The 56136-nt window shown below is 65.3% G+C and carries 55 protein-coding genes and 1 tRNA gene (1 of these 56 only partly in view); 14 read left to right on the top strand and 42 right to left on the bottom strand.

The window, feature by feature from the left end; genetic code table 11:
* The 5 genes from argG to ABWO90_RS17260 all read right to left on the bottom strand — a co-directional run.
* On the bottom strand, positions 1 to 956 hold the 5' portion of the coding sequence (gene argG / locus ABWO90_RS17280; protein ID WP_353192460.1) for an argininosuccinate synthase. It extends 379 nt beyond the left edge of the window; 956 of the gene's 1335 nt are visible here — the first part of the coding sequence; the start codon lies at positions 954 to 956; its stop codon lies off the left edge, out of view.
* 98 nt (positions 957 to 1054) lie between these two features.
* Positions 1055 to 1951, bottom strand: coding sequence for a LysR family transcriptional regulator (locus tag ABWO90_RS17275; protein WP_353192459.1), 897 nt, complete (start codon positions 1949 to 1951; stop codon positions 1055 to 1057).
* Between the two features lie 119 nt (positions 1952 to 2070).
* Entirely contained in the window at positions 2071 to 2919 is an 849-nt protein-coding gene (locus ABWO90_RS17270) for a DMT family transporter (RefSeq protein ID WP_353192458.1), read from the bottom strand.
* Positions 2920 to 3486: 567 nt separating this feature from the next.
* Positions 3487 to 4497 (bottom strand): pyridoxamine 5'-phosphate oxidase family protein, encoded by a 1011-nt coding sequence (locus ABWO90_RS17265; RefSeq protein WP_353192457.1) that lies wholly within the window; start codon positions 4495 to 4497, stop codon positions 3487 to 3489.
* Between the two features lie 26 nt (positions 4498 to 4523).
* Positions 4524 to 5204, bottom strand: a complete 681-nt coding sequence (locus ABWO90_RS17260) for a glutathione S-transferase family protein (protein ID WP_353192456.1) — start codon at positions 5202 to 5204, stop codon at positions 4524 to 4526.
* Between the two features lie 143 nt (positions 5205 to 5347).
* Between ABWO90_RS17260 and ABWO90_RS17255 the strand changes: the two genes are divergently transcribed.
* Positions 5348 to 6241 carry a LysR family transcriptional regulator gene (locus ABWO90_RS17255; RefSeq protein WP_353192455.1) on the top strand — a complete coding sequence of 298 codons (894 nt, stop codon included), beginning with the start codon at positions 5348 to 5350 and terminating at the stop codon, positions 6239 to 6241.
* A gap of 136 nt (positions 6242 to 6377) precedes the next feature.
* Here the strand turns inward: ABWO90_RS17255 and ABWO90_RS17250 are convergent, their stop codons facing one another.
* The 6 genes from ABWO90_RS17250 to ABWO90_RS17225 form a co-directional block, all read right to left on the bottom strand.
* Complete coding sequence (locus ABWO90_RS17250) at positions 6378 to 6674, bottom strand: hypothetical protein (RefSeq protein ID WP_353192454.1); 297 nt, start codon at positions 6672 to 6674, stop codon at positions 6378 to 6380.
* Between the two features lie 373 nt (positions 6675 to 7047).
* A tRNA-Val gene (locus tag ABWO90_RS17245) sits at positions 7048 to 7124 on the bottom strand.
* Positions 7125 to 7227: 103 nt separating this feature from the next.
* A complete protein-coding gene (locus ABWO90_RS17240) occupies positions 7228 to 8016 on the bottom strand; it encodes an NYN domain-containing protein (protein ID WP_353192453.1) in 789 nt (262 codons plus the stop codon).
* Between the two features lie 88 nt (positions 8017 to 8104).
* Positions 8105 to 9490, bottom strand: coding sequence for an MFS transporter (locus tag ABWO90_RS17235; RefSeq protein WP_353192452.1), 1386 nt, complete (start codon positions 9488 to 9490; stop codon positions 8105 to 8107).
* A gap of 164 nt (positions 9491 to 9654) precedes the next feature.
* A complete protein-coding gene (locus tag ABWO90_RS17230) occupies positions 9655 to 9849 on the bottom strand; it encodes a DUF2783 domain-containing protein (RefSeq protein WP_353192451.1) in 195 nt (64 codons plus the stop codon).
* Between the two features lie 38 nt (positions 9850 to 9887).
* The gene (locus ABWO90_RS17225) at positions 9888 to 11573 is read right to left on the bottom strand and encodes an FAD-dependent monooxygenase (RefSeq protein ID WP_353192450.1); all 1686 of its coding nucleotides are present in this window, start codon (positions 11571 to 11573) and stop codon (positions 9888 to 9890) included.
* Positions 11574 to 11767: 194 nt separating this feature from the next.
* Here ABWO90_RS17225 and ABWO90_RS17220 point away from each other — a divergent pair, with 194 nt between their 5' ends.
* Positions 11768 to 12223, top strand: coding sequence for a MarR family winged helix-turn-helix transcriptional regulator (locus ABWO90_RS17220; protein ID WP_353192449.1), 456 nt, complete (start codon positions 11768 to 11770; stop codon positions 12221 to 12223).
* A 118-nt stretch (positions 12224 to 12341) separates the two neighbouring features.
* On the opposite strand, the gene ABWO90_RS17215 is transcribed toward ABWO90_RS17220, so the two are convergent.
* Both ABWO90_RS17215 and ABWO90_RS17210 read right to left on the bottom strand, forming a co-directional pair.
* Complete coding sequence (locus ABWO90_RS17215; RefSeq protein WP_353192448.1) at positions 12342 to 14051, bottom strand: acid phosphatase; 1710 nt, start codon at positions 14049 to 14051, stop codon at positions 12342 to 12344.
* A 245-nt stretch (positions 14052 to 14296) separates the two neighbouring features.
* Positions 14297 to 15226, bottom strand: a complete 930-nt coding sequence (locus ABWO90_RS17210; protein ID WP_353192447.1) for a LysR family transcriptional regulator — start codon at positions 15224 to 15226, stop codon at positions 14297 to 14299.
* A gap of 126 nt (positions 15227 to 15352) precedes the next feature.
* On the opposite strand from ABWO90_RS17210, the gene ABWO90_RS17205 reads away from it, so the two are divergent.
* On the top strand, positions 15353 to 16084 hold the full coding sequence (locus ABWO90_RS17205; protein ID WP_353192446.1) for a DsbA family protein: 732 nt from the start codon (positions 15353 to 15355) through the stop codon (positions 16082 to 16084).
* A gap of 57 nt (positions 16085 to 16141) precedes the next feature.
* The gene (locus tag ABWO90_RS17200) at positions 16142 to 16762 is read left to right on the top strand and encodes an NAD(P)-dependent oxidoreductase (RefSeq protein ID WP_353192445.1); all 621 of its coding nucleotides are present in this window, start codon (positions 16142 to 16144) and stop codon (positions 16760 to 16762) included.
* A 50-nt stretch (positions 16763 to 16812) separates the two neighbouring features.
* Here ABWO90_RS17200 and alkB read toward each other — a convergent pair whose 3' ends face one another.
* The 5 genes from alkB to ABWO90_RS17175 all read right to left on the bottom strand — a co-directional run bounded on the left by alkB (position 16813) and on the right by ABWO90_RS17175 (position 20921).
* A complete protein-coding gene (gene alkB, locus ABWO90_RS17195) occupies positions 16813 to 17466 on the bottom strand; it encodes a DNA oxidative demethylase AlkB (RefSeq protein WP_353192444.1) in 654 nt (217 codons plus the stop codon).
* Positions 17463 to 18251 (bottom strand): 2OG-Fe(II) oxygenase, encoded by a 789-nt coding sequence (locus ABWO90_RS17190; protein ID WP_353192443.1) that lies wholly within the window; start codon positions 18249 to 18251, stop codon positions 17463 to 17465. Before ABWO90_RS17190 ends, alkB begins: the two co-directional genes overlap by 4 nt.
* On the bottom strand, positions 18191 to 19393 hold the full coding sequence (gene ada / locus ABWO90_RS17185) for a bifunctional DNA-binding transcriptional regulator/O6-methylguanine-DNA methyltransferase Ada (protein ID WP_353192442.1): 1203 nt from the start codon (positions 19391 to 19393) through the stop codon (positions 18191 to 18193). Before ada ends, ABWO90_RS17190 begins: the two co-directional genes overlap by 61 nt.
* A gap of 119 nt (positions 19394 to 19512) precedes the next feature.
* Entirely contained in the window at positions 19513 to 20502 is a 990-nt protein-coding gene (locus ABWO90_RS17180) for a CopD family protein (RefSeq protein WP_353192441.1), read from the bottom strand.
* Positions 20502 to 20921: a copper resistance protein CopC gene (locus ABWO90_RS17175; RefSeq protein ID WP_353192440.1), complete on the bottom strand. Its 420-nt coding sequence runs from the start codon at positions 20919 to 20921 to the stop codon at positions 20502 to 20504. Before ABWO90_RS17175 ends, ABWO90_RS17180 begins: the two co-directional genes overlap by 1 nt.
* A gap of 439 nt (positions 20922 to 21360) precedes the next feature.
* On the opposite strand from ABWO90_RS17175, the gene ABWO90_RS17170 reads away from it, so the two are divergent.
* Together ABWO90_RS17170 and ABWO90_RS17165 are read left to right on the top strand one after the other, a co-directional pair.
* A complete protein-coding gene (locus ABWO90_RS17170; RefSeq protein ID WP_353192439.1) occupies positions 21361 to 22611 on the top strand; it encodes a GTP-binding protein in 1251 nt (416 codons plus the stop codon).
* Positions 22608 to 23102: a 6-carboxytetrahydropterin synthase gene (locus tag ABWO90_RS17165; RefSeq protein ID WP_353192438.1), complete on the top strand. Its 495-nt coding sequence runs from the start codon at positions 22608 to 22610 to the stop codon at positions 23100 to 23102. Before ABWO90_RS17170 ends, ABWO90_RS17165 begins: the two co-directional genes overlap by 4 nt.
* 178 nt (positions 23103 to 23280) lie before the next feature.
* On the opposite strand, the gene ABWO90_RS17160 is transcribed toward ABWO90_RS17165, so the two are convergent.
* Entirely contained in the window at positions 23281 to 24000 is a 720-nt protein-coding gene (locus ABWO90_RS17160) for a pirin family protein (RefSeq protein ID WP_353192437.1), read from the bottom strand.
* A 370-nt stretch (positions 24001 to 24370) separates the two neighbouring features.
* Between ABWO90_RS17160 and ABWO90_RS17155 the strand changes: the two genes are divergently transcribed.
* Entirely contained in the window at positions 24371 to 25240 is an 870-nt protein-coding gene (locus ABWO90_RS17155; protein WP_353192436.1) for a PhzF family phenazine biosynthesis protein, read from the top strand.
* A 33-nt stretch (positions 25241 to 25273) separates the two neighbouring features.
* Positions 25274 to 25855 (top strand): IMPACT family protein, encoded by a 582-nt coding sequence (locus ABWO90_RS17150; RefSeq protein WP_353192435.1) that lies wholly within the window; start codon positions 25274 to 25276, stop codon positions 25853 to 25855.
* Positions 25856 to 25873: 18 nt separating this feature from the next.
* Here the strand turns inward: ABWO90_RS17150 and ABWO90_RS17145 are convergent, their stop codons facing one another.
* From ABWO90_RS17145 to ABWO90_RS17115, 7 genes are all read right to left on the bottom strand, one after another.
* Positions 25874 to 26329: a cupredoxin domain-containing protein gene (locus ABWO90_RS17145; protein ID WP_353192508.1), complete on the bottom strand. Its 456-nt coding sequence runs from the start codon at positions 26327 to 26329 to the stop codon at positions 25874 to 25876.
* Between the two features lie 140 nt (positions 26330 to 26469).
* Positions 26470 to 27825 carry a multicopper oxidase family protein gene (locus ABWO90_RS17140; RefSeq protein ID WP_353192434.1) on the bottom strand — a complete coding sequence of 452 codons (1356 nt, stop codon included), beginning with the start codon at positions 27823 to 27825 and terminating at the stop codon, positions 26470 to 26472.
* Complete coding sequence (locus tag ABWO90_RS17135; RefSeq protein ID WP_353192433.1) at positions 27822 to 29369, bottom strand: TolC family protein; 1548 nt, start codon at positions 29367 to 29369, stop codon at positions 27822 to 27824. Before ABWO90_RS17135 ends, ABWO90_RS17140 begins: the two co-directional genes overlap by 4 nt.
* Entirely contained in the window at positions 29366 to 29575 is a 210-nt protein-coding gene (locus tag ABWO90_RS17130) for a hypothetical protein (RefSeq protein ID WP_353192432.1), read from the bottom strand. Before ABWO90_RS17130 ends, ABWO90_RS17135 begins: the two co-directional genes overlap by 4 nt.
* A 503-nt stretch (positions 29576 to 30078) precedes the next feature.
* Positions 30079 to 30594: a hypothetical protein gene (locus ABWO90_RS17125; protein WP_353192431.1), complete on the bottom strand. Its 516-nt coding sequence runs from the start codon at positions 30592 to 30594 to the stop codon at positions 30079 to 30081.
* 59 nt (positions 30595 to 30653) lie between these two features.
* Positions 30654 to 31058: a hypothetical protein gene (locus tag ABWO90_RS17120; RefSeq protein ID WP_353192430.1), complete on the bottom strand. Its 405-nt coding sequence runs from the start codon at positions 31056 to 31058 to the stop codon at positions 30654 to 30656.
* A 181-nt stretch (positions 31059 to 31239) separates the two neighbouring features.
* Complete coding sequence (locus ABWO90_RS17115; RefSeq protein WP_353192429.1) at positions 31240 to 31686, bottom strand: hypothetical protein; 447 nt, start codon at positions 31684 to 31686, stop codon at positions 31240 to 31242.
* A 639-nt stretch (positions 31687 to 32325) separates the two neighbouring features.
* On the opposite strand from ABWO90_RS17115, the gene ABWO90_RS17110 reads away from it, so the two are divergent.
* From ABWO90_RS17110 to ABWO90_RS17095, 4 genes are all read left to right on the top strand, one after another.
* The gene (locus ABWO90_RS17110; protein WP_353192428.1) at positions 32326 to 32844 is read left to right on the top strand and encodes a hypothetical protein; all 519 of its coding nucleotides are present in this window, start codon (positions 32326 to 32328) and stop codon (positions 32842 to 32844) included.
* A 220-nt stretch (positions 32845 to 33064) separates the two neighbouring features.
* Positions 33065 to 33346, top strand: a complete 282-nt coding sequence (locus tag ABWO90_RS17105; protein ID WP_353192427.1) for a hypothetical protein — start codon at positions 33065 to 33067, stop codon at positions 33344 to 33346.
* Positions 33347 to 33811: 465 nt separating this feature from the next.
* Entirely contained in the window at positions 33812 to 34852 is a 1041-nt protein-coding gene (locus ABWO90_RS17100) for a porin (RefSeq protein ID WP_502922642.1), read from the top strand.
* A 226-nt stretch (positions 34853 to 35078) separates the two neighbouring features.
* On the top strand, positions 35079 to 35927 hold the full coding sequence (locus ABWO90_RS17095; RefSeq protein ID WP_353192426.1) for a 3-hydroxybutyryl-CoA dehydrogenase: 849 nt from the start codon (positions 35079 to 35081) through the stop codon (positions 35925 to 35927).
* Between the two features lie 84 nt (positions 35928 to 36011).
* On the opposite strand, the gene ABWO90_RS17090 is transcribed toward ABWO90_RS17095, so the two are convergent.
* From ABWO90_RS17090 to ABWO90_RS17035, 12 genes are all read right to left on the bottom strand, one after another.
* Positions 36012 to 38066 carry a hypothetical protein gene (locus tag ABWO90_RS17090; RefSeq protein WP_353192425.1) on the bottom strand — a complete coding sequence of 685 codons (2055 nt, stop codon included), beginning with the start codon at positions 38064 to 38066 and terminating at the stop codon, positions 36012 to 36014.
* 69 nt (positions 38067 to 38135) lie between these two features.
* Positions 38136 to 39962 carry a hypothetical protein gene (locus tag ABWO90_RS17085; RefSeq protein ID WP_353192424.1) on the bottom strand — a complete coding sequence of 609 codons (1827 nt, stop codon included), beginning with the start codon at positions 39960 to 39962 and terminating at the stop codon, positions 38136 to 38138.
* A gap of 563 nt (positions 39963 to 40525) precedes the next feature.
* Positions 40526 to 42478 (bottom strand): hypothetical protein, encoded by a 1953-nt coding sequence (locus ABWO90_RS17080; RefSeq protein WP_353192423.1) that lies wholly within the window; start codon positions 42476 to 42478, stop codon positions 40526 to 40528.
* A 411-nt stretch (positions 42479 to 42889) separates the two neighbouring features.
* Positions 42890 to 43837, bottom strand: coding sequence for an NAD(P)H-dependent flavin oxidoreductase (locus ABWO90_RS17075; RefSeq protein WP_353192422.1), 948 nt, complete (start codon positions 43835 to 43837; stop codon positions 42890 to 42892).
* Between the two features lie 398 nt (positions 43838 to 44235).
* Positions 44236 to 45159: an MBL fold metallo-hydrolase gene (locus tag ABWO90_RS17070; protein WP_353192421.1), complete on the bottom strand. Its 924-nt coding sequence runs from the start codon at positions 45157 to 45159 to the stop codon at positions 44236 to 44238.
* 62 nt (positions 45160 to 45221) lie between these two features.
* A complete protein-coding gene (locus ABWO90_RS17065; protein WP_353192420.1) occupies positions 45222 to 45662 on the bottom strand; it encodes a MaoC family dehydratase in 441 nt (146 codons plus the stop codon).
* 34 nt (positions 45663 to 45696) lie between these two features.
* A complete protein-coding gene (locus tag ABWO90_RS17060; RefSeq protein WP_353192419.1) occupies positions 45697 to 45939 on the bottom strand; it encodes a DUF1289 domain-containing protein in 243 nt (80 codons plus the stop codon).
* Between the two features lie 37 nt (positions 45940 to 45976).
* Positions 45977 to 46414 carry a thioesterase family protein gene (locus ABWO90_RS17055; protein ID WP_353192418.1) on the bottom strand — a complete coding sequence of 146 codons (438 nt, stop codon included), beginning with the start codon at positions 46412 to 46414 and terminating at the stop codon, positions 45977 to 45979.
* A gap of 102 nt (positions 46415 to 46516) precedes the next feature.
* Positions 46517 to 47035, bottom strand: a complete 519-nt coding sequence (locus ABWO90_RS17050) for a YbaK/EbsC family protein (protein ID WP_353192417.1) — start codon at positions 47033 to 47035, stop codon at positions 46517 to 46519.
* A 62-nt stretch (positions 47036 to 47097) separates the two neighbouring features.
* Positions 47098 to 48027, bottom strand: a complete 930-nt coding sequence (locus ABWO90_RS17045) for a hydroxymethylglutaryl-CoA lyase (RefSeq protein WP_353192416.1) — start codon at positions 48025 to 48027, stop codon at positions 47098 to 47100.
* A gap of 49 nt (positions 48028 to 48076) precedes the next feature.
* A complete protein-coding gene (locus ABWO90_RS17040) occupies positions 48077 to 49021 on the bottom strand; it encodes a 2-hydroxyacid dehydrogenase (protein WP_353192415.1) in 945 nt (314 codons plus the stop codon).
* A gap of 187 nt (positions 49022 to 49208) precedes the next feature.
* Entirely contained in the window at positions 49209 to 49760 is a 552-nt protein-coding gene (locus tag ABWO90_RS17035) for a YaeQ family protein (protein ID WP_353192414.1), read from the bottom strand.
* Positions 49761 to 49930: 170 nt separating this feature from the next.
* Between ABWO90_RS17035 and ABWO90_RS17030 the strand changes: the two genes are divergently transcribed.
* Positions 49931 to 50767, top strand: a complete 837-nt coding sequence (locus ABWO90_RS17030) for an alpha/beta fold hydrolase (protein ID WP_353192413.1) — start codon at positions 49931 to 49933, stop codon at positions 50765 to 50767.
* A 107-nt stretch (positions 50768 to 50874) separates the two neighbouring features.
* Here ABWO90_RS17030 and ABWO90_RS17025 read toward each other — a convergent pair whose 3' ends face one another.
* The 3 genes from ABWO90_RS17025 to ABWO90_RS17015 all read right to left on the bottom strand — a co-directional run bounded on the left by ABWO90_RS17025 (position 50875) and on the right by ABWO90_RS17015 (position 53732).
* Entirely contained in the window at positions 50875 to 51261 is a 387-nt protein-coding gene (locus ABWO90_RS17025; RefSeq protein ID WP_353192412.1) for a helix-turn-helix domain-containing protein, read from the bottom strand.
* Positions 51262 to 51839: 578 nt separating this feature from the next.
* Positions 51840 to 52679 (bottom strand): helix-turn-helix domain-containing protein, encoded by an 840-nt coding sequence (locus tag ABWO90_RS17020; RefSeq protein WP_353192411.1) that lies wholly within the window; start codon positions 52677 to 52679, stop codon positions 51840 to 51842.
* A gap of 147 nt (positions 52680 to 52826) precedes the next feature.
* Positions 52827 to 53732, bottom strand: a complete 906-nt coding sequence (locus ABWO90_RS17015; RefSeq protein WP_353192410.1) for a DMT family transporter — start codon at positions 53730 to 53732, stop codon at positions 52827 to 52829.
* Positions 53733 to 54089: 357 nt separating this feature from the next.
* Here ABWO90_RS17015 and ABWO90_RS17010 point away from each other — a divergent pair, with 357 nt between their 5' ends.
* Positions 54090 to 55241 (top strand): diguanylate cyclase, encoded by a 1152-nt coding sequence (locus ABWO90_RS17010; RefSeq protein WP_353192409.1) that lies wholly within the window; start codon positions 54090 to 54092, stop codon positions 55239 to 55241.
* Between the two features lie 25 nt (positions 55242 to 55266).
* Here the strand turns inward: ABWO90_RS17010 and ABWO90_RS17005 are convergent, their stop codons facing one another.
* A complete protein-coding gene (locus ABWO90_RS17005; protein WP_353192408.1) occupies positions 55267 to 55512 on the bottom strand; it encodes a hypothetical protein in 246 nt (81 codons plus the stop codon).
* Positions 55513 to 56136: the final 624 nt, after the last annotated feature.

The following is a 56136-nucleotide window of genomic DNA, read 5'->3' as shown; positions in this document are numbered from 1 at the left end:
TGCTCGATGGTGTCTTCGTTGTGGATGCCGGTGACCAGACGCTCGTAAGCGATGAACAGCAGCGCGAGGCCCGGGGCTTCGTAGATGCCGCGGCTCTTGGCTTCGATGATGCGGTTCTCGATCTGGTCGCTCATGCCCAGGCCGTGACGGCCGCCGATACGGTTGGCTTCTTCGAACAGCTCGACCGCATTGGCGAACGTCTTGCCGTTGAGTGCCACCGGCTGGCCTTCTTCGAAGCGCACGGTGACTTCTTCGGCCTTGATCGCGCAATCGTCACGCCAGAACGGCACGCCCATGATCGGCTGCACGATCTTGATGCCCGAATTCAGGTGCTCCAGATCCTTGGCCTCGTGCGTGGCGCCCAGCATGTTCGAGTCCGTCGAGTAGGCTTTCTCGACCGACATCTTGTAGTCGAAGCCGTTGGCGATCAGGAACTCCGACATTTCCTTGCGGCCGCCGAGTTCGTCAATGAACGTCTGGTCGAGCCACGGCTTGTAGATCTGCAGGCCCGGGTTGGTCAACAGACCGTAGCGGTAGAAGCGCTCGATGTCATTGCCCTTGAACGTGCTGCCATCGCCCCAGATATTGACGCCATCTTCCTTCATTGCGGCCACGAGCATGGTGCCCGTGACGGCGCGGCCGATCGGCGTGGTATTGAAGTACGTGACGCCGGCCGTCGAAATGTGGAATGCACCCGATTGCAGCGCGGCGATGCCTTCGGCGACCAGTTGCGCGCGGCAGTCCACCAGGCGGGCGTTCTCGGCGCCGTAAGCCATGGCGCGGCGCGGGATATCGTCGTAGTCGGGTTCGTCCGGCTGACCCAGATTGGCCGTGTAAGCGTAGGGAATGGCGCCTTTTTTGCGCATCCAAAGTAGCGCAGCGCTGGTGTCGAGACCGCCCGAAAAGGCGATGCCGACCCGTTGTCCCGTGGGGATGTGTTGCAGAATCGTGGTCATCGGCGTGGAAAAGCTGGGTTTTTAACCTGTCAAGTATCCCCGTCCGGGCTATGGATGGTCAAGTCTGATGGCCGATTCCCGTGCTGCGGGACCCCGGTTTACCACTGCGCGCCGGCCGTATTGCAGGCCGACGACAGGAAATCGGAGAACGCGCGGATCACGAGAGAAGCCTGACGATGCTGTGGATAGACGACATGAATGGCCGACGCCGTGGGTGCGAATTCGTCCAGCACCGTGACCAGTCGGCCGTTCAGCAGCGCCGGTGCGACGATGAACACCGGCAACCAGGTCAGCCCCAGTCCTGCCACTGCGGCATCGCGCGCCAATTCGCCGTTGTTCACCCGCAATCGCCCCGTCACCGGAATCTCGACGGGATGCCCGTCGCGCGAATAGGTCCAGTTCACCCGCTGGCTATGCCCGTAGGGCAGCAGCGCATGATCGCGTAGATCTTCCGGCGTTTCGGGCGCCCCATGGGCTTCGAGATAGCGCGGACTGGCGCACGTGACCATGCGCATGGGCGCGATCGTGCGGCCGATCAGCGACGAATCGGCCAGCGCGCCGATACGAACGGCCACGTCGTAGCCTTCGGCAATGATGTCGACGGTGCGGTCGTTCAACTCCAGCTCGATGGTGACGTCCGGGTACGTCGTCAGGAACGACGGGATGACCGAACTGAGAAACATCGTGCCGAACGACATCGGGGCGGACACCCGCAGATTGCCTCGCGGGCGCTCCCCCTGGCTGCTGACAGCCAGATTGGCGGCTTCCACGTCGTCGAGAATGCGTCGTGCACGCTCGTAATAGATGCGTCCCAGATCGGTCACGGCCAGTCGCCGTGTCGTGCGCACCAGCAGTCGCGCGCCCAGCGTCTGTTCCAGCGACGAAATGCGACGGCTCACGAATTGCTTCGAAAGCCCCAGCTTGGCCGCCGCGCCCGTGAAGCTCATGGCGTCCACGGCCGTGACGAAGATGCGCATGTCGTCGAGCAAATCCATCGGCAAGATTCCAGTCGTAAGAAAGTTTGGGTGACAACGAGACGGTTTGCGTCACCATTGTCACCCGCAGACTGACAATCTTAGCCGAGCCTGCCGGTCGGCAGGTCAACTTCCATGGACTATCGCAACGCCAGGCGGAGTCCGAGCAGGATGGCCGCAGTACCCGCCACGGCGAGCGCTGTCGGTCGATGCCCGAAGATCGCCCAGTCGAGCAGCGCCGTGACCACCGGCACCAGATAGAACAAACTGGTCACGGTGACGAGGTTGCCCGACGCGATCATGCGATAGAGCAGCAGCGTGGCGCCCACCGAAATCACGAGTCCCATATAGAGCAGTGGCAGCCAGAAGCCCCACGAGCCGTCGAAGTGCCACGGCTGCGTTGGGGCGACCAGCAGCGCCATCGCGAGCCCCACGGCGTATTGCAGGGGCAGGACGTCGAGTGGTGTCTGGCGCGAGCCCTTCTGGGCGATGGTGCCGAGCGTCATGCACGCGAGCGCGGCGAGCGCCCATATCGAGCCCGCCGCCGAGAGTCGCGCCGACATCAGGCTTTGCGCCACGACGAGCGCCAGGCCGGCCAGCGCGACGGCCAGCCCGGCCAGACGCCGCGCGCTATGCGCCCGCTCCAGTGCCACCAGCGTGAGGATCGGCTGTACGCCCAGCACCGTCGCCAGCGCACCCGGCGTAATACCATGCGCCAGCGCGAGCAGGTATGCCGCCTGATAGCCGCCAATGAGCAACATGCCGGTGCCTGCCACCTGCCAGCGAGTGCCGGCGGCGGGCCACCAGCGGCGACGTGTCAGTGCGATGAGCGTGAGCGCCGCGAGCGCCACGCCCAGCCGGATGACGAGAAACGCGAATGCCGACGCGTGCGTCAGCCCCCATTTGGCGGCCAGTGCGCCGCCGCTCCAAAGCAGAACGAACAAGAGCGTTGCGCCATGACGGCGCCACGCGAGACCTGCGGATTGCATCGATCTTCCCCTGTACAGGATGTCCGGCTGGCGGCGTGTCACGCGTGCGGCACGGCGTCGTCAGACGCACGCGACGGCAGCGGATGTCAGCATGCCGGCGCCGTTCGCACGAGCGACGCACAGGCAGCATTCAAGCGACACGCCAGCCAGCGGATCGAAACTGAAATTCGGATGAAAAGGTGGGTTGCCGGGCGATGAAGGCCCAGCGCGCCGAACGTGGCCTCAGGCCACGATTGCGACGTCTGCGACCACTGCCACGGCTGCGACTGCGGCCACGGCGAGCTGTGCCACGCCGGACGGCGGGGGAGGTGCGACACCTGCGACTGCCACGCCGTGCCCGCACAGACGCGCACCAGCCCCGCGCAGCGGCGGCGATACGGCGAGTCGGACAGACGAACGAGCAGTCATGGATCGATGGAGATAAGTTGGCGCCCGTCACTCGACGGGCGTGGACACACTGTACACGCAGCGAATCGGTGCAGCAAGCGGCAAACGGCAAACGTTGGGCGGCAACGACAATGGCCACAAGCGCCGGCGAAAGCGGGGCGAGAGGGGCGCCGCGTCAGGTTATACCGTTGCCCACGCCCCGGTGCGTTCGACGCTGGGCGACGCCTCGCCTTCGCGCCACGCGGCGGGCAGTGCGCCGCGCACCCGGCGCACTTCGCGCACATGCAGGCGCACGAGTCGCTGGGCGCCGTCAAAGCCGCTTTCCGCTTCGTTCTGCCAAAGAATCTCGGCGTTGCCCGCGACATGCAGGAAATCGCCCGAAGCGAAGTCGACGAAGACCAGCCCGGCGCGCGGATTGGCATGGAGATTGCCGAGCGTGTTGTAGTACGCGTTGCCGCGAAAGTCCGGCCAGGTCAAAGTCGTTGCGTCGTCCACGCAAACGAACCCCGGCTTGCCGCCGCGATGTGAGACATCGGTGCCCGCACTGCGTTCGGTCGCGCCATCCCCCACGTAGTGCGTGGCGATGAAGAACGTGTCGGCGCTGGCGATCTGCCATTGCGCATCGTCGTCGAGCGAGGCTTGCGGCGACTCGGCCTGCGGAGGTGCGTCGTGACCTTCCGGCGTCACTTCGCGCTTGCGAATGTACTGGGGGCAGTTCCCGAAGCTCTGTGCCACGCGCATCGTGAAGCCGTGTTCGTCGAGCGCGACGACGCGACCGTTCACACGATTGCGCCGCCGCGTCGAGGGTTCGATGCCGAGCAACCCCAGCGACGCCCCTGACGCGAGCGCGCCATGCAGCGGGTCGGTCGGAGGCGGCAACGCGTCCACGCGCAACAGTGTCGGATCGGGGGATGAGACGAAGCCGGGTGTGCCACTCAACAACGTTGCCCACGGTTGATCGTGGACATCGAGCCCGCCCGTCACGATAAACGGCAATTGTGGGAAGAACAGCCGATGCTGTTCGGGCATCGCGGTGCGAATGACGCGCGCCCCGATCTCGGCCATCGCCTCACGCGAGCCGGCCAGCGTCTGCACGGCAAGCTCGCCCGCGTGGAACGGCGCATCCGGCGCGGGCAGCGAGGGCTGTGATGGGGTAGCTTCGTGAATCGACAACGGTCCGGGCGCGTTCATGTGACGTTCTCCGAGTCGGGCGGCGTTCAGGCGGCGTTCAGCCCGCAGGCGGTTGACGCCATCGGCACGAAGCGAGGCATCGCGGCCACGCGTGCCAGCCAGGCGCGCACGGCGGGGTACGGGGCCAGCGTCACGTTGCCTTCCGGGGCATGTGCGAGATACGCATAGCAGGCGACGTCGGCGATCGTCGGCGTGTCGCTGGCAAGGAAGTGCGTGGCGCCGGGCGCGTCGAGGTGCGCCTCCATCCGCGAGAGCAGCAGCACTGCGCGTTCGATCATGGCGGCCGTGTCTGCCTCACGCTTGAACAGCACCACGACGCGCGCCGCCCCCGGCCCGAAGGCGAGATCGCCGGCGGCCACGGACAACCAGCGTTGCACGCGTGCCGCGGTGACCGGATCGTCGGGCAGCCAGTCGCCCGAGGCATCGTAGCGTTTTGCGAGGTAGACGAGGATCGCGTTCGAGTCGGCGAGTGTCAGGCCATCGTCATCGATCGCGGGCACCTGGCCGAACGGATTGATGGCGAGGAACGCCGGTTGCTTGTGCTGACCTGTGGCGAAATCGAGCTCCACCGTCTCGAATGGAAGATCGAGCAGATGCAACATCAACTCGACGCGATGGCAGTGTCCCGACAAGGGGTTCCGGTACAGGCGGATGGGGCGATCAGGGCGAGTGGGCGGCGAAGGGTTCGCATCGAGCGGGCGAGTCATGGGCATCTCCGGTAGTGGGCGTGTGGCGCCGCTCCGGGAAGGGAATCGACGCGCAGTCCATCCATTTTCCATCTCGCCGATTTCCGGATAAATGCCGAGAAGTTGATTTGACTACTCCGAAAATCGGAGTAATGATGCGCGGCATGGATAAACTTCGCGCCATGCAGACGTTCGTCGCCATCGTCGATCAGGGCAGCCTGAGCGCGGCGGCGCGCGCGCTCGATTCCTCGCTCCCGGCAGTTGTGCGCACATTGGCGGCGCTCGAGACGTCGCTCGACATCCGGCTGCTCAATCGCACCACACGCCGTATCGCGCTCACCGAAGAAGGGCGCAGCTATCTCGACACCTGCCGACAGATCCTGAGCGAGCTGCACGAGGCCGAGGCCCGGCTCGCGGCGCGTCACGAAGCGCCGAGCGGCACGCTTGTCGTCACGGCGCCCGTGCTCTTCGGGCAATTGCATGTCGCGCCGGCGCTGCATCGTTTTCTGCGCGCGTACCCGGCCGTCAAATGTCGTCTCATGCTCAACGACCGCGTCGTGAATCTCTGGGAAGCGGGCATCGATGTCGGCATCCGCATCTCCCCGCTGGAGGACTCGACGCTCGTGGCGCATGGCATCGGCGCCATTCGTCGCGTCGTGGTGGCCAGCCCTGGCTGTATTGCCGAGCAAGGCGAGGTGTCGCACCCTCGCGATCTGGTGAGCAAGAACTGCATTCGCACGCACGGCGGCGGCTACGGTCAGTGGCGTTTCTGGGAAGGCGGGCGGGAATTCGTCGTGGCTGTCGACGGCAATCTCGAAGTCAGCCACGGGCTCACCGCTGTCGAAGCCTGCCTGGACGGCATGGGCTATGGCTGCTTTCTGTCGTATCAGGTGGCGGCGCCGCTCGCCGACGGGCGACTCGTGCGCGTGCTCACCGACTTCGAAGGGCCGGCGCGGCCGGTCAGCATCGTCTACCCGCACGCGCGGCTGTTGCCGTCGCGCACGCGGGCGTTCGTCGAGTGGATGAAGCGGGAGTTGCGCGACGTGCCGATGATGTGAGCGGCATGCGCGAAGTCATCGGGCGCGGAAGGGGAAATGCGAACGCCAGATAAAAGAACGCGGAAAGCGACAGAGCCGCTTCCCGCTTAAAAAGCCCGCCGACGCCAACCGGCGGGCCGCTTCGTTCTTCGTTCAATCAATCGCGGTCGTCGCCACGACGCCATCCGCGGTGCCAGCCGCGATCATGACGATCTTCCCACCGACGATCACGCCAGTCGTCCCAGCGATCGCGACCGTAGTACACGACCGGTTGCGGTGCTTCGTACACGCGAGGTTGGACATACACCGGTTGCGGCGGTTCGACGTAGACCGGTGCGGCCACGACCGGCGCAGGCACGCCGAGGTAGAGGCCGACGTCGACGTGAGCCGAAGCGGCAGTCGAAGCCACGGCCGCCGTGGCGCCAAGGGCTGCGATGATGAGCATACGTTTCATGGTGTCCTCCACCAAAAACACCCGCAGTCGACGCTGCGTGCGTAAAAACAATGGGCAATGAAGCCAGTGAGTCGGATCGATTCGCGAGGAGGCAGCAAGGCACGTAGTCGTTGTGTCGTGGCAGCAAGTCCATCGTCGAACCGTTGATGCCAGTGTATCGACGAGGCTGTGCGGCAGGTGCTACGAGTTTGTCTGGGATGTGTCGTTTTGTAACGCGAGTAGACGCGCTTTGCGGGCAAGCCTCAAGCGCTTGCATCGGCGCGACATGTGGCGGAGATGTGTGGCGGAGATGCGCTGCCGTGAACTCGGTTTGGCCGCGGAAAAAACAAAAGGCGTCACGCGAAAACGCGAGACGCCTTGTGCTTTGATTCGTTGGTAGGCTCGATTGGACTCGAACCAACGACCCCCACCATGTCAAGGTGGTGCTCTAACCAGCTGAGCTACGAGCCTAGAAAGACCGCGAGTATAGGGTCAATTCCGGAACCTGGCAAGCGTTTCGCGCGAAATTTCCAAAAAAATCTCGCGCGCTGGTTCGATTGCCTTCAACGCAGGTTCATTCCGCGCGCTTCGTCGTGCCGCGCTTCGGCTTGATGCGCACCCAGATACCCTTGTTGCCGCCGCTGCCCGATCGCTGCTCGACATCGAACAGGCCGATGGTCGCCACGAGATCGCTGAGCTTGCCGAAACCGTAATTGCGCGAATCGAAGTCCGGTGCCTGCTTCGCGATGTGACTGCCCATCGACCCGAGGCTCGCCCATCCGTCTTCGTCGGAGACACCGGTCACCGCGTTGCGCAGCAGGCGCACGAGACGCGCATCGCGCTTGAGCTCCGACGCACTGCGACGTTTGCGTGGCGCGGGCGCTTCGTCGTCGTCGGGCTCATCGTCCTGACGCAGCAATTCCGTGTAGATGAATTTGTCGCAGGCGGTGACGAACGGCTGTGGTGTCTTGCGCTCGCCGAAGCCGTACACGATCAGCCCCTGCTCACGGATGCGCGAGGCGAGCCGCGTAAAGTCGCTGTCGCTCGACACCAGGCAGAAGCCGTCGAAGCGCCCGGTGTAGAGCAGATCCATCGCGTCGATGATCATGGCGCTGTCGGTGGCGTTCTTGCCCACCGTATAGCGGAACTGCTGGATCGGCTGGATCGAATACTCGAGCAGGCACTTCTTCCAGCCGTCGAGGTTTGGCTTCGTCCAGTCGCCGTAGATACGCTTGACGCTCGCCACGCCGTACTTGGCGACTTCGGTGAGCAGCCCTTCGACGATGGCGGGCGCCGCGTTATCGGCGTCGATGAGTACGACGAGCGTGGGGCCCTGAGCGGCCACGGGCGTTGTCACTGGCATGGCGGGTTCCTTGTACGCGAAGACGCTTCGCATTATGGCCCGGAACGATGTCCGCCATGCACGCCATGCACACCATGTGTCGGCGCGATCAGTGCCCTGCGCGACGCTGACCCAACGGTGCGAACCACAGCACGCCGATACCCACGAGCAGACTCACGGCCGCGAACATCAGGCCGGACGTGAACGAATGCGTCCAGTCCTTGAGCGCGCCCACGACGATCGGGCTCAGTGCCGAGCCGAGGTTGCCCACGGCGTTGATGACGGCCAGTCCGAGCGCGCGCGTGTGCGGCGCCAGATTGCGATCGGGCACCGTCCAGAAGATGGCCATCGCGGTGTAAGCCCCCGTCGACGCCATCGCCACACCGGCCAGACGCAACGACGGGTCGGGCGCGAAGCACGTCACCACCCAGCCCGCGGCGGAGAACAGCATCGGCAACACCAGATGCCAGCGACGTTCCTGCAATCGGTCGGAGCGGCGTCCCCACCAGATCATGCCGGCAATCGTGCACACGGACGGAATCGCGGCGAGCAGGCCGATGGTCACGTTGCTGCTCGTCGTGCCGAAACTCTTCACGATCTGCGGAATCCACAGCGACGCCAGCGAGAGCGTATTGACGAGACAGAAGTACCCCAGTGCGAACTTCGCGACGCTCGGCGTGAGAATGGCGCGCCACATGCTGCCGTGCTGCGCCGACGCTTCCCCTGCACGTTGTGCGACAGCGGCCGCGCGGTCGCGCGACATCATGGCGTCGAGCGCCTGCTTCTCGGCGGCGCTCAGCCAGCGTGCGTCGGCGGGTTTGTCGTCGAGGTACCACCACGTCACCACGCCGAGCAGCACCGTGGGGAGACCTTCGAGCACGAACAGCCATTGCCAGCCGGCGAGTCCGCCCACGCCGTCGAGCCGCAGCAGGTAGCCCGACGCGGCAGCGCCGAGCGCCGACGTCACGGGCATCGCGATCATGAACCAGGCATTCGCGCGTGCGCGGGCGGCCGACGGGAACCAGTCGCCCATGTAGAGCAGCATGCCCGGGAGGAAGCCCGCTTCGGTAATGCCGACGATGGCGCGAATGAGATAGAGGCTCGTGGCGTCGTGCGCGAACATCGTGGCGCTCGACGCGAGTCCCCAGGCGATCAGGATCGCGCCGATCCAGCGACGCGCGCCGTACTTCACGAGCATCAGGTTGCTCGGCACGCCGCACAGCACGTACGTCAGATAGAACACGGTCGAGGCCATGCCGAACATCGTGCTCGTGAGGCCCAGATCCTGACTCATCGTGAGCGCGGCGAAGCCGACGTTGATGCGGTCGAGAAACGAGAACAGGAACAGCACGAACAGGAAGCCGAGCAGGCGGCGCGAGATCTTGCGAACGACCTCGCGCTCCAGCGCTTCGCTGGATGCGGCGTCCGGTACGACAGGAGGAACGGGTACGGCAATGCCGCCACCGAGACCGGCGGCAGGGGTGATGCGACTCATGATGGGTGTCTTCTCCAACGCTCCCCGCCTTGGTTTTGGAATGGCGGTGTTATGAAAACGGGCCCGCCATCGAGGGCGGGCACCGAAGGGAACGATGCGATACGGCGGGTAATGCGGGTAATGCAGGTGATGCGGTGACGCGCAAACGCGCGATGGCGAATCGATCAGTGCTGGGCGCTGCGCACGGCTTGCGCGATGAGACTCAGCACGCGCGACGGATCGGCGATTTCGTTAGCCAACAGCAGGGCGATCTTGGCGAGCAGCAGTTCGCGCTTGTCGTCTGGCACGGCGTCAATGGCCAGGGCGAGCGCGTCGTAGATCTCTTCGAGACCGGCGATGGCGGTTTGTTGGGCGGTCATGATGAAAGCTTCCTTGAGTTCGTGGTGCGCGCCGGGGCTCACACGCGAGCGGTTGCCTGCGCGAGCGCACTGGCCAGACGCGCGGCGTCGAGGCGTTGCCAACGGGCGCAGACGTGATGATCGGGACGCACCAGATACGCCGTGCCCTCACCGGCGCCGTACTTCGCCGCCGCGTGGCCGACGGTGTCGCGCAACGTGAGGTCGGCGCCGGTCACGGCGTCGGCCGATGCTGCGAACGCGATGACCTTGAGCGGCACACCGCGCTCGCGCCACGCCACGATTTCGTGACGCAACACGTCGTCGAGGGCGGCGTCGCCGAAGATCACGAGGTGGAAGGCAGCACCGAGGTGGTCGTAGAGGTAGTCGTTCTCGCCGAGCCGGAGGTTCGGTGCGGGCGCGCCAACGCCCGGACCGGCGGCCATCGTCGCGTTGTCGTCGTTGCGGCTGTTGAGCGGCGAGTCGCGATAGTCATGCGCGCGCGAGGTGCGCCAGTGAAACAGCGGTCGCACGAATTCGTGTTCGAGCGACAGATCCAGCACGGCGTCGCGCAGCACGCGAAAGCCGTGCGTGGGCGGCGTCATGAAGCGTGTGCTCTTGCCCGCTTCGGCGATGATCTCGCGCGCTGCGCCCACGCGATCGTGCGTGTACGACGCGAGCAGGGCGTCGGGTGCCGCGCCCTTGGCCACGGCAGCGAGCTTCCACGAGAGGTCGATGGCGTCCTGGAACCCGGTGTTGGCGCCGCGCACGCCGAAAATCGGCAACAGGTGCGCCGCGTCACCCGCAAAGAGAATGCGGCCGTGCACGTAATCGGGCAGCGTGAGCGCGCGTGCCGAATATACCGAGCACCAGTCGAGTTCCCACGGCTTGTCGCCCAGTCCCATCATCGCGAGTTGTGCGTTGATACGTTCGCGAATCGTGTCGGGTTGCAGGGCGTGTTCAGACGTCTCGGACGCCGGGAGTTGATAGTCGACTCGCCAGATACCGTCGGGCTCGCGATGCATGAGCACCGTGTTGCCCGGGTTCCAGTCCGGCGCGAAATAGGCGAGGCGCTCGGTCGGCAGATCGAGGTCGATGCGAATGTCGGCGATGACAAAACGGCCTTCGTAGCTCGCGCCTTCGAAGCGCAGGCCGAGCGCCGTGCGCACCGTCGAGCGGGCACCGTCGGCGGCCACGAGCCAACCGGTGCGCTGCGTGTATTCGCCGTCGGGCGTGTCGATTTGCAGCGCCACGCCGCGGGCGTCCTGCGTCACACCAACGAGCTTGTTGCCCCAGCGCATCTCCACAAGCGGCTCGCGCTCGATGGCGTCCACCAGATAGCTCTCGAGCACGTTCTGTTGCAGGTTGATGAGCGGCGCAAAGCGATCGTCCTCGTCGACCGGCGACTCCATGCGAAACACGCGCTGGCCGCGATAGTAGGAGTTGCCGCTGGTCCAGGGCAGCCCCTTCGCCACGACGGCGTCGGCCACGCCCACGGCCTGCAGGATTTCCTGCGAACGACGCGTGAAGACGATGGCACGGCTGCCTTCCGACACCTGTTGCTCAGCTTGCAGCACGACGCAGCGCACACCGTGGCGCGCGAGCGCGAGCGCCGTGACCATGCCGATGGGGCCGCCGCCGACGATGGTGACGGGCACGTCGGCACACTCGGCCTTCGGTGCGAAGTGGGGATAAACGCGGTACGCGTGATAAAGCGACGCGCGCGGGGTGGTCTCTGGTCGATGCATGATGCGGCACCCGAAAAGCCGCTCGGCGCATGTGCCGTCCCCGTCTCGTGTCAGCGGAAAGACGGGCGGCGGCAGCTCGCGCAAATGACGAAAAGCGTCATCGAGCATTTAGTTGCTAACACAACAATTCTAGTGTGCTAAGGTTGCGTTCGCAACCAAATATCGACCCCTTTCGACTAGGGGAAAACACTGAAATGCGGCCTGTCCACAAAACGCTCGACCAGTTCCTGACGTACAAGATGCATCGCCTCATGAAGCAGCACGACAAGCGCATTGCGCAGTCGTATGCCGAGACCGCCCAGTTGAGTCTGGCCGAGTCGCGGGTGCTCGCGGCGGTCGGCACGGCGGGGGCGTTGTCGAACTCGGAGCTGGCGCGTCGTGCGAATCTCGACAAGAGTCAGGCGAGCCGTGGCGCGGATGGTCTGGTCTCTCGCGGTCTGGTCCGACGCTCTCCGGACGAACACGATGGCCGCGCCGTCAAGGTAACGCTCACCCCCGAAGGCGAGCGCGTCTGGCGCGTGGTGATCGAGGCGGCGCGCACGCATTACGAGCGCTTGTTCGAAACGCTTACGGACGACGAGATGCGTGCCTACGAATCGTTGCTCGACAAATTGCTGCTGCGCTCGGACGAACTCGACGAGCCGGAGTGAACGTCGAGCCGCAGAACGAAGAAAAGGGCACCCTCGGGTGCCCTTTTTCCATCGCTGCGCTCACTTCGAAAGCGTGCGCGACCGGCGCGCGACCGCGCAGGCGATCACGCCGGCACCATTACGCGAACGACAGCGTCTTCGTCAGATCTCCCGGCGGCATGGCGCCGCGTGCGGCGAAGGCCGCGTTGCGATGTGCGATGCCCTCCAGCGTCGGCAGGTCGTGCAGACGGGTGACGAAGCGCAGGATCGACGTGGTGTCGTAGAACGTGTGATCGACGCTGCCGCGCCTGGCGTGCGGCGAGACCACGATGGCCGGAATGCGCGAGCCCGGGCCCCAGCGGTCGCCCTTGGGCGGTGCGACGTGATCCCACCAGCCGCCGTTTTCGTCGTACGTGATGACGACCATCATGTTCTGCCATTGCGGCGACTTCATGAGGTGCGTGAGCACGTTCGCCGCGTGCTGGTCGCCGGACTCGACATCCGAATAGCCTGCGTGTTGATTCAGGTTGCCCTGCGGCTTGTAGAAGGTCACGGCGGGCAGCTTGCCGGCCACCACATCGGCGAGGAATTTGTTCGAGATCGGGCTGTCGCCTTCGCCGCCGTCGCGCAGGTGTTCCTCGCGCGCGGCCGTCCCCGGCGCGAATTGTGCGAAGTAGTTGAATGGTTGATGGTGGTACTGGAAGTTCGGACGATCCGCACCGCCCTTGTGATCGAGTGCCGACTGCCATGCGCCCGCGTACCACGCCCACGACACGCCCTTGGCCGAGAGCAGATCGCCAATGGTGGCGAAGTTCTGCGGCGGCAGCGTGGTCGGATTCGACGGATCGGCGAAACGCTTGTCGCCCGACGCGGCCGGCTTGACCGGCGACGGCTGATACGCCGGCATCATCGTGTTCACGGCGAAGTTGTCGGGCGTGATCGCCCCGTCGCGCACGAACTTCGGCTTGCCGTCGGCGGCCGAGGCGGGCGATTCCGGCGACACGGCCAGACGCACCCCTTGCGGGCCGTCGGCGAGCACCGCGACCTTGTCCTTCGCCGGGCTTTGTGCGGCGTCGGGATAGACCGGCGGGCGCGCCGTGACGAGGAACTGGTGGTTGAGGAACGAACCCCCGAAGGCCGCCATGAAGAAGTTGTCGCACATCGTGTACTGCTGCGCGATCTTGTACATGTCGAGCGTCTTGGCGGTGTCGCCGTAGTAGCCCATCACCAGGCCGCCGGAGTCGGCCCAGGCGGCAAACTGGTTGTTCGCGCCGTCGTTGATCTGCATCTGGTTCTGCCAGAACAGGTGCCACAGATCGCGCGTGATGACCGACTCGGGCAGCCGCTGGCCTTCGGCGTCCTTGAGCATGAACGGCGCGTTCGGCTGGCGGGGAATGTCCTTCTCGGTGATGTGGTACTTCTTGCCGCCGAGCATCTGCGAGCGCGGCACCAGGCCGTCGAAGATCGGCGGCAGCAGCGACATCGGCGTCTTGCCGTCGCGGTCGAGCTGCGTGTACATCGACGCCGGCACTTTCGAGAGCGGCTTCTCCACGCCCGTGAAATCGCCGAACAGGTTGTTGAAGCTGCGGTTCTCGAGATAGATCACGACCACTGTCTTGATGTTGGCCTTGAGCTGGGCGTCGAAGGTGCCGCCGGGAGCGACCGCGGTTGGCGCGCCTGCGCCTGCGTCGGAGGCGCAGCCGGCCAGCGCCGTGGTGGCGCCTGCGGCACCGGCCGCACCGATGGCGGCCAGACCTTGTAGCAGGCGACGGCGCGACGGATCCGACGGATTGTCGTCGGTCGGGTCGGTAGCGGGATCGTGGGGCTGGGGCGTGGTGTCGTGCGTCATGATGTCCTTGTTTGGCGTGTCGGGCAGTGAGGCGCGTGTGAGCGCCCGCGACCGGTCGTGCAGGACGGACGTGCGGCATAGGCGTCGTCAGCGACCCCGGGCGGGCGAGGCAGTCGACGTTTTTACGCGGGGATTGTGACAATTGGGTGACATCGCCGCTGCGTCACGATGGGCGAAACGCTGCGACGCGTTCGGAGGCCTCAGGCGAGGTCGATCGGTGAGGCGGATGTGACAGGCAGGTGGTGTCAGGCAGGGGAGCGCGCGGGGCGTCCGGGGTAGCCCGTGTCCTCGAACAGTCCGGTGCGGAACTGGACGACGAGGTCGTCGAGCAGCGCACGCAGCGCGCTGGGCATCTGCTTGCGTGAGATGTACACGCCATAGACGGTCATCTCGCGGGGAACGTAGTCGGGCAGCAGGGCGCGCAACGTGCCGTCGCGCAAATGCGGCAACGCCGAGTAGACCGGTTGCATGGAAATTCCCGCGCCCGCGAGCGTGGCGGCGAACACCACGTTGACCTCGTTGGCCGACAGATTGCCGCCGACCGGCACACCCAGCGGCGCGCCGTCGTGGGTGAATTGCCAGAGGCTCTTGCCGAAATAGGTGTACGTCAGACAGTTGTGCAACGCGAGGTCTTCGGCGCGCTCGGGTGTGCCATGCCGCTCAAGATACGACGGCGCAGCGCAAACGACGGAATGGCAAGTGGCGAGTCGTCGTGCAATGAGCCCCGGCGACGGATCGGCCGTCACGCGAATCGCCAGGTCGATGCGCTCGTCGACCAGATCGATGGTGCGGTCCGCCACCACCAGATCGATGGCCACGCCCGGATGCCGCACGATGAACCGCGTGACGGCGGCGGCCAGGAACGCCTGTCCCATCGATGTGCTGCATGCCACGCGCAACAGGCCGCGCGGCGTGCTGTCGGCGTTCGAGGTACTGGCCAGATCGTCGGCGATGCCCAGCATTTCGCGACAGCGCGGCAAAGCGTCGTTGCCCGCGTCGGTGAGACTCACGGCGCGCGTGGTCCGGTGCAGCAGCCGCGTGCCGAGCCACGCTTCGAGTTCTGCCAGATAACGCGAGACCATCGCGCGCGACATGTCCAGCCGCTGTGCCGCCGCCGTGAGCGAGCCGCGCTCGGCCACCTCGGTGAAGACACGCATCGCAGTCAGACGGTCCATGATTTGCTCGATCGATGCAACAAAGTGATCGTCATTATGGGCTTTTTTTGCGCGATTGGCGCGACTACGATGGCAGTCATGAGAGGCGTCGCGCGACGCCGCCGCACGACACACAGGACATCGAAAATGACGGATACCCCCCAGACCTCACCGACATTGCATTACGTGGCCGATCCGCTGTGCGGCTGGTGCTACGCTGCCGCGCCGCTCGTGCGGGCGGCGCGTGACGTGGCGGGCCTCGACGTGGTGTTTCACGGTGGCGGCATGATGGCTGGCCCGAACCGGCAGCCCGTCACGCCCGAACTTCGCAATTACGTCATGCCGCACGACCACCGCATCGCGGAGATGACCGGTCAGCCGTTCGGCGATGCCTACTTCAATGGTCTGCTGCGCGACGGCACTGCGGTCTTCGACTCCGCGCCGCCGACGGCGGCTGTACTCGCGGCCGAGGCACTCGGCGGGCGCGGCCTCGACATGTTCGCGGCGCTTCAACGCGCGCATTACGTCGACGGCAAGCGTATTGCCGATCGCGACGTGCTCATCGACGTCGCCGCCGAACTGGGGCTCGATCGCGAAGCGTTCGCCAAGGCGTTCGATGCCGAGGACGCCAACACGCTCATGCAGCATTTCCGCGAGAGCCGCGCGTGGCTCGCTCGCGTGGGCGGCAGCGGTTTCCCGACCTTCGCGCTGGAGATCGACGGTCGCGTCGAACGGCTCGAACCGGGACGTTATCTCGGGCAACCCGACGCCTGGCGCGACGCGCTGCGCGAACGACTGATGGCGGCGCAAAAGACGTCGCGCCTCAGTGGCGATGCCAATGGGTTGCCGCAATGCGGGCCTGACGGCTGCGTGCTCTGAGTACGGGCCTCACAAACCCCTTTTCCCGAATTCCCCCTCACCCCCAGGAGTCTCCCGATGAAAGTCGCCTTGATTGGTATTACCGGCCGTGTGGGCAAGCGCGTTGCCGAAGAACTGCTCGCCCGCAAACACACTGTGACGGGTATTGCGCGCAATCCCGAGAACGTCGAGCCCGAGCAGGGACTCACCGTCGTCGAGGGCAACGCGGCCGATCCGGCATCGCTCGCGCCGCTGCTCGCCGATCACGACGCCGTGATCAGCGCCGGTCGCTTCGTCACGATGGATGCCGCCAAGCTGATTGAAGCCGTGAAGCGCGCAGGCGTGCCGCGTCTGCTCGTCGTGGGGGGGGCGGGAAGTCTGGAAATCGCGCCGGGCAAGGCACTCATCGACACGCCGGATTTCCCCGAGGCATACAAGCCGGAAGCGGGCGCCGGACGCGTGTTCCTGCAAGTGCTGCGCGCCGAGCCGAAGGATTCGTTGCTGAACTGGACGTTCCTGTCGCCCTCGGCGCTGTTCGAACCGGGTGAACGCACGGGCAAGTTCCGCCTCGGCGGCGACGCTCTGCTCGTCGACGCCAACGGCAAGAGCTGGATCTCGATGGAAGACTACGCCATCGCGCTCGTCGACGAACTCGAGAAGAACGCCCACCCGCGTGCGCGTTTCACCGTCGGCTATTGAGTCACACGCATGGCAGGCCGCACGCGTCGACGTGCCGCAGTTGCGGCGCGTCAGCGGGCCTGCCGGAAGGTGAGGTTGTAACGCACCGCTTGCGCGTCGAAGCTGCCTTCGACGCTCGCAATGCCGTGGTAGACAAGACGTGAGGGCCCACCCCACACGACCACGTCGCCCGGTTCCAGACGCACGCGTCGCGTGCGATCGCTGCGCTGCAGGCCGCCCCACAGGAACGTCGCGGGCAGGCCCAGCGAAACGGAGACGATCGGCGCACCCAGTTCGCGCTCGTCGCGGTCCTGATGCAACGTGAGGCGCGCATCGAGCGTGTAGCGATTGATCAGGCAGGCATCGGGGTGAAAGTCAGGATAGCCCGCCGCTTCGGAGGCATCGCGCGCCAGCGCGGCAAACGACGCCGGCATCGACGGCCATCGCTGCTTCGACAGCGGATCGTGCGTGCCATAGCGATAGCCCTGCCGATCGCTGATCCATCCCACCTCGCCACAATTCGTCATCGCGACCGACATGCGCTTGCCGCCCGGCGTCAACCAGTGACGCAGCGGTGCTTGCGCGATCACGGCGTCGATGTCGCCCTGCAGCGTGTCGAGCCGCGAGCGGGCGAAACCGCGCAGTACGAACGCCCCGGGACCGAGTTCGTCGGCGTGTGGCGAGGCATTGTCGTCGGGTGCGGTGCCGAAGAGATCGAATGTCATGTTGCGTCGTGCAGGATTACGCCCAGCGTGTGCCGATGGCCGCTGCGCACACGACTGACACCGTGGCGCATGTTCACGCGGTACACACCGCGCGTGCCGTTCACCGGCCGGTGATGCACGGCGAAAACGACCGCGTCGCCGCGCATGAGCGGCACGACTTCCGCGCGCGACTGCATGCGCGGGCGCTGCTCGGTCAGCACAAACTCGCCGCCGCTGAAGTCTTCGCCGGGCTGCGAGAGCAGGATGGCCACCTGCAACGGGAAGACGTGTTCCCCGTAGAGATCTTGATGCAGACAATTGTAGTCGCCCGCCCGGTATTGCAGCAGCAACGGCGTGGGGCGGCGCTGCCCGGCGGCATGGCACTGCGCGAGATAGGCACGATGCGTTGGCGGAAAGCGTGTCTCGATGCCCATCGCCGCGTGCCAGCGATGCGCAATGTCGCGCAACGGCGCATAGAACGCTTCGCGCAATTCGGCGACGAGCGGCGGCAACGGATAGGCGAAGTATTGGTACTCGCCCAGACCGAAACCATGACGCGCCATCACGACCCGGCTGCGAAAGCGCGGCGACGTTGGCGTCACGCTCATGCGGTCGTTCGTCCCGCCGTACATATCGCGCAGGGTCGCGCATTCGTCGGCGTCGAGCAGTTGCGCAATGCGCGCCGCGCCGAAGTGATTCAGTTCCGCTTCCAGCGAGGCCCAGTCGAGTGCCTGTACGCGGTCGCTCACAGCTTCACCTTGTCGGCCGGGTCGTCGCGGAGATGACGTCCATCGCGTCCATCGCATTCCCCGCGCTCCTGTGCGAGCAAGGCGCGCTTGCGCTCCACCCCCCAGCGGTAGCCCGACAGGGCGCCGTCGTTACGCACGATCCGGTGGCACGGAATCGCCACGGCCAGCTTGTTGGACGCACACGCCTGTGCGACCGCGCGCACGGCACGCGGCGCGCCAATGCGCTCGGCAATCTGCGCGTAGCTCGCCGTCTCGCCCGCCGGCACTTCGCGCAACGCTTGCCAGACGCGTTGCTGGAATGCCGTGCCGCGTACGTCGAGTGGCAACGACAACCCGATGCCCGGTGACTCGACGAAGCCGACGACCTGCGCGACCCAGCGCTCGAATTCCGCGTCCGCGCCGACCAGTTCCGCTTTCGGGAACCGGTCTTGCAGATCGCGCAGGAGCGCGTCGGGATCGTCGCCCAGCGAGATCGCGCACAAGCCGCGCGACGTGGCGGCCACCAGCAAGGCGCCCAGCGAACATTGCGCCACGGCGAAGCGGATCGACTCGGCCTTGCCTCCGGCACGGAACGCGGTGGGCTTCATGCCGAGCAAGGCGTCGGCGCTCGCGTAGAAGCGGCCGTTGGAGTTGAAGCCCGCGTCGTAGAACGCCGAGGTGACGCTCCCCGCCGCGGGCAACGCGTCGCGTACGCGCTCGGCGCGGCGACCGTTGGCGTAAGCGCGCGGCGTGACGCCCGTCACTGCGCGGAACAGGCGATGGAAGTAATGCGGACTCAAGCCGGCTTCTGCGGCGAGCGTGTCGAGCGTCGGCGGCGTCTCGGCAGCTTCGATACGACGGCAGGCCGCCGTGATCAGCGCCGCGTGACGCGCGTCGAGTGCGCCCTGATCGGGCTTGCAGCGCTTGCATGGACGAAAGCCGGCGCGCTCGGCCGAGGCCATGTCCGCATGGAAGGCCACGTTTTCGCGCCGCGCGAGCCGCGCGCCGCACGACGGTCGGCAGAACACGCCGGTCGTGCGAACCGAGTAGAAGAATTCGCCATCCGCCTGCTTGTCGCGTGCGACTACGGCCGCCCATTTGGCGTCGTCGGTCGCGTAGCGATGCTTCGCCCGCGCCGTGGGGGCGTCGGAGGTATCGGCAACCGGACGCGCCCGGCGTTGGGAAAGCGGAGATTTGGCGGTCATTTGATGGGTACGCATCACGGAGTTCTCCCGATGACTGAAGTGTTGCCTTCAGTGTAGGGAGCCGGGGGTGATGCTGCGCTCCGTTTCTTGCTGTCGAATTCGTCGGGCCGTGGCCACGTTCCGAGGCAACACGCTTACACGCCCGGCGGCATGGTCGTGCCGAGCTTCGCCGCCAGGCTCATCACCATCACCAGCACGAGTGCTTCGACGGCGACCACGCGTGCAAAGGCCGTGGTGTCGAGCGGCGTCTCGCTCGCGTCGAGTGCCAGACGCGGCAGGAAATGCCAGCGATTCCAGGCGCCCAGCGCGGCGGCACAGGCGACGAGCACGAGTTTCGTCATCAGCCACGCGACATACGGCGCATTCTGATCCGCAAACCACAGCGATGGCGTTTCACCCAGCGTGCGCCACGCGTTGAAGCCGCCCGTCACGAGCGCCACGAACATCGCGAGCGTGGCCACCGACGACAACCGTTCGCCGTAGGCGGCGCGCGCGCCCACGGGCCAATGACGCCAGCCCGGAATCACGCAGCCGGCCACGAGCAGCGCGCCGGTCCACGACGCGGCTGCCGCCACATGCAGCGTATGAACGCCGATGGCGAGCCACGGGAGTGACGCGTCTGCAGCATGTCCGGTGCCTGCGCGCGCCAGCGCCAGCACCACTGCGCCGAGCGCGTAAAGCGAGCGCGCGAGGCGTTCCTGCTGATGCTCGCGACGATGATGCCGATCGCGCGGATCGTCGGCGATGGGCAATTCCGAGCGTAGTCGGCGACGGGCGTCGTACCAGGCCCAGGCACCTGCGCACAACAAGGCCGCGCCGAGCCCGGCGACCCACTGCATGTGACCGAAGTGCGTTTGCGTGAGTACGAGCCACACATCGCCGAACATGGCGGATGTGCTGTCCCAGTCACCGCCCGTCATCGCTTCGGTACTCGCCATCACATACGCGACCCACGCGAGCGCGGCGAGGCCGGCCGCGAAGCCCGGCAACACGCGCAGGGTGAGGCCGCGCCGCACCGCGTGCGGACTGCGCAGCAGGAGCACGCCTGCGGCCAGTGCCAGCGCGAGATTGAGCAAACCCGCCGTGGCGGGTTGCCAGGTGCCGGCGGCCAGTTCCGCCGCCATTACTTCACAGTGAACTTGATGCTGCCTTGCGTGCGATGACCGTCGCTCGCCACGGCCACCCAGTTCGCCTGATAGTCACCGGCGGCGAGCGATGGCAACGTGAGCGTGAGCGTCTTGCGCGCGGCATCGAGTTCGGGCTTGGCTTGCGTCACCGGCTTGCCCTGCGCGTCGACGACGGTCAATTTCGACAGCGCCCCTTCAAGCGCCGAGTCGAACGTCACACGCACGGACGTCGGCGCTTCGACGGTGGCTTGCGCGGCGGGTGTACTCGACACCACGTGCGCGTGCGCCCACGCACCTTGAGAGAGACCTGTCAGGCCGATGGCCGCAGCGAGCGTGAGGCCCTGCGTCACGCGACGCAGCAGGGGGCTCGTGCGCGGGGTGCGTCGGGCGTGGATGGCGGTCTTGGAAGTCGGCATATCGAGCTCTATGCGGTATCGAAAAGTCGGAACGAAAAATCCGGAAAGCGGTGATGTCCGGCGAGCCGTGGCGGGCGCGACATTGCGGGGGCCGCCGGTCGACGCCGGGACCGCAAACTGGGGGCCGGTGTTGGGTTGAGACTACGCGATCTGCGCCGCTCAAGCAGTATCGCAGACCTTGCAGACCGGCGCAGCCGCCCGCCCATTCCGGCCCGAAAAGTCTTGTGGGCACAACGCGACACAGTGATCGAACCCGGCAAAGTGACCGAACGGACCTTCTCGCTGTGACTTGCGCAACGTCGTTGTTTTGCAACTCAGTTGCAAAATCGTGTGAGTCACCGTATCATCGCGCCATATTTGCAACTTAGTTGCATTAAGTGGGTTGCGGAACGTTGGCTACGGACGGTGCAAATCCACGCACTCACAGGACTCTGCTGCCATGACCCACACCATCCATCCTTCCGGCGACGCCGATCGCCGTCTTCCCGTCACCGTGCTTTCCGGCTTTCTCGGCGCGGGCAAGACCACGCTGCTGAACCATGTGCTGTGCAACCGCGAGGGCTTGCGCGTGGCCGTGCTCGTGAACGACATGAGCGAGGTCAACATCGATGCCTCGTTCGTGGAACGCGGCGCGGCCAACGCCGGGGCGGCGCTCTCGCGCACGGAAGAGCGTCTTGTGGAGATGAGCAACGGATGCATCTGCTGCACGCTCCGTGAGGATTTGCTGATTGCCGTGCGCGAACTGGCGCAGGACGGACGCTTCGACTATCTGCTGATCGAATCGACGGGGATTGCCGAGCCGATGCCCGTGGCGGCCACTTTCGAGTTTCGCGACGAGGCGGGGCAATCGCTCGCCGACGTCGCTCGCCTGGACACGATGGTGACGGTCGTCGACGCGCTGCACGTGCTCGACGACTTCCACGGATTCGACACGCTCGCCCAACGCGGCGAGGTGGCGGGTGAAGAGGACGAGCGTCGTCTTGCCGAATTGCTGACCGAGCAGATCGAGTTCGCCGACGTGGTGATCGTGAGCAAGGTGGATTGTGTCGATGCGGCGCAGCTCGACGCCGTGAAGGCGCTCATTACGGGCCTGAACCCATCGGCGCGCATCGTGTTGGGCGCGCGTGGCGAGGTGCCGCTGGGCGACGTGCTGGGCACGGGCCGATTCGATCCGGAGCGCGCCGGGCAGATGGCCGGATGGGCGCAGGCGCTCGCGGGCGAACACGATTCCGAAGCGGACACGTATGGCGTCACGAGCTTTGTGCTGCGTCGGCGCGAGCCGCTGCATCCGGGGCGGTTCGCCGCCTTCATGTCGATGCCGTTCGACGGGCTCATGCGCGCGAAGGGTTATGTCTGGTCCGCCAGCCGTCCGGCGTGGGCGCTGGCCTACTCGCGCGCAGGCAACACCGCAACGCTGGAGCCCGTGGGGCAATGGTGGGCGGCGGCCGATCCGGAGCAATGGCCGCCCGAGGGAGATCCGCAACGCGAGGCCATCGAAGCGAACTGGGAAGCACCGTGGGGCGACCGCATCAACGAGGTGGTCTTCATCGGGCGCGACATGGATCGCAACGCCGTTGAAAAAGCCTTCGATGCATGCCGTCTGAATGTGGTCGAGCTTTCGCAGGGCGACGCCGCCTGGCGCGCCGACGAGCACGCGCTGCCGCTGGAAATGGAGAGCGAAGACGCATGAGTGGTGCGCGAGCGGCCAAGGTGCCGCGCAATCGCGACGACGGCGGGCGCGCGTCCGCATCCGCAACCGGGCGCGGCAAACCGATGTGTGCCGTCACGATGAGGCACGCGCAGTTCACGCTCTCGCGCAGCTTCGTATTTGAAGCCGCCCATACGTTGAACCGACGAGACATCGATCCCCCGAGCATGGACGCGAGCCGCCGCATTCACGGCCACAGCTATCGCGCGACGGTCGAGGTGACGGGAAGCTTGTCAGGGGCGTCCGGCATGGTGCTCGATCTCGCCTGTCTCGACGCCGAGCTTGCGTGCGTGCGCGAGCGGCTCGACCATCGACTGCTCGACGACGTTGCCGGTCTCGGCCCTGCCACGCTGGAGAATCTCTGCGCCTTCATCTGGCGCGCACTGGCACCGCATCTGGCGGGGCTGTCGCGCGTGAGCGTGAGCCGCGACGCGCGCGGCGACGCATGTTCGCTCACCATGCGCGACGCCTGAACCGCGCGCCGTCATCGGTATCTCCGATCGATCGAACCATTCATGAGACGAAATAACGCGGCCGGCACCATGAGGTACCGGCCGCGCGAGCACCGAGGGAAGGCGGTGCCCAGGGAGCGACGCACGCCAGGGAAGCGAGCGTACGCCGCGCCTTCCGATCACGCCCGTCGGCAACGCCTTAGAAATCGGGCGTTTCCACCGGACGCAGGTCGAACACGAGCACTTCGGCGTCGCTGCCGTTCGTGAGCGTAAGCGTCGTTTCGTCGCGTACCCGCACGCCGTCGCCCTCACCGAGCGCAACACCGTTGAGCGTCACGCTGCCGCGTGCGACATGCACGTAGGCGTAACGGTTCGGGGCGAGCGTCAGCGTGTCCGATTCGTCGCCGTCGAACAGCCCGGCGTACACGCGTGCATCCTGATGGATATGCAGCGAGTTGTCGCTGCCATCCGGCGAGATGATCTTGCGCAGACGGCCGCGCTTTTCTTCCGCCGTGAAACGTTGTTGCTGATACTCCGGTGCGATGCCGGCCTGATTCGGCACGATCCAGATTTGCAGGAAGTGCACCGGCGAGGTCGGCGAGTGGTTGAACTCACTGTGCGCCACGCCGCGTCCGGCACTCATCAACTGGACGTCACCCGGTTCGATGACCGAGCCCGTGCCCATCGTGTCCTTGTGCTCGAGCGCGCCTTCCAGCACGTACGAAAAGATTTCCATGTCGCGGTGCGGGTGCTTGCCGAAACCCTGGGCCGGGGCCACGCGGTCGTCGTTGATCACCAGCAGATCGGAAAAGCCGACTTGCTTCGGATCGTAATAGTTGGCGAACGAGAACGTATGGCGCGAATTGAGCCAACCATGGTTGGCAACGCCTCGGTCTGCAGCTTTTCTGATGTCCAGCATGATGGGCTCCTGTGTCTTCATCGTTTCGTTGGGAGGCTTTGTGTGCCTCGATGAATGACATTTTAGAGTCCTGACGGAGAACTACAATCCACTTGAATTGTGAATAATTGTCGCCTGTTATGTGACAATTGCACTGACCGAAAACCGGCGTCGGTGCTCGCGCAGGGGCAGACGATTCTTATCGCGAGGGCGGACGAAACGCCGAAATGGCCGTGGCGGTGGGCGTTCGGGCGTGTGATGTGCGAGACTACGAGCCTTCTTTCGCAAGGCAGACCGGCCAGCCAGCGTGGGGTTTCGACGCGGTCGGCCCCGGTTCGCCAGATGCGGAGGCCGCAATATTGTCCGACTCACCCCATACCGGAGATTCGCCATGAGCCGTACCTATGCATTTCGTATCGTCAATGTGTTCGCCGAAACCACGTTCGGCGGCAACCCGCTGTGCGTTTTCGAAGATGGCCGCGGCCTGAGCGATGACGAAATGCTGGCGTTGGCGCGTCAGTTCAATCTGTCCGAGACGACGTTCATGCTGCCGTCCGACACGGCCGATGCGCACGTGCGCATTTTCACGCCGGGCTACGAGATGCGTTTCGCCGGGCACCCGACGCTGGGCACGGCGCATGTGCTGCGCGCGCTGCGAGGGACGGGCGACAACGTGACGCTGCAGTTCGCGGCCGGGCTCGTGCCTGTGGCGGCGAAGGGCGATCACTGGACGCTCACGGCACCGTCGTCGGGGGAGCCGAAAATCGAGAAGGCGAGCGAGGCGGACGCCGACATCGCGGCGTTGGTGCGCCTCGGTCGCGACGACCTCGCACAGTCGCCGCAATGGGTCGACACGGGCGCCGATCAGTTGCTGATTCCGCTGCGCAATGCCGAGGCGGTGGCGCGTGCGCAGCCTGACAGCGCGCGTCTGGAGCGTTGGCCGCTCTCGAGCCTGGAGCGCAAGACCGGCTACGTGTTCTCGATCGACAGCGAAAAGGGCGGCGAACTGGAAGTGACCGCGCGGTACTTCTTCACCACGCAGGGCGGTGGCGTCAGCGAGGACCCGGGCACGGGCTCGGCCTGTGCGAACCTTGGTGGCTGGCTGATCGGTCAGGGTTACCCGCTGCCGGTGCGTGCTCGCGTCTCGCAAGGCGACGCCATCGAGCGCCCGTGCCGGTTGACGCTCGAAGTCACGGCGGATCGTCAGATTCGCGTGGGCGGCAACGTCATCGAACTCGCTCGCGGCGAGGTCCGCCTGTAAGGCGGCAGAGTCAAGGCAGGGGAAGACAGCCGTATGTACGCTTTGGCAGCACCGGTCGAGACCGAGCTGGATATCAGGAAGAGCCGGTTTATCGGCATCGTCATGCCCATCACGTCGCGCGAGGCCGCCATGCGCGAACTCGACGCGCTGCGCGTGCGTTATCCGAACGCCACGCACTACTGCTGGGTGTTGTTGTGCGAGGGGGCGTCGGGCTTCGACGACGACGGCGAGCCGGGTGGCACGGCCGCCAAGCCGATGTACAACGTGCTCATGCACAAAGGGTTGGCGAACGTGTTTGCCGTGGTCGTGCGCTATTACGGGGGCATCAAACTCGGGGCGGGCGGATTGACGCGCGCCTATGGGCAAGCGGTGAGCGAGGCCCTCAAGCTGGCCACGCTCACCGCCGTCGAACCGATGGCGGAACTGCGCTATCGCTGCACCTTCGCCCACGAGGCCACGCTGCGCCGGTTGGCGCAGCGTCACGCCGCCGAAGTGCTCGACGTGGCATACGGCGATGCCGTCACGCTAAGCCTGCGGCTCAAGGAATGCGACGTGGCGGCATTCGAAGCCGATGCCACCGAGGCGCTCAGCGGCGGACTCGAACGCTGCGAGTAACGCGTGCGAACCGAGCGATCAACGCACGTTGATCACGCCACGCATGCCGGCCTCGAAGTGCCCCGGCTCAAGGCACGCAAAGTCCACCGTGCCCGGCTGCGTGAAGTGCCAAACGAGGGTCTTGCGCTGACCGGGATCGACGGTGACCGCATTCGGCTCCGCATGCATCATGCCCGGCATCTGCTGCATCATCTTCGCGTGCTCCGCCAGCGACGCTGCGGTCCCCAGCGTCATCTCGTGACGCACCTTGCCGTTGTTGGTCACGACAAAACGCACCGTGTCGCCACGACGCACCGTGAGCGTAGCGGGCGAGAAGCGCATCGTGTCGCGCATGTCGACGTCCACCGTGCGCGTGGCCTGCGCGTCGTCGCCGGGTTCGCCGATGGCTGCCGCTGCCGCGTCGCCGTGCCCATGCTGAGCGTGCTGCATGTGCATGGCGTGTGGGTCGTCGGCGAACGCCGGGGTTGCCAGCATTGCGGCGACGGCACCCAGGGCGAACGTCGCCCGGCGTGCACGACGCGCGGCATGGGCGGCGCGTGCCGCGTGCGCCGATTCAGCGCCGTGAGCGATCTCGGACAGACGGGCAGTAAACGAACGGCTGAAGAACGAACGCATCATGATTTGACTCCGGTTTTGCCTGCCTTGTCCTGTTGAGTGGGCTGACGGTGGGAAGAGGGTAACGCGGAACTGCTGCCTTGCCACTCGCGCGCGACCGAGCCGCGTGGCGCGCGATACCAGCCGGGATCGCGATAGCTGCCGCGCGGCAGATCGGGCCGCACCTTCAACGTGGTGAACATGCCGCCCATTTCGATAGGGCCGTACGGGCCGGTGCCGGTCATCATCGGGAGCGTGTTTTCCGGCAGTGGCATTTCCATGCCATTCATCGAGCCGCCGGTCTCGCCCATCGCCATATAGTCGGGAATGATGCGCGAAATTTTGGCGGCGATCTCCCGCTGATTCACGCCGAGCATGGTCGGCACGTCGTGACCCATCGGGTTCATGGTGTGATGCGACTTGTGGCAGTGGAACGCCCAGTCGCCGGGCTCCGTGGAGTCGAATTCGATCGCGCGCATCTGCCCGACCGCAATGTCCGTCGTGACTTCCGGCCATCTCGCGCCGGGCGGCACCCAGCCGCCATCGGTGCCCGTCACGCTGAACTCGTGGCCGTGCAGATGGATCGGGTGGTTCGTCATCGTCAGGTTGCCAATGCGAATGCGCACGCGCTCGCCCTGACGCGCCACCAACGGATCGATGCCGGGGAACGCTCGACTGTTCCACGTCCAGAGATTGAAGTCGGTCATCTCGTTTACGCGCGGCGTGCGCGTGCCGGGATCGATGGCATAGGCGTTGATGAGGAACACATAGTCGCGATCGACCGGCATGAACGACGGGTCTTTCGGATGCGTGACCCAGAAGCCCATGAGGCCCATCGCCATCTGCATCATCTCGTCGGCATGCGGGTGGTACATGAACGTGCCGGCGCGTTTGGCTTCGAACTCGTAGACGTACGTCTGTCCCGGGGCGATGGCGCGTTGGTTGAGGCCCGCGACACCGTCCATGCCGTTGGGCAGGCGCTGGCCGTGCCAGTGCACGCTCGTGGCCTCGGGCAATCGATTCGTCACGTAAAGACGCACGCGATCACCCTCGACGACTTCAATGGTCGGCCCGGGACTCTGTCCGTTGTAACCCCACAGATTCGCCTGCATGCCGGGGGCGATCTCACGCACCACCGGCTCGGCGATCAGATGGAACTCCTTCACGCCATTGCGCATTCGCCACGGCAGGGTCCAGCCGTTGAGCGTGGCGACTGGGCGATACGGGCGTCCGGTCGGCGGGATGTGGGGGTTGGCGGTGCTCGCGTCGCTGCGCGTTGCCGCGTCGGGCAAGGCAGCGAGGCTGGTGCGTTCGACGGCTGCCGCGCCCATGACGGCGAAGCTGGCGTCGCGCAGGAATCGTCGGCGCGAAGTCATGCGCCACCTCCATGTGCGTGGGATGGTGAAGGTTGCGGCGTGGGCGGGGATGTGGTCGCCGGCGCGGGCGGCGAGAGCGAACTCGCGGCGGCGACGGGTGTGGCGGCAACAGGTGCGCCCGGTTCGCCGCCGCCGAGGCTTTCGCGCAAGGCGGCGTCGGCCAGCCAGTAGTCGGCTGTCGCGTCGATGTACGCGAGCACCGTGTCGCGTTGGTCGCGGGCGTCGGTCAGCAGGTCGAACACGCTGGCGAGCATGCCGTTGTAGCGCAGCAGCCATTCGTCGGACACCCGCTGGCGCATCGGCAGAATCGTCGCGCGATAGTGCTGCGCGATGTCCCACGCGGCGAGCGTCTGGGCGCGACGGGTGCGAACGTCGGCACGCGCCGCGACGGCCGTGTCGGCGAGACGATCGAGACTCTGGCGGTACCGGGCTTCGGCGCCGGCCACACGCGCGCTGCCCCAGTCGAAGAGCGGGACCTCCAGCGAAATCTCGTACCCGCGCTCGTTCGGTGAGCCCGTGGCACTGTTGTCGCGATACGCCGTGTCGAGCACATTGACCAAACGCGTTACGCGTGTGAGACCGAGGTCGCTCGATGTGCTCTCCAGCCCCGCGCGCGCGGCACGAATGTCGGCACGATCGCGCATGGCTTGCGCTTCGGCATCGGGCCACGACGGACGCGTGCGCGGCAGTTCGGGCAGACGCGTCGGTAACGTGAAGGTCAGCTGCTGCCCCCACAGTCCCATTTGTCGCGCCAGTTGTTCGCGCGCAGTGTTCGCCTGCTCACGGGCTTTCGCAAGGCGCGCCGCCGTGTCGGCATAGACGAGGTTTTCCTGCGTGCGCCGCATGGCGCTGAAGTTGCCCGCCCGCGCCATGCCGTCGGCCAGTTCGCTGGCGGCCTGCGTGGCAAGCCCCGTCTGTTCGAGGATCTGCACGCGCTGCCGTGCGGCGACGGCGTCGATCCGGGCGCGCCGCGTGGCGGTTGCCTGCTCGACTACCGCCTGTGTCACCTGCGCCTGCACCTGCGCGAAGCGACGCGCTTCGATCCGCGACGCGAGCGGCAGCGTGAGCACGCGAACGAAGTCGATGCCCCATGTGCGCTCGATGCCGATGTCGCCACCGCCCTGCACGCGCTGGAACGAGAAGCGCGGATTCGGCAATCGTCCGGCTTGCACGAGCGAGGCTTCGGCGATGCCCAGCTCTGCATAGGTCGCTTGCAGGCCGCGATGATTGAGCAGCGTGAGCCGCACCGCCGAGTCGATGTCGAGTGGCTGCGCGAGCAGGTTGTCGCGTTCTTTCGCAAGCGCTTGCGTCGTGGCGTCGTCACGCGCCCAGACGACAGGTTTGCCCAAACGCTGCTGTGTCGCATCGGCGATGGGGCCAAAGCCGCCGTCGTCGCTGAAGGTCGCGCAGCCGGATAAGGTCAGCGTAGCGAGTACGGCGATGACGAGTGGCGACTTTCGCCGTGAGTCCGGTACGGATGCAATGCGACGTTTCGGGATTGGCCCGGCTGCGAGCGAGGCGAGGGACAGGGAGGCTGTCGTCATTTCGAAGCCCCCGGCATTTGATGTCCGGCGTGCGGGTTCGCTACGCTGCCCGGTGCCGGCGTGGGCGGCATGGCATGCCCCATCGCGGCGCTTGCCGTTGCTTCCTGCCCGGACGTCGACGCGGCGCCGTGAGTCGCGTGCTGATTGGCGGCCGCGGGCGTGGGCGCGCCGGCATGCCCGGCCATCGCGTGTGCATCGTGTGACATGCCGTCCATTCCATGCATGGCGGAAACGTTGGCGTTCACCTGCCGCCAGTCGCTTGTGGCCACGGAAAGCGCTGGCCGGGAGAAGTCGTGCAATACCGCTGCAGGCAGCGGGCCCGCGGGGGCATCCGGGGAAGCCGGATCTGTGACAGGTGGCGTTGTCGCTGCGCTTTCACTGCTCAGGACAGGCGTTGACCACGCGCCCATGAGCCATAGCGCGACGGGCACGGTCCACGCGTGCCGTCGTAGAGAAGAAAACATCGTCGAAAGTCTCGTCTGTCTGGTGACGCCGGGGCTTCCGGCGTCACGCGTTCATCTGACGGGCAGACCTGCGGCACATGCCGAGCGGCGAACGAACGCCGGTCGCGCAGCGGTGCGCAAAGTCAGTCCAATGGGGAACGGAGACGGTGAGGCGTCAGACAAGGCCGGCGCGCATCGAGCATTGGCACGCGTTGCCACTTGTCATTGCGGGTTGCCGGGAGGGTCACCGGTCTGACGCGAAACCGTCAGGCGGCGAGTGCTTTCGGCGGGCGTTCGGGCACGGCCACGTCGGCGCTGCTGGCCGAGGTGCGCAGGAACGGAATGAAGACGGACGGCTGCGCGCCGGGAAGGCGCACGGCCAGGCTTGTCGGCAGCGCGGTGCAGACCGCGCAGGCGGCGCAAGCAGAGCAGCTCGCGTGGTGGTTGTACGTGTCGTTTGCGCTAGCATGCGACGATGCACCGTCCGGCGAAGCCGTCGCGTGAGACATCGTGTGCGCCGCATGGGAAGGCATGTTGCCCGACGATGCCTCGCCGTGTTGAGCGGCTCCCGTTCGGCTGTGATCGTCTGAGGACATCACTGCCTGATGCGCGACGTGCATGCGCATCGAAGACGGATCGCTGGCCCGTGTAGTGAGCGAGGGTGCCGAGACCGCCGACGTCGATGTTCCCGGTGTGCAATGCATGCGCAATGCGGCCACGGCCTGCAACGGCAGGGTGACGCACAACAGCCACAGCACGAGGAGTTTTCGCCAGCGAATCATGCCGCGCAGTCTAGCATCGCCGGACAGACGCTCGCAAATTCACCTGCGCGGCCGTGACCTCAATGCTCGAACAGATGGAACGCCTCGAAGTGGGTGCGCCGTCGCGAGAGTGCGACGAGGTTGACGATACACACCCCCGCGACCAGCGCGAAGAGCGATGCCGACACTTCGAACGTGTCGCTCGCCAGCAGCGAAATGACGGCGGCCGCGACCATGAGCGTGAGCAGCAACCGATGCAGCCACGCGGCGAGCCGCAGATGCCGCTCGGATTGTGCGACGAGCACCACGAGCGAGACATAGAAGGGGGCCGCGAGCAGCGCCAGCAGGCAAAGCGCGAGCAGCACGCCAAGCACACTGGTGAGCAGCGCGTGCCCGTCGGCGGCGCTCGACTGCACGCCGACAACCGTGGCCGCTGCGAGGTAGAGCAGCATCAAACCGTCCAGAACGATCGCGAATCGGTTCATGACATCTCTCCGGCAAATGGGAGCGGAGGTGACACCGCCCCGCCAGCGGCGGCGGGGTCCGGTACAGCAAAACTCTCAGAGGAAGGTTCCGGCATCCGGCGCCGGGGCGACCGGCGGCAGGCCAGACTAGCCGCGCAAAGCGATATTCCTGTGACAGCGGCCAGCGATTGGCGTGCCGACGTCAGCGGGATGGCTCGGGGGCAGCCGATGGGCGTGGACGACCGTCGCTCCCGGACGCCGCCGGAGACGACATCCCCAGCCAGACCGCGGCGGCTTCGACGACGGCAGCCGAGGGCGCCGCCTGCACCCGGTAGATCGACACGTTACCGCTGTCGTCCACGCAGAACAGGTCGCGTTCGAGGTCCGACACAACGTCGAGATGCTGCTGGAGCCGGTAGAAGCCCAGCGGTGTGAGGTCCTGCACGAGCGCCGCGAGCGTTTCGGGGTAGAGGTAGACACGCCGCGGCCAATGGCCGTGACGGAAACGGAAGGTGCCGATCGCGCCAAGCACATGCGCGAGCGTGCCGCCGTGACCGCGAACGGATTCGATCAACTGCAACGGTGCATGCGCCGTGCCGACGTCGGAGACATCGGCGCGCAGACCATCGGGAGGTGTCGGGTATCCCATGACTCACCCCGCATGACACACGGTAACGCAGGCGCGCAACGACGCGCGCACTGATGAGGGCGTACAGATATCCACAGACGCTCCGTTGACTTCCCGAAGGTGCGTGCCCGATCCGTATTGGTCTTGTGATTTGATAGTTGCAGAGCAATGACGCGGGCGAAATCCGCACTTTCGCTTAATCCGTCGGCATGAGGGCCTTGCACAATACGGGAGATCGCTTGTCGAGCGGGCGCAATTCGAACGCCCAATGAAAACCGGCGGCCTAGCCGCCGGTTGAGGCCCCATCAGGGCATCGCCAGCCGCGTGTACCGGCGCGGCATGGTAAGGGCCAAGGAGACTTGGCACCGAGGGGCATTGCCGTGATGCATCGAACCACCATCGGTTCCCGGCCTCGCCCGTGCAGTTTCACTGCCATTTCAGTATAGGTCGCCCGCGTTCGTGAGGGATCGGCTTTTCGGATGAGCGGCGCGCACGCATCGCCTGGCGAACTATCGCGCGGACACGCACTCGAATTGGCGCACGATTTCCCTTGTGACTGTGGTTTCGTCCGCGTCGACTTTGCGTTCTAATGGCATGCATCATGGATCTTCCGGCATGCACGACGCAGCACGCTGCCGCACCCGGGCAAACATTCCAATAATGGCAACGAATTTTCGACAACGATGGGCCCTGCTGGCTTGCCTGTTCGCAGCGCAGTCGGCCTTCGCCGCCGACCAGTGCGAGGGCATCCTCATGCTGGCCAAGAGCGCGCAGAACGGTTTTGAAGACATCACCGGCCCGCTGGCCGCCAAGAACGACCGTGGCGAAAGCTATCAGGCCACCTACTCGATGCCGGGTGGGGACTGCAAGGTGTTCCGCGCGACGGGTCTTGCCCCCACCTACGAGTGCATCTGGGATTACCAGAAGATCTCGGCAATGGAGTTGCGCACGCAGGCGCAGAACTTCGCCACGCAGGTGTCGCGTTGCACGCGCGGCGTCACGACCATGCGAACGACGACGACGAACCCTGCCGGACTGCCTGCGGAGTGGCAAAGCGCGAGCAAGAAGTTTGCGCGACCAGTGAACTTCACCGTCACGGCACAAGACCTCGTGTCGCCGCGCGGCGAACGTGTGCGCGAGATCTCGCTCTCCGTCGAGAAGCAGGTCGCCGAGAAGTAAGTCGGCGAGACGTTCGTGGGCACGTCGGCACCCCGAGCGGAAGCCGTTACAAACGGTTGCAGTCCACGCCACGCGTTAACACTTTTTCGGTCGACGCTCATTCGGCTGACCCGGTACAGTCATTCTTGAGGCGTATGGCGCACTTGCAACCCGCAGGTGCCGGCAACGTCTCGTGCGAACCGGCCCCACCTTCGGGCCGGATGCTGCGGCTGAACCCCAAATGCGTGCCCGACTTCGTTACTGTCTCCTGCTGATGCTCGTATGCGCCTGCCCTGCCTGGGCCGACGGCGGGCGCGGACGCGACGTACTCGATGTCAACAAGGCGTCGTTGCGTGAAGACATCAGCCGGTTCAGCGCCGATCGCGGCCGCGGTCAGGCGGCCTATCCGAACTGGGCCGCCCCGGCGGAGCCGCGCGAGCGTCAGTACACCCCGCAGGGCGAACCACGCGGTCCGCGCGGTAATGGCGGTGGCGGTGGTGGAGGCGGTCACCGGGGCCGCTGATCTTCCGACGTTTCACCCACTGGCGGCGAATGCCCACGCTGCGCGCTTCGCTCCTCTGCCTCGTACCTTCCCATGACTCCCGTTGCACCGAATGTTGCACATGTGCAACATCGGATGCGCTCGTCTGCCGTGATCGACCGTGCTCGATCGCGCCCGTTCATCTGCCAAGATTCCCGCATGTCAGCGCGAATGTGAGTGTTTGCTAACCTGCTGACATAAGGGATATATCGATCTCGTTATACCGGGATTAATTGTGGCGCGGGTGTTCGGCCGATTTTTGTCTCCCCACCATTTCCCAGCCATCTCGTGTGGCAGATTTTTCCGTGCGGTTCCGGCCTTTCTGCGCATGCGGGGGCTGTGCGAGAATCACGGCCGTTTATCAGGGAGGCGCTTCTCAAAGGGCGCCAGCAGGTCCCGCGCAAGGCGGGAACAGGCACACAAAATACATAAACCAAGGAGAAGTCAATGAAGCGGAGCATGGCCAAGGGCATCGGCGGGGCAATCGTATTGGGCGCGTGCATGAGCGCACCGGCATTCGCACAATCGAACGTCACGCTGTACGGCCAGGTCGACGCCTGGGTGGGCGCAGTCAAGAACCCGGGGGGCGATCGTGCCTGGACGCAGGGCGGCGGCGGCATGTCGACGTCGTACTGGGGCATGAAGGGTAACGAAGACCTCGGCGGCGGCCTGAAGGCTGTGTTCGTGCTGGAAGACTTCTTCCGTCCGCAGACCGGTCAGTACGGCCGTTTCCAGGGCGATACGATGTTCTCGCGCAACGCCTACGTCGGCCTGCAGTCGGACACCGCCGGTACGGTCACGATGGGCCGTCTGACCACGTCGTACTTCGTCTCGACGATCCTGTTCAACCCGTTCGTCGATTCGTACACCTTCAGCCCGATGGTGTTCCATACGTTCATCGGTCAGGCCGGCCAGGGTATCGTGGGCGACTCCGGCTGGAGCAACGCCGTGATGTACACCACGCCGAACTTCAAGGGATTGTCGGGCAGCGTGTCGTACGCCTTCGGCAACAAGGCGGGTGAGACCGGTCAGAACAAGTGGAGCGCCTCGGCGCTGTACTTCAACGGCCCGTTCGCCGCCACGGTCGCTTATCAGCAAGTGAAGTTCGATTCGCAACCCGACGACATGGCCGGCATGGCAGGCTTCCGTAGCCAGCAAGCCGTGCAATTGGGCGCCACGTATGACCTGAAGGTCGTGAAACTGTTCGGCCAGTACCAATACATCCGTAACAACATCACCGGTGGCGGTGTTTCGGAGAACGGCGGCCAGCTCGGCGTGTCGGTGCCGCTGGGCAACGGCCAGGTGCTCGCGTCGTACGCTTACACGAAGAGCTCGGGCACGACCAACGTCAACCGCAAGACGTGGGCGCTGGGCTACGACTACAACCTGTCGAAGCGCACCGACATCTACGCCGCGTACATGAACGACAAGGTGAGCACGCTCTCGGGCGGCGACACCTTCGGCGGCGGCGTTCGCATGAAGTTCTGATGGTCTGAGGCGCGCGCGACATCGCGCGCGCCGGTCGCCATCCCGAAGGGGCAGACGCGGTTTTCCGCTGCGTCTGCCCCTTTGCTTTTTCCCCGTCGTCACGGCTGCCGAGCCGTTCCGCACAGCGGTTTCCCGTGTCACGGATCCGGCGCGTCCGCGCTATGATTTGTGCACCGCGCAAGACGGTATTTTCGCCACCAATTCGCATAACCGGAGCAGAGACGACATGACGATTCAACACGTAGGCATCATTGGCGCTGGCACGATGGGCAACGGCATTGCACAGGCATGCGCCGTGGCCGGTTTGCCGGTGACGATGGTCGACATCAGCGACGCCGCCGTGCAAAAAGGCGTGGCGACGATTGCCGGCAGCCTCGATCGCCTGATCAAGAAAGACAAGCTGACGGCCGCCGACAAGGACGCCGCACTTGCGCGCATCACGACCTCGACCGATTACGCCGCACTGGCGCAGGCCGACATCCTGATCGAAGCCGCGACCGAGAACTTCGACCTGAAGGTGAAGATTCTCAAGCAACTCGACGGCGTCGCGAAGGAAGGCGCCATCATTGCGTCGAACACGTCGTCGATCTCGATCACGAAGCTCGCCGCCGTGATTGCCAAACCCGAGCAGTTCATCGGCATGCACTTCTTCAATCCCGTGCCGCTCATGGCGCTGGTCGAAATCATTCGCGGCCTGCAAACGGGCGACGAGACGCACGCGCGTGTCGATGCGCTGGCTCGCCAGCTCGGCAAGTCGCCGATCACGGTGAAGAATGCGCCGGGCTTCGTCGTCAACCGCATTCTCGTGCCGATGATCAATGAGGCGTTCTTCGTGCTCGCGGAAAATCTCGCGTCACCCGAAGAGATCGACGAAGGCATGAAGCTCGGCTGCAACCATCCGATCGGTCCGCTCGCACTGGCCGACATGATCGGTCTGGACGTCTGCCTGTCGGTGATGAACGTCTACTACGAAGAATTCGCCGATTCGAAGTATCGTCCGTGCCCGTTGCTCAAGGAGATGGTCGCTGCCGGCTATCTGGGGCGCAAGACGGGACGTGGTGTCTACACGTACTGATAGGGCAGTGCGCTGCGGCAACTGACGTGTGGCCTTCTCCAGCCATGACCGCGGCCGCAGCTGTTTTTCAAATGCCGTGACGTCTCATCGGTGACGGTCCGGGCGAGGCGGCACTTTTGCCGTGCGCCCGGATGCGGCCTCGGACGATTTGTCCGATGCGCTCGACGCAGAACCCGACGACTCCCGAGAGACTGCGCCGCTACTCCCGACGCTCCCCAGACTCGTGTGACTTGCATGGCTGCTGGCGCTGCTGCGCACCGGATTCAGGGGGCGAGTGACGGAGACCGTGTAGCCGCCGCCGCGTTGGTGCCCGATGTCGGCGAAGGCGGCGTCGAGTATGGCGACCACGTCTTCCTGCCTGTCCGCCTGCGCAAACGAGATGGCCTTGCTGCGGCTCCACGGATCGAGCAGTACGGTGGTGTCGCGCGTCATGTACGTTGACCAGGCGAATTCGTCCGACGTGATGCCATCTCGATGCAAAGGCACGGGAGGTTGCGGTGTCGAGGCGTCGAGCATGTCGATGAAGTGGTGCGACTCCGTATAGAGCACCATGACGTGTGGCGAACGGCCGTTTGGCTGGACAGTGACCATGCGCAGATGGTCGGCCTTGACCCCGTCCTGTAACAGAAAGTGAAAAAGGATCTCCGCATTCTCATGGCAGAACGCTTCCGCGAAAGGCCGGGAGAAGTAGTAGACGGCGGTGGCTTCGGCTGCGAGCCGCTGCTGACGGGGTAGCGGCGCGTTTCGATCGATGCCTGTCATCGCCGCGCGCAATGCGATGCGATGGCCGACGATGGAGTTGTCGCGCATGGCGCGCAGGTCGGCACGATTGGAGCGCAGCAAGCGCATTAGCCCCAGGTCCGCGAACGAGTTCTGGATCGCCTCCTGTGTGGAGGCATCGGGCAGGTTGCGTGTCGCCTCGAAGATATCCTCGTAACTCCCTGCGATGCTGTCCGGGCTGATCGGACGACTCGGCGCGCAACCGCCTCCGCACAGTCGCAGTGCGGGATGCGCTTGCCACTGCCGGGTTGCCGGATCATAGGTGACGGGCACTTGCGCCCTGTCGCGACGCGGGCTGTCGATGAGCCAATGGTCGTCTCGCGGGCCGCGCGACGCCCGGTAGTACCCGGCGTTTCCCCTAAGGTAGAGAATCCCCCGTGCGCGCAACAGTCGTGACGGCTCGCCCGGTGGCAACGCGTCGTCGGCGAGGCGCTGCTGGTATCCCTCGAGATGTTCGGCCTCGCCGAGGATCGTAAACGATGCGTCGGGTGGCGGGTGTCCGGACGTGCCGTCGCCGCCGGACGTCTCGGTACGTCCACGTGTTGCCGTCACCTCCGAAGGCGCACGCGCAGTGTGAGTCCCGCTGATGGCATCGACCGGGGTCTCTCCGACAGGCTCACTGCTTTTGCCGGGAAACGCGCCGGAAGCGTCCGGTTCGACGTGAGGGCGCTCATACTCGCTGATCCGGGATACCGGGGCGCGCGCGGATGCCATCTGAATGAATGCGGCCAGACGGTCGCTATCCGGCAGGCGGCCCTCCATCTCGTCCACTGCCATGTCGGCTGCCTCGGAAGGCAGCCGAAGTAACTGAACATCGGGCACGAGGCCCGTCGCAACGTCGATCGTGTCGGCGATGCGGTGAACCGATGCGCGAACGCCCGGCGCGACCTCATGGCCGCTCACGAGTTCGTAGGCGTCGATGATGGATTCGCTGGTGCGAGAAAACGGCATGCGTGCAGCGGCCACGGCCTTGAGGACATCGAGCCTGGAGTAGTCGGACTTGACCACCACGCGAGGGGCCGGTTCGATCGATACGTCGGTGCATGCGATGTCGGGCGACGTCGGGTCTTGTGGTGCCGGATCGCGGTTTGACGACAAGGAAACGTGACGAGGAATGCCGGACATCACGGGTGCCGCAAGATTGGCAACGAGCAGGATGGCAAACGCCGAGGGCCAGGCGGTGCGAGGCGCCGACGTGCCAGTTTGGACAGGTGCGCTGTGCCGACAGCGTGCGCGCGCGGACTGCGCACCCTCGAACGTCTTCCGGAAGCCACACGGCTTGCGTCTCGAGTCGGGCATCGGCGCGCTGCCGTAGCGGGGCGGCGCGACGATGGCGCGATGATGAGGTGTCGAACGCATTCACATCTCCGAAGAATTCACCGGGCAGAAAGATGTTGGAAACACGCGAACTCGGTAGCCTCGCGCGACTTACGTCCGACTGCGGGAGCTGCCGGCAGAACCGACGCCGCCTGAACTGCCGGACGCTTCGGCACCGCCGGAGCTTCTGGAGGGAACGGAGCTTCCGGAGCGCAGCGTTGCGGTGCTGTCGGTGCTGTCCATGCTGGGTGTGCTTCCGCGACGCGAGCCGAACGGGCGGGTGATCGATACCGTATAAGGCTGCCCGGGGTGATGGCCGATATCCACGAGGGCTTCGTCCAGCGTATCGACCAGCGCAGCGGCGTGCGTGGCGTGCTCGAACGACGTGGCTCTGGCCCGGCTCCACGGATCGAGCAGCAGGGTCGTATCGCGGGCTTCGTATACCTCACGGGCAAATGCCATGTCGTTGATGCCGTCATGCTCCGTCAGCGATGGCAATTCGGGCGTGGCAGCCTCCAGCATCGGGATCAGTGTCTTCGACTCGGTGTAGAGCACAAGCACGTGCGGCGCGCGATTCTTCGGCTGTATGGTGACCATCCGGATGCGGTCTTTCGGAATGCCATTGCCGAGCAGGTAGTGGAAGAGGATCTCCGAGTTTTCCTGGCAGAACGCTTCGGTGTAGGGATTCCAGTAGTAATACGTGGTCGTGATAAGCGCGGCCTGCCGTTGTTGCTTGAACAACGAAGCGCTGTGCTTGACGTACTGCATCGATGCACTCAACGACGCCCGATGTTCGATGATCGTGTTGTCCCGATGCATGTGAAGGTCAGGCCGATTGCTGCGTGTGAGGTGCAGTTCGCTCAGATCGGTGAAGGCGAAACGGATCCCGTCGCGGATTGCCTCGTCGGGCAGATGCGCCACGGCTGCCCAGACCTTGTCGATGTTCATGTCGATGCTGTCGGGCATGGCATGGCGACTGGGGCCGCATCCGCCACCGCACAACCGAAGCGGCGCCTCGGCTTGCCAGACGTCCGTCTTCGCGTCGTAGTGCACCGGCACCGGTGCTCTGCTATCGCTGCCACGGGGCGCCTCGACGATCCAGTGGTCGCCGCTGCGGCCTCGTCTGGCATGGTAGTAACCGGCTTCGCCGCCGATGTACTGTCGGCCGTCGACCTGCACGAGACGGCGGCGCGCACCGGGCGGCAATTTCTCAGCCGGAAGTTGATGGGCATACCCGAGCAGATGCGTTTGTTCGCCGACGATCACCAACGAGGTCGCTGGCATGGGCGCGTGAATTCGGTTTGCGATGTCGTGTACGTCAGCTTGTGCAATCTTTCGCGTGGCTTCGTAGATATCCGCGTCGTCGATCAGGCGCACGTGTTCCGGTTCGATGGCGCCTTGTATGGGCTTTTCGCGGGGGCGCTGCGCATGCGCGCCGCCTTCCTGCGGGTGAGGCAAGGGCGCTTGAGGCGATCGCCCGCGCGAGGACGTGACGACCCAGCCGTCCCAGTTTCTTGGGTCGGACGATTGCACGAGACCGACGAGTTGATCGCGATCCAGCGGGCGCTCCTCCAGATAGTTCGACGCTACGTTGGCCATTTCGCCCGGCACGCGTATCAACGAGACTTCGGGGATCAATCCGGTAGTCATGTCGAGCGCTTCCGCCCAGCCCTGAATGGACTTGCGCGTGTGCGCGTGGACTTCGCCGTTGCCAACGCGTGCATACAGTTGAATGAGTGAATCGCTCGTGCGCCGAAATGGCGTGCGCGAGGCCGCAATGGCGCGAAGGAACTCGGGAAGCGTGTAATCCGACTTGATCGGGGCTTCGGCGACGGGCGCAACGGCGATGCCGTCTTGCGGCCGGGCGGTCGCCGGAACATGCATGTTGGCCTCAAGTCTTGCATCGTTCTCGCTCGCGGCCGTGGCGAGTTTTGGCACGCGGCCGGTCGCCGGTGGCACGCAGTTGGCCACCAGCAGGACCGCCAGCGCGACCGGCCACGCAGCGTCAGATCCATGCGGCGGGCGAGACGTCCTCCTTGTGCGGGCTGAGGCATGGGTGGTGAGCGCATCCGCTGCCGACGCGCGTGCGCGCGCTGTCGCTCGCCCGATGCATGCGCGGCGGAATCCGGCGGCAAGCGCCGTTGGATTGAAATCGGTGGCGCGTCGCTGCACGGCATGGGAAAGCCCGTAGCTGCGAACCGCACATGATGAACGAGAGAGTGGGATGTTGGCGCGGCTCATATCGTGGTACCTCGCGAGAATGACAACCGGCGGCCCGTCGTGCGCAGTGCACCGCGCTGGGTGTCGTGATGTGAGACGTTCGGCATGGTGACTTCTCCCGATGTGAGGACGATCGGTCGCTCTCCCGCTCGGCATCGGGAAAACTTCCGGGCATCCGGGAGAGCAAGGTTCTCATCGTGGCCGCGCGGCAGTTTGCGCATCGCCGCCGCGCGTTATCGCTTTTGCTATTCCCGGTTTGCGCGCAACCTGTGCCGTGCCTGTCAGACGGGGTCGCCATCACCATGCGGAAGAGGTGGAAGAGGTGGACGAGGCTCCGTATGGTTCGGCATACGCGGTGCGGGCTTGCGGAAGGCGCTACCGGGGCTGCCGGCGCCAGGAAGACTTCGCGGCCCGGCGATATCGATCGCGCCTTTGTCACGCAACAACTTGGGGAAAGACGCACGAGGCTCGGGGTACGGGCGCGTGATCGACACGCGGAAGGGCGTGCCGAGACGCAGTCCTGAGTCTTCGAGGGCGACTTCAAACATGTCCATCATCGTCCGGAGGTCGTCGGCGTCCGCAAACGACGACGCTTTGACGCGGCTCCACGGGTCGAGAAACACGGTGCTGTCGCGCGTGAGAAACACGCTTGCGATGAAGCGCTCGCCGACAACGCCGTCGGGTTCCCCTTTGACCGGTGGCTGCGGTGTCGAGAGGTCGAGCAGATCGATGAACTGATCCGACTCGGTGTAGAGCACCATGACGTGCGGCGGCAGCCCCTGCGGCCGAACCGTGATCATGCGGAGGTGTGCGCCGGGCACACCTCGTGTGAGCAGGTAGTGAAAGAGGATCTCGGCGTTCTCCTGGCAGAAGGCTTCGGGACTCAGCTCGAAGACGCCGGTGTCCAGATAGGTGTCGTAGTGGACTGCAGTGATCAGGGCCGCTTCGCGCTGTTGTTCGAAGAGCGTGGCGTGCGGATCGAGACGCATCAGTTGCGGCAGTAGTATGCGGCGATGCCCGACGATCGAATTGTCCCGAAGCGCGCGGAGGTCTTCGCGATTGGTGCGCATCAGATGCAAATGCGCGAGATCGCTGTAGGCCTGCTGAATTGCGTCGCGGATGTCGCGATCGGCGATGTGCCGGATCGCCTGAGCGACGACGTTCCGGCTCAGGGCAATACTGTCGGGCGTTGACTCCCGGCTCGGCCCGCAGCCACCGCCACACAGGCGCAACGGGGCATCGGCGCGCCATTTGCGCGTGACGGGGTCGAAGGTCACGGGGACCTGAGCGCGCGTACCTCGCGGGGCATTGACGAGCCAATGATCGGCGCGCGGTTCGTGTGTCACGTGATAGTAGCCCGCCTCGCCGGCCAGATAGTGGCGGCCGTTGACGATCTGTAGCTGGCTCGGGTCATCGGCAACGAAGGGCAGATCCCCTTCGTCGAGGGGCAGCGCGTAGCCTTGCAGGTGGATGTCCTCGCCGTCGATGTGTCGCAAACGCGTGCCGTCGCCGATGTGCGCGGCGGGTTCCTCGAGTTCGGTCGGCCCGCCGCGATCGAGTCTTGGCTTCGATGCCTGTGCGTCGACGTTTTCCGAAGGCACCGCTTCTGCGGCATGGACGCTGACCCGTTCGATGGGCGATTCGGGCGTCTTCTTTGCGGCAACGTGGAGTGGAGACGCCGGCCGTGACGCTTCCATCCCGTCGATGCGGGTATGCAGGGGAAGGTTCGCACCCAACCCGCGGGGATCGCCGAACTGCACGATTTCGGCAGTTTGCTCGGGGGAGACCGGCTTGCCTTCGTAAGCATCGGCACTCAGGCCGGCCACGTGTCCGCCGATGCGCAGATTCTGCACGGAAGGAATCAGACCGGTAATCGCGTCCATGAACGAGCCCGCGCGTTCGAGCGTGTCACGCGTCTGTGCGGACAGCTCGTCGCCACTCAATACCGCGTAGGTGTCGCCGACCGACTTCCCCAACTGACGGAACGGCTCACCCGAGCTTGCAAGCGCACGCAACAGGTCGGGCACGTGATAGTCGGTCTTGATGGGCGACGCCGCAACGGGCACGATCTCCACGCCGGAGTGCTCGGCCAGGACCGGGTCGACAGGCAACACCGTGGCGTTGTCGTGAGGCGCGGCGTCGTCCCGCTGCCTGCCGGGGGTACGCGGAATGGCCGGTGTCGCGAATGCCGACGGCGCGGTGACATTCAGGATGAGCGCGACGGCGAGCGCCACGGATCCCGCCGACGCACTGCGGCGCGCCGCGACGGTCGCATGGCTCGAAGCCGGGTCGGCGCGCGCAGGGCGTGGCCGAGCGAGTCTCGCGCGGTGGAATCCGCGAGCAAACGCATGCGAGCCGTCACCACGTCGATTCGGCGTGCGATGTCCTGCGGCAGGGGAAAGCGAGTAGTGGGGCGGGAGGCTGATCGAACGACTGTTGGACGCATACGGCATGGAAATCCCTCCTGGGGACGGGCCCTATGCGGCTGGCGCCTGTCGTGACAGGACACCCCGCAGCCCGGGAGGAGGAGATTGCCACTGCTGCCTGCGACAGCGCTTGCGTTTCAAACGAGCGCGCTGTCGCTTTGTGTCACGCATCCGGCAGTCCGGCGTGGTTGCCACGCCGGAACGGATCCGCGGGCGCGATCAGCCGGCGAGGCGTTTGCGCGTGTCGTCGTATTCCTGTTTCAGCCGGGCGATGATCTCGGCTGCCGGGCGCACGTCGTCCATCAGTCCCACGCCCTGACCGGCGCCCCAGATGTCTTTCCACGCCTTGGCCTTCGAGAAGTTCATGGCGCTCTTGTCGGCCGTGGGCAGGTTCTCCGGATCGAGACCCGCGTTCAGGATGCTCTGGCGGATGTAGTTGCCCGACACGCCGGTGAACAGGTTCGTGTAGATGATGTCGTTGGCGCTGGCGTCGACGATGGCCTGCTTGTAGGTGTCGCTCGCATTGGCTTCGGCCGACGCGATGAAACGCGTGCCGATGTAGGCGAGATCGGCGCCCATCGCCTGCGCGGCGAGAATCGAGCCACCATTGGCGATCGAGCCGGACAGCACGATGGGACCGTCGAAGATCTTGCGCACTTCGCCGACCAGGGCAAACGGCGAGAGTGTCCCTGCATGCCCGCCCGCACCCGCGGCGACGAGAATCAGGCCGTCCACTCCCGCTTCGAGCGCCTTGTTCGCGTGACGCAGGTTGATGACGTCATGCAGCACGATGCCACCGTAGCTGTGCACCGCGTCGAGGATTTCCTTGGGCGGCGCGCGCAGGCTGGTGATGAAGATCGGCACGCGATGCTCCACGCACACACGCACATCGTGTTCGAGACGCTGATTCGATTGGTGCACGATCTGGTTGACGGCGAGCGGGCCAACGACGGCGTCGGGGTTCGCGGCCTTGTACGACGCGAGTTCTTCGGTGATGCGCGAGAGCCAGTCCTCGAGAATCTGCGGCTCGCGGGCATTGAGCGCGGGGAACGATCCCACGATACCGGCCTTGCACTGTGCGAGAACGAGCTCGGGATAGCTCACGATGAACATCGGCGATGCCACGACCGGCAGCGTCAGGTTTTGCAGAATCTTGGGAAGGGCCATGAAGTCTCCTTGCGCAGGCGCGCGGTGCACGGCGATCGTGACGGGGGATGCCGCCGACGGATGAAGTCAGTGTGCGCGTCGCTGTACGATTTCGCGAACGATCGTTCGATTATAGGGGGATTCGTTTGTCGCCCGATGCGCGGACACTCGAAGAAAGCTTCGGTTATTCGGGGGCGGGCTCGCGGATATCAGGGAAAGTCCCCTTGAGGGCGCGAGCGCGCGCCGACTAGGATGGAATCGCGTGTCGGGCGGCGTCAGCAACAGGATGTCGCAAGGCGGGCGTTGCGTTAGCGACCGCAGCGTTCGTTCGGCACGTCACGTCCTCAAACGCCGCTTGTCCTCACAGGCAAGCGGCGTTGTTTTTTGCATGGCGCGTTCGCGCCCAGCGCACCTCGGCCTTACACGGCAAACAGCGTATCGGTCGCGGCGTCGTAGCGCACCGCGCCCGATTTCGCCAGATCGGCGACGAGCGTGTCGAGCAACGCGGGCCAGCCCGACGGCGGCGCGAGCATCGCGGCAGCGTTGCGCCACACGCGCGCCGTATCCATCGCGGCCTTGAGTGTGGCGCCGGTCATGCTGCCATACGCCATGAGTCGAAACACGATCAGCACCTTCAGCGCGTTGCGCGCGTTGCGCACGGGATCGCCTTGAAGGTATTCCAGCCGTGCGCGCGATGCCGCCAATGCCGCATCGATGTCGGTGAACGGTTGGCCGTGTCCGGGAATGACCACCGACACATCCAGTTGCTCGATGAGGTCGAGCACGGCGGCTTGCTCGGCGAAGCCCGATTCGCCGTCGAGTTCGGGGAAGATCACGCCGAAGCCGCGTTCCCACAGCGCGTCGCCCGAAATCAGAATGCCTTCCGCGGCGTTGTAGAGCATCAGCGCATGCGGATCGTGGCCCGGCGCGCCGAGCACCAGCCATTCGTGCTCGCCGAGCCTCATCGCGTCGCCGGGCGAGAGCGTCTCGTCGAACGTGAAGCGTGCGCATTCCTGGGCGGTCGCCTCGAACGACAGTCGACGCTCGTCCCAGTGGCGCACGGGATCGGCCTCGGCCGCCGGCACCCACGTGCGGCAGCCGTAATGTGCCTGAAGCGCGGCGTTGCCGCCGCAATGATCGGAGTGCAGATGCGTGTTGACCAGCCGCGCGAGCGGCTGACCCTCGGGCAGGGCGTGCGCGATGAGCGCGAGTGTCTGTGCCGAATGCGAGACATAGCCGCTGTCGACAAGGGTCGGCTCGTCGCCGAGGAACAGGATGTTGTTCGATGAGAGCCAGCCGCGCTCGAACACGCGCAGCCCGGCAGGTAGGGCAAGCGAGGTCATGGGCGTATCTCGTGAGGTGACATGTGCGTTGGTGCGGATGCTGTGGACGCCACTTTTGCGACTTATGCCGCGGATGCGGGTTTGGCGGAAACGAGAATCTTGGCCGTGGCCGCGATCACCGTCTCGCCGCGCTGGTTCACGGCCTCGCCGTCGAGCGACACGATGTCGCCCTGGAGCTTGTCCTTCCAGAGGCTGTCGGTCACGGTCCAGCGCACGGTCACGTCGTCGCCCGCGTGCACGGCGCGCCGGAGCTTCATGTCGAATTCGAGTCCAAGCGGTTGCGCCGTCTTCGAATAATGCGTGGCGAGCAGCGCCGCAAGGTACGACATCTGCTGCGTACCCGACGAGATCAGCCCGCCGAAGCGCGGATCGCCCGCGGCGTACTCGGCGTCGAGATGCAGCGGATTGAAGTCGTGCGCTAGCGTGGAGAATTCACGGATCGAGTCGGGCGAGAAGTGATGGGTGGCGGCGAACGTTTCGCCAACGGCAACGATTTTTCCCATATGCGGTAACGAAAGAGTGGTGCGCCGAGGCGCGTCATGTATTGCCCGCGCCGGGATCGTCGGCCACGACACGGCGGTGTTGTACCGGCGGCGGTTCGTGCTCGGCCCGTCGCGAGGGCAATAGCGACCAGATGTGGCGTTTGTCGTCGTCGGGCATGGTCGACCACGCCGCGATTTCCGCGAGCGTTCGCCAGCACCCCGAGCACCAGCCGGTCGCCGGGTTCATGCGGCAGATGTTGGTGCAGGGAGAGGGAACGGGGGAGGCGAGTGTCGTCATGATCGAGGGGGCGACGCAACGTCGGCAGTGGGTGGTCTCAGACCGGCAGTCCGAGTTTGGCGGCTTTCTCGCGCAGCTTGCCCTCGAAGCGCGCCTGATCGACGATCACGCGCTCGTGCGTGCCTGCGCTGACCTTGTCGAGGCCGTCCCACGCTTCGACTTCGAAGCGCAGCGTGCGTCCGGCGACATCGACGAGCTTGCCCTGCACGTGCAACGTGTCGCCGGCGGGCGTGGCGGCCAGATGCGAGAACGACACCAGCGTGCCGAGCGATTGCTCGCGCGGCCAGTCGAGATATGGCCGGATCGCCTGCAGACAGGCGCATTCGAGAATGCCTGCGAGATACCCCGTGGCGAGTGCGGCGGGCATGTCGCGGCAGAGTTCGACGTCGTCATACAGTTCGGGGACCACGGCCTTCTTCGGCACACGATAGGTCCACTCGAATGTCAGGCCCGGTACCAGTTCGGGGCTCGGCATGGCGTGTCTCCTTGATGTTGTTCTGATCGATGGTATCGGCGCGTGCCCGGACGGCCGCTATCGACCGCCCTCGGCATCGACGACCGGGGGCGGTGTCGGGCATCAGGTGCGAAGTGCCACGTCGACGACCGGCGCGCCTGTCATTGCCACGAGTTGCTGCGGCGTGAGGTTGAACACCGCGTGCGGATGGCCGGCCGCTGCCCACAGGCTTGCAAGCTTGAGCAGGTCCTCGTCAATCAGCGTGACCGGCGCGACGACGTGCCCGATCGGGCTCACGCCGCCAATCGAGTAGCCGGTCTTTTCCTTCACGAACCGGGCGTCGGCGCGTGCGAGTTCACCGACTTGTGCGGCGACCTTCTTTTCGTCGACGCGATTGATGCCGCTGGCAATGACCAGCACCGGCGTGTCGTCAGAGGCCCGGCGGAAGATGATCGATTTCGCAATTTGCGCGACTTCGCAGCCGAGGCCCGCAGCGGCTTCGGCCGACGTCTTGCCGGTGGCGGGCAGCAGCACGATCGGCTGATCGTGACCCATGCCTGCGAGCAGGCGCGCAACGTGGCGGGCGCCTTCGGGCAGTTCGCTTTCGTTGGCGGTCTCGGGGATCTGCGGTGTCTCGCTCATGGTGGTATCCGGGGGCGGGTGTCGGTCGATGGGCGCGCTTGTCCGTGCGCCCGCTCGTTCACTCAAGCGGCGGCGGTGTCCTGCATCTTCGCGAGCAGGGCGCGTCCGACGCGCGACGCGTTCTGCCGGCCGATGGCCTGCGAGATGAAGTCGCCGGTGCGCACGACGGCGTCGAGATCGATGCCGGTCTCGATGCCCAGTCCGTTCAGCAGATACAGCACGTCCTCGGTCGCGACGTTGCCCGTTGCGCCCTTGGCGTAAGGGCAGCCGCCCAGACCGGCGACGGACGAATGGAAGATCGAGATGCCCGAGAGCAGCGCCGCGTAGATGTTGGCCGTGGCCTGACCATATGTGTCGTGGAAGTGGCCCGACAGGCGCTCGATCGGAAACACCTTGGCACAGGCATCCATGACTTCACGCGTGCGCGTGGGTGTGCCCACGCCGATCGTGTCGGCGATGTCGATCTCGTCGCAGCCCAGGGCCGCGAGGCGCTTCACCACATCGACAACGCTCGCGACCGGCACGTCTCCCTGATACGGACAGCCGAGCGCGCACGAGATGCTGCCACGCAGGCGCAGGCCGGCGTCTTTCGCCGCGCGCGCGACGGGTGCGAATCGCGTGATGCTCTCTTCGATGGAGCAGTTGATATTGCGTTGAGAAAACGCTTCGCTCGCGGCGGCGAAGATCACGACTTCGTCGGCCTTCGCGGCGACAGCGCCTTCGAAGCCGCGCATGTTCGGCGTGAGCACGGAGTAGATCGTGCCGGGGCGACGCTTGATGCCTGCCATGACTTCGGCGCCGTCGGCCATTTGCGGCACCCACTTCGGCGACACGAACGACGTGGCTTCGATGTTGGCGAAACCGGCCGCCGACAGGCGATCGACGAGTGCGATCTTGATGTCGGTCGGCACGGGTTGCTTCTCGTTCTGCAGGCCGTCGCGCGGGCCGACTTCGACCACTTTCACGCGTTGCGGCAGATGGGATGCGGACATGCGTTGTCTCCTCAGGGGATGTCGGGCAACGGCGCTGGCGGGCGACGGCTCAGTAGCCGCGCGTCAGGTCGACGATGCCGGTAATCGCTTCGCCGCGTTCGAGCGCGGCGATCTTGCCCGCGATCTGCTCGACGGTTTCGTCGCGCAGCGTCATCGCGGAAATATGGGGCGTGATCGTCACGCGCGGCGTATGCCAGAACGGATGGTCGGCGGGCAGCGGCTCGGTGCGGAAGACATCGAGCGTGGCGCCGGCAACCTGCCCGCTTTCCATTGCGGCGAGCAGGTCGGCATCGACCAGGTGCGCACCGCGGGCGACGTTGATCAGGAACGCGCCTTGCGCCAGCTTCGCGAACAGCGCGGCGTTCAGGACGTCCACGGTCTGCGGTGTGAGCGGCAACAGGTTCACGAGAATGCGGGCGCCGGACACGCAGGCGTCGAAGCCGGCTTCGCCATGATGCAGCACGATGCCGCTGTCGTCATTGCGTGGGCTGCGGCTCCACGCGCGAACCGGAAAGCCAAAGCGGTGCAGTGCCCGCGCCACATGCGCGCCGAGCGTGCCGTAGCCGAGCACGGCAACGGGGAAGTCGGCGATGCGGTTGGGCTTTTGAAATTTCCATTGCGTGCGCGTTTGCTGGGCGTCGAATTCGTCCAGACGACGGAAGTAACGCAGCGCGGCGGCGCTCACGTATTGCGCCATCTGATCGGCCATGCCCGCGTCTTCCAGGCGCACGAGCGGCACGCCCGGCGGCAGGCGATCGGCGCCTTCGCCGCGCGTGCCCAGCACGCCATCGACCCCGGCGCCCATGTTGAAGATGGCCTTCAGGCGCTCGCGCGGTTGCAGCACTTCGGCGTTGGGCTTCCAGAGCACCACGTAATCGGCGGGCGCCGAATCGCCGGGTTGCCAGGCGCGAATGGTCGCTTCGGGCAGGTGCTCGGCGAGGCCAGTCTCGTACGCGGCGGTCTTGCCGTCCGGAGAGAAAACAAGAATATCCATGAGTTGCGGGCAGACGCTATGGGGAAGGAGCTGCCGCGATGCCTGGCGAAGCAATGCCCGCGAGATGCCTGGGCATCCGGCGGGCGGACCGGCGAGGCCGCGTTCACTCGATTTACGTTAACGTCAAGTGTAACGCAGCTTCCGGGGTGGCGCGTATTGGGGCTGGGCCGGAGGAAGGGCTGGAAGGTCAATCGTTGGCGGCGGCGCGCAACGTGGTGAGATTGACTGCGAAGTTGTGGCTATCGTCGGCGATCCAGACCTCGCCGTCCTGGATCGTGCATTGCAGGCGCATCGTGCGCGCGGCCAGTGCGGTGAGCGCTTCGGCCGACGTCTCGTCGAGCATGCGCACGGTGAGGTTCGACAGGCGGTTGATCTCTTTCTCGGTGGTTTGCCACCAGATCGCTGCCGGCTTGCCGCCGTAGGCGATCACGTCGACATGCTCGGCACGGCCGGCCGCTTTGACCAGACGTCGTGCGTCGGGCTGCCCGACGTCGATCCAGCGAACGATGTCATTTCCGAAATCGTGTTCCCACAGGTCGGGTTCGTCGGCCGTGGAAATGCCTTTGCCGAAGGTGAGGCGCTCACCGGCATAGAGCATGAACGCGAGCACGCGCACCATCATGCGTTCGTCGGTTTCCGACGGATGACGGGCGATGGTCAGGCTATGGGAGGCGTAGTAATGACGGTCGAGGTCGGTGATTTGCACCTCGGCCTTGTAAATGGTGGCTTTGAGTGCCATGCCGGGAGACCGCTGGAATGAAGAAAGTCGCAAGCATACACCAGTGCGGCGACCGGGCTGCGGCGGGCCGTGGACGCTTGCGGGGACTCGCCTGCGCGTCCCTGGCGCGCGGCAGCAGGACAGGCACAAGCTCGGTATACTGGCGGCCCCGTCTCACCTGATGCCTTCCCATGCCGGTTCCCGCACCGCAAACGATCAACGTCAACGGCTATCCGATGGCGTACGTCGAAACTCCCGCACCCGCCGACGCCGTCGGCGCGCCGCTCGTGCTGGTGCATGGCTCGCTTTGCGATTGCCGTTACTTCAAGCCGAACATGGCGCCGCTCGGACAGCGGCGGCGGGTGATTTCCGTAAGCCTTCGCCACTACTGGCCCGAAGCCTGGGACGGTCACGACGGCACGTTTTCCGGTGAGCAGCATGCGGAGGATCTGGCCGCGTTCATTACCGCGCTGGGCGTCGGGCCCGTTCATGTGCTGGGACACTCGCGCGGTGGGTATGTCGCGCTGCGCACCGCGCTGCTCGCCCCCGACACCGTGCGCTCACTGATCCTGGCGGATCCGGGCGTGGAGATCAGTGGCGGTCCGGTGGAGATTTCGCTCGATGACGAGCGCGGCAACTTTCGTGAGCGTGCGCTTGCCGCGATCGAGGCCGGTGATATCGATGGCGGACTGGCAATCTTCATCGACGCGGTGAGCGGTCCGGATACCTGGCGGCGCATGGTGCCGTGGTTCAAGCAAATGGTGCGAGACAACGCACGCACGCTGATCGGTCAGGTCGCCGAGCCGCGTACACCGCTGCCCATCGATGCGCTCGGCGCGCTGCACGCGCCGGTGCTACTGATGGGCGGTGCCGAGAGTCCCGCACCCTATCCGGAAGTGCTCAATGCGCTCGCCTCTGCCATGCCGGAGGCGCGTCGCATGGTGATTCAGGACGCGTCGCACGGCATGAATCTCGCCAATCCGATTTCGTTCCACCGGGCGGTCGACGCGTTCCTCGGCAACGACTGACGCCATCGCCGCTTCGGTTGTCCGGGCAGTTCCGGGACGGGGACGCTCCCCGCTCCCTGCCACCGGCATCTGCCAAAGAATCCGCGTTGCCGGCACAAGGCCGCCCCTCATTCCTCGCGCAACACACCGTGGCCCAGCCGCAGGCTCAGCGTGCGCACCAGGTCGGCCATCCACGCCTGATCGCGATCCGACAACTTCTGCATGGCCCGATTCAGCGACGGGTATGGATCGCTCGGCGCTGCCATGCCTGCCGTCCCGGTGTCCGCCGCCATGCCGTTCGACGCATCGAACGCGAGCAACTCATGCGGCGGCAATCCCAATGTGTCGGCCAGAATGCAGATGTTGCGCAGCGAGATGTTGCGTTTGCCGCGTTCCACACCGCTCAGATAGGAGCGCGCCAGCCCGCTCTCGAGCGCGAGCTTGTCCTGCGCCCAGTTGTACTTCTTGCGCAAACCGGCGAGGTGCCTGCCGAATCGGAATAAGTTGGTGTCCATAAGAAAGTTTTCCTTGTTAGGGACGAGAAGATTGGAACAAAAATCCGGCATTGGGAGCGGTGCCTCGCGTATCCCCGGTTTGCGAGGCCCGAGCAGCCGGGGCCGCTATGCGGGTTTTTCGCGGCGTTTCGGAGTCGGCACAACCGGTGTGTTTTCGCTTTTCGGTTCGATGACACCAGGTCGCGTACCGCCGCAACGGCGTTGCGGCGCGTCATGCCGTCTGCCGGTCAACCGGAGCCGCGCAGTGTGACACCGGACTTGCCCGACGAAATAGAGCCGGGATTCTGAAAGGTTCGGTTCTGGGATGTCACTCGATGTTGACGAGGCGAGCGGGGCGTTGTGTCGGTCCGTGCGAATTTGCGGTAGACCTTCGCGCGCCGTCTTTCCGGTGGCGTCTGGCACACACGTCATCAAGGCGCTGCGGGAGATAGCCGCCCGGCGGCGCGCTTGCGCACGCCGGGACAATGACTTTTCATAGGTCTGCGGGTCACTTCTACTAGACGAACGATCGCGCAGTATTCCCGGGAAATCGGGGGGATTTTGCGCGATGTCCTAAGAATCAGCGACCTCGCGACGGCTCACTCTTCATCGGCGGCGGGATAGCGCCGCACGCCGTCTTGCGTGTGGGCATCGGATTTTGGCGAGACAGGCAAGGAAGGTCTGGTGGGCGTGGCGGATGACGCGCCGTCGTACCGGTCGGTGCCGGGGATGCCATCGACGGCTTTCGGCGCGTGCAGGGGCACCGGGGTGTCCGACGCCTTCACGATGCCGACGATGTTGCCGGCCATCTGGCGGGGGGTGTCCATCGGGGAGGTCCGGTGACGATGGGCCGGGTGGCGGGCGGCGAATCCGGCGTCCACAGCGAGGCCCCGAGCGTGACCGTCGACGGGTTGCCGCGTGTCGTCGAAGGTATCGCCATCGCTGGCATGCGCGTCGACACCGTCGATCGCGCTCAATTCGCTTGTACTGTCGGGTGCGTCGGCCTCATCGACGGAGATGCCTGCGTCGGCATCGTTGTCCGGCAGCGCGGTGGCAACCCGCCGGTCGGAGGTCGCAACGTGGCTCAGGCGCGAGCTAAGGCTTCGAATGATTTCGGCGAGCCAGACCTGATCGCGATTTTCGAGCTTGCACAGCGACCGGCTGATTTGCGGTAGCGGCGTGCGCTCGGAGAGCGTCGTGCCGTCCTGTGCGCCGGTGGCCGCCGGCGCGAAACGCAGCATCTCCGATGTGGGGACGCCCAGTGTGTCGGCCAGCACGCAGATATTCACGAGCGCGACGTTGCGTCGGCCGCGCTCGATGCCACTGACGTACGAGCGTGCCAGACCGCTCTCGAGCGCCAGTTTTTCCTGCGACCAACCGCGTGCCTTTCGCAGGCGGGCCAGGTGGTCTCCGAACAGCGCGAGTGGATTCGTTTGCATGGCGGAACTCCGTTGAAGAGTCACCCAGCGTAATCAATCCCCCCGCGTGCTGCGACGTTATATCGCTCTCCTCCCCATGCGTTACGGACAAGCCTCTATAAAGAGTAGGCCACGCCAAAAGCGCAAAATTATTCAGACGATTCCCAACTATTTCTGCATCGCCGGCATCGGTTCACGCGCTTTACGAATCGGCAGGTGCCAGTTCTCGCCGAGGGCGACGCCCGTCAGGATAAGCGCCCCGCCAATGAGGTGATACGTCGCGAGATGCTCGCCGAGACCGAATGCGGCGATCAGGGCCGTGAAGATCGGCACGAGGTTGATGACGACCGTGGCGCGACGCGGACCGATGCGCGCCACGCCGATCATCCAGATGAAGGGCGCGGCAATCGACACCGGAATCGTCGCAAACGCGAGCTGGGGAAGGTTGTCCATCGACACGCCCGCTTTCTCCGACATCAGGTAGAACGGCAGCAACACGACGATGGCGAAGAGAATCTGCGTATAGAGCGAGGGCAGCGGCGCGAGCGGCAGGCGCCATTTACGCAGCAATACGCAGTAGATTGCGTAGGCAAGCATGGCGCCGAACATCATCGCGTCGCCCACGCCGATCCCCTGATCCGCCAGATGCATGACCGATCCGTGCCCGACGACCAGCAGCACGCCGACGATCGACAGCAGACCGCCCGTGAGCGCGCCTGCCGTCAGCGCGTCGCCCAGCACGACGACCGCCAGCATCAACGTGGTCAGCGGCAGGAGCGCAAGGATGATCCCCATGTTCGTGGCGCTGGTGTAGTGGGCTGCCGAGTAAGCGAGCCCCTGGTAGATCGCCATGCCGAGCACGCCGAGCGCGGCGTATTGCGCGAGATGGGGCGCGAACGCGCGACGCGCACGCCACAGGCCAGGTAGCGCGAACGGCGTGAGGAGCAGCCCGGCGGCGAACCAGCGCAGAAATGCGATCTCGGCCGGGAAAATGTGGCCGACCGACAGTTTGTTGACGATGACATTGGCCGACCAGATCAGGACAGCGATCAGCGGCAGAAGAAAATTGAGCATGAGCGGGTGCGGTGTGCCGGTCGAACGGACGTCCGACGCAATGGGCGGCAATATGCGGCAAGTGCTGCGAATTGTCCGCCCGAACGGGTCGCGTTGCATAGTGAATTTCTGACAAACGACAAGGAATTTCAGACGCGACATCCGTCGGCGTCACGATCCTCTGGCTGGCATCCGGTTCGACCGGTTGGACCAGGCTGTCCGGTGACAAGGGCGACGGGTAGAATGACGCGATCCCGGAAGCGGACGTGTCGTCATGGACACCGACACGTTGAATCCGGCCCCACGGTGCGCTGGCACCGTGCGCGTTTCGTGACAGGTGATCGGAGCTGCATGGTGTCAGTCAGTGATCAAGACCGTATGGCGGGAGCCAACGGTGCCCCCCGGCAGCGCAATGCGTCTGCCGCCGCGATCGATCCGGCCCTTGCCGGCAAGGGCAAGCGTTTCGTCAGGCGCATCTATCGTCTGCGGACGATCGGTCTGGGCATTGGATTCTTCTGTGTCGCCGGGGTTTTTTATCGCCAGATGCCGCCCACGTCGATATGGCTTTGGGCGCTGCTCATTTTCCACGGGTTTGTCTGGCCGCATGTGGCGTGCGTGCTGGCGTTGTCGCGCCCGGTGCCGTACCGCGCCGAGCGCGCGAATCTGCTGATCGACGCGGCATTCGGCGGCTTCTGGGTTGCTGCCATGCAGTTCAACCTGCTGCCGAGTGTCGTCATCCTGACGATGATGGCGATGGACAACATCGGTGCCGGGGGCGTGCGGTTGTTTCTGCAGGGATTGCTGGCCAAGATCGCCGGGGCCTTCGTCGGTATTGCGATATTGGGTTTCGGCTGGGCGCCCGATTCCGACACGTTCAATGTCGTGACCAGCCTGCCCATGTTGATCCTGTATCCGATTGCGCTGGGCAAGGTGACGTACGACCTGGCCCAGAAGCTGGCGCAGCGCTCACGCGAGATGGAGCATCTTTCACGGCACGACGGCCTGACCGGCCTGCTCAATCGTCGCGCGTGGGAGCAGCGGCTGGCGGAGATTCACGAACATTGCACGCGCACGGGACAGCCGGCGTGTCTCGTGTTGATGGACCTCGATCACTTCAAGCGCATCAACGACACGCTCGGTCATGCCGCGGGCGACATGGCGCTGCGGCGTTTTGCCGGACTGCTGCGTCAGCGGCTGCGCGAAATGGATGCGGTTGGCCGGTACGGGGGCGAGGAATCCGGCGCGGTGCTGGTGAACACCGGCGGCATTGCCGGACAGGACCTGATGCACCGCCTGCTCGCCGACTTGCGCGAACGGGTGGCGCAGGCCGAAGTCCAGTTGCAGGCGCAGATCGGACAGGGTGCACAAACGTTGGGCACCTGTACGGTGAGCATCGGGTTGGTGCCGTTTTCCACGATGTTCGACACACCGCACTCGTGGCTGCAACAAGCGGACCGTGCGCTCTATTGCGCGAAACGTGAAGGCCGCGACGGCATGGTGATCCTTGAAGCCGGGACAACGCTCGCCTGAACCGACGGGACAGCCCGGCGGCGGATCAGCGAACGCAGAGGCGTCCGAATGCCGAGCGCAGGGCTGCGGGGATCACCGACGCGAATCCGAACGGGCGAGCCAGCGCCGCGAGCCCTTCGCCGTTGAGCACGCGCGCGCCTTCGAGGTGGGTGGCAAGCACGCAGAAGTCTTCGCGCTTCATGCCGACACGCTGACAGGCGTTATCGAGCTGTTTCAGGTCGTTCGGGTGCAAGGTCAGCGTGACGGTAATGCGCTCTGGGTCAGTGTTCATGTCTTCAAGTTTTCTCTTTTTTCGATGCATCGGGCATGTCGCGCGGGTGAGCGCATGCCGAGCGCCCACGCGATAACGCAGGCGAGCGTGATCCGAATGCGCGATACGTGATCGGGCACCGGGGTTACGGGTAACGCGTGGGCAATACGAGGCTGTTGGCGCGCAATCCGCCGCCTGACATGCGGGCGGCGGTACGGCTATGACGCGTGAGAGCGATGCCTCGTAACAACAGGGAGGGATGACTCTCCATCCGGCCACGGAACGGGCGCCGGAATACAGCATGAGTACTGCGAACTACCAACTACAACTTCGAACTACAACTTCGAACTACAACTTCGAACTGCGACTTCGAACTACGACTTCGGTAAGGCTTGGATTGACTTCGACAACGGGCGTCACTCAACGTCGATGACGCGCACTTGCGGATACTGCGGTGATGCGAGACCTTCTGATACTCAGGGCTGCGGGTGGTGCGTGTACAGCGATGCAGACCTCGAACTACGGACACTGCGACTTGCTGAACGGCTACTGCGGATAAAGCGGAACTACCGGTACGGCTGAACTTCCGAACTGCTACTGCTACTGCTACTGCTACTGCTACTGCTACTGCTACTGCTACTGCTA

Source organism: Pandoraea pnomenusa (genome assembly GCF_040391475.1).
GTDB lineage: Bacteria > Pseudomonadota > Gammaproteobacteria > Burkholderiales > Burkholderiaceae > Pandoraea > Pandoraea pnomenusa_C.
Note: the sequence above shows the minus strand (reverse complement) of the source record. Positions and strands in the feature narration are given on the sequence as shown.

Bases quoted from the DNA above. Each gene is read 5' to 3' on its own strand.
- ABWO90_RS17275 (WP_353192459.1), bottom strand. From the start codon at position 1,951: ATGGATTTGCTCGACGACATGCGCATCTTCGTCACGGCCGTGGACGCC.
- ABWO90_RS17270 (WP_353192458.1), bottom strand. From the start codon at position 2,919: ATGCAATCCGCAGGTCTCGCGTGGCGCCGTCATGGCGCAACGCTCTTG.
- ABWO90_RS17265 (WP_353192457.1), bottom strand. From the start codon at position 4,497: ATGAACGCGCCCGGACCGTTGTCGATTCACGAAGCTACCCCATCACAG.
- ABWO90_RS17260 (WP_353192456.1), bottom strand. From the start codon at position 5,204: ATGACTCGCCCGCTCGATGCGAACCCTTCGCCGCCCACTCGCCCTGAT.
- ABWO90_RS17255 (WP_353192455.1), top strand. From the start codon at position 5,348: ATGGATAAACTTCGCGCCATGCAGACGTTCGTCGCCATCGTCGATCAG.
- ABWO90_RS17250 (WP_353192454.1), bottom strand. From the start codon at position 6,674: ATGAAACGTATGCTCATCATCGCAGCCCTTGGCGCCACGGCGGCCGTG.
- ABWO90_RS17240 (WP_353192453.1), bottom strand. From the start codon at position 8,016: ATGCCAGTGACAACGCCCGTGGCCGCTCAGGGCCCCACGCTCGTCGTA.
- ABWO90_RS17235 (WP_353192452.1), bottom strand. From the start codon at position 9,490: ATGAGTCGCATCACCCCTGCCGCCGGTCTCGGTGGCGGCATTGCCGTA.
- ABWO90_RS17230 (WP_353192451.1), bottom strand. From the start codon at position 9,849: ATGACCGCCCAACAAACCGCCATCGCCGGTCTCGAAGAGATCTACGAC.
- ABWO90_RS17225 (WP_353192450.1), bottom strand. From the start codon at position 11,573: ATGCATCGACCAGAGACCACCCCGCGCGCGTCGCTTTATCACGCGTAC.
- ABWO90_RS17220 (WP_353192449.1), top strand. From the start codon at position 11,768: ATGCGGCCTGTCCACAAAACGCTCGACCAGTTCCTGACGTACAAGATG.
- ABWO90_RS17215 (WP_353192448.1), bottom strand. From the start codon at position 14,051: ATGACGCACGACACCACGCCCCAGCCCCACGATCCCGCTACCGACCCG.
- ABWO90_RS17210 (WP_353192447.1), bottom strand. From the start codon at position 15,226: ATGGACCGTCTGACTGCGATGCGTGTCTTCACCGAGGTGGCCGAGCGC.
- ABWO90_RS17205 (WP_353192446.1), top strand. From the start codon at position 15,353: ATGACGGATACCCCCCAGACCTCACCGACATTGCATTACGTGGCCGAT.
- ABWO90_RS17200 (WP_353192445.1), top strand. From the start codon at position 16,142: ATGAAAGTCGCCTTGATTGGTATTACCGGCCGTGTGGGCAAGCGCGTT.
- alkB (WP_353192444.1), bottom strand. From the start codon at position 17,466: ATGACATTCGATCTCTTCGGCACCGCACCCGACGACAATGCCTCGCCA.
- ABWO90_RS17190 (WP_353192443.1), bottom strand. From the start codon at position 18,251: ATGCGATGGACGCGATGGACGTCATCTCCGCGACGACCCGGCCGACAA.
- ada (WP_353192442.1), bottom strand. From the start codon at position 19,393: ATGCGTACCCATCAAATGACCGCCAAATCTCCGCTTTCCCAACGCCGG.
- ABWO90_RS17180 (WP_353192441.1), bottom strand. From the start codon at position 20,502: ATGGCGGCGGAACTGGCCGCCGGCACCTGGCAACCCGCCACGGCGGGT.
- ABWO90_RS17175 (WP_353192440.1), bottom strand. From the start codon at position 20,921: ATGCCGACTTCCAAGACCGCCATCCACGCCCGACGCACCCCGCGCACG.
- ABWO90_RS17170 (WP_353192439.1), top strand. From the start codon at position 21,361: ATGACCCACACCATCCATCCTTCCGGCGACGCCGATCGCCGTCTTCCC.
- ABWO90_RS17165 (WP_353192438.1), top strand. From the start codon at position 22,608: ATGAGTGGTGCGCGAGCGGCCAAGGTGCCGCGCAATCGCGACGACGGC.
- ABWO90_RS17160 (WP_353192437.1), bottom strand. From the start codon at position 24,000: ATGCTGGACATCAGAAAAGCTGCAGACCGAGGCGTTGCCAACCATGGT.
- ABWO90_RS17155 (WP_353192436.1), top strand. From the start codon at position 24,371: ATGAGCCGTACCTATGCATTTCGTATCGTCAATGTGTTCGCCGAAACC.
- ABWO90_RS17150 (WP_353192435.1), top strand. From the start codon at position 25,274: ATGTACGCTTTGGCAGCACCGGTCGAGACCGAGCTGGATATCAGGAAG.
- ABWO90_RS17145 (WP_353192508.1), bottom strand. From the start codon at position 26,329: ATGCTGGCAACCCCGGCGTTCGCCGACGACCCACACGCCATGCACATG.
- ABWO90_RS17140 (WP_353192434.1), bottom strand. From the start codon at position 27,825: ATGACTTCGCGCCGACGATTCCTGCGCGACGCCAGCTTCGCCGTCATG.
- ABWO90_RS17135 (WP_353192433.1), bottom strand. From the start codon at position 29,369: ATGACGACAGCCTCCCTGTCCCTCGCCTCGCTCGCAGCCGGGCCAATC.
- ABWO90_RS17130 (WP_353192432.1), bottom strand. From the start codon at position 29,575: ATGTCACACGATGCACACGCGATGGCCGGGCATGCCGGCGCGCCCACG.
- ABWO90_RS17125 (WP_353192431.1), bottom strand. From the start codon at position 30,594: ATGATTCGCTGGCGAAAACTCCTCGTGCTGTGGCTGTTGTGCGTCACC.
- ABWO90_RS17120 (WP_353192430.1), bottom strand. From the start codon at position 31,058: ATGAACCGATTCGCGATCGTTCTGGACGGTTTGATGCTGCTCTACCTC.
- ABWO90_RS17115 (WP_353192429.1), bottom strand. From the start codon at position 31,686: ATGGGATACCCGACACCTCCCGATGGTCTGCGCGCCGATGTCTCCGAC.
- ABWO90_RS17110 (WP_353192428.1), top strand. From the start codon at position 32,326: ATGGCAACGAATTTTCGACAACGATGGGCCCTGCTGGCTTGCCTGTTC.
- ABWO90_RS17105 (WP_353192427.1), top strand. From the start codon at position 33,065: ATGCGTGCCCGACTTCGTTACTGTCTCCTGCTGATGCTCGTATGCGCC.
- ABWO90_RS17100 (WP_502922642.1), top strand. From the start codon at position 33,812: ATGAAGCGGAGCATGGCCAAGGGCATCGGCGGGGCAATCGTATTGGGC.
- ABWO90_RS17095 (WP_353192426.1), top strand. From the start codon at position 35,079: ATGACGATTCAACACGTAGGCATCATTGGCGCTGGCACGATGGGCAAC.
- ABWO90_RS17090 (WP_353192425.1), bottom strand. From the start codon at position 38,066: ATGCGTTCGACACCTCATCATCGCGCCATCGTCGCGCCGCCCCGCTAC.
- ABWO90_RS17075 (WP_353192422.1), bottom strand. From the start codon at position 43,837: ATGGCCCTTCCCAAGATTCTGCAAAACCTGACGCTGCCGGTCGTGGCA.
- ABWO90_RS17070 (WP_353192421.1), bottom strand. From the start codon at position 45,159: ATGACCTCGCTTGCCCTACCTGCCGGGCTGCGCGTGTTCGAGCGCGGC.
- ABWO90_RS17065 (WP_353192420.1), bottom strand. From the start codon at position 45,662: ATGGGAAAAATCGTTGCCGTTGGCGAAACGTTCGCCGCCACCCATCAC.
- ABWO90_RS17060 (WP_353192419.1), bottom strand. From the start codon at position 45,939: ATGACGACACTCGCCTCCCCCGTTCCCTCTCCCTGCACCAACATCTGC.
- ABWO90_RS17055 (WP_353192418.1), bottom strand. From the start codon at position 46,414: ATGCCGAGCCCCGAACTGGTACCGGGCCTGACATTCGAGTGGACCTAT.
- ABWO90_RS17050 (WP_353192417.1), bottom strand. From the start codon at position 47,035: ATGAGCGAGACACCGCAGATCCCCGAGACCGCCAACGAAAGCGAACTG.
- ABWO90_RS17045 (WP_353192416.1), bottom strand. From the start codon at position 48,027: ATGTCCGCATCCCATCTGCCGCAACGCGTGAAAGTGGTCGAAGTCGGC.
- ABWO90_RS17040 (WP_353192415.1), bottom strand. From the start codon at position 49,021: ATGGATATTCTTGTTTTCTCTCCGGACGGCAAGACCGCCGCGTACGAG.
- ABWO90_RS17035 (WP_353192414.1), bottom strand. From the start codon at position 49,760: ATGGCACTCAAAGCCACCATTTACAAGGCCGAGGTGCAAATCACCGAC.
- ABWO90_RS17030 (WP_353192413.1), top strand. From the start codon at position 49,931: ATGCCGGTTCCCGCACCGCAAACGATCAACGTCAACGGCTATCCGATG.
- ABWO90_RS17025 (WP_353192412.1), bottom strand. From the start codon at position 51,261: ATGGACACCAACTTATTCCGATTCGGCAGGCACCTCGCCGGTTTGCGC.
- ABWO90_RS17020 (WP_353192411.1), bottom strand. From the start codon at position 52,679: ATGCAAACGAATCCACTCGCGCTGTTCGGAGACCACCTGGCCCGCCTG.
- ABWO90_RS17015 (WP_353192410.1), bottom strand. From the start codon at position 53,732: ATGCTCAATTTTCTTCTGCCGCTGATCGCTGTCCTGATCTGGTCGGCC.
- ABWO90_RS17010 (WP_353192409.1), top strand. From the start codon at position 54,090: ATGGCGGGAGCCAACGGTGCCCCCCGGCAGCGCAATGCGTCTGCCGCC.
- ABWO90_RS17005 (WP_353192408.1), bottom strand. From the start codon at position 55,512: ATGAACACTGACCCAGAGCGCATTACCGTCACGCTGACCTTGCACCCG.